The organism is Dyella sp., from assembly GCF_035685885.1.
In the GTDB taxonomy this organism is placed as follows: Bacteria; Pseudomonadota; Gammaproteobacteria; order Xanthomonadales; family Rhodanobacteraceae; genus Dyella.
Window position 1 is genome coordinate 1 of the sequence record NZ_DASRZX010000150.1, and the last position, 56,298, is coordinate 56,298.

The 56,298-nt window shown below is 65.2% G+C and carries 52 protein-coding genes and 1 riboswitch (1 of these 53 only partly in view); of the genes, 32 read left to right on the top strand and 20 right to left on the bottom strand.

The window, feature by feature from the left end; all coding sequences use genetic code 11:
• Positions 1–401, bottom strand: a 401-nt coding sequence (locus tag VFG49_RS17030; RefSeq protein WP_324862735.1) for a ferredoxin--NADP reductase, incomplete at its 3' end; no start/stop codon positions are given.
• A gap of 90 nt (positions 402–491) precedes the next feature.
• Between VFG49_RS17030 and VFG49_RS17035 the strand changes: the two genes are divergently transcribed.
• The 9 genes from VFG49_RS17035 (at position 492) to VFG49_RS17075 (ending at position 11,823) form a co-directional block, all read left to right on the top strand.
• Positions 492–1,460, top strand: coding sequence for an ABC transporter ATP-binding protein (locus tag VFG49_RS17035; RefSeq protein WP_324862737.1), 969 nt, complete (start codon positions 492–494; stop codon positions 1,458–1,460).
• The gene (locus VFG49_RS17040; protein WP_324862739.1) at positions 1,457–2,230 is read left to right on the top strand and encodes an ABC transporter permease; all 774 of its coding nucleotides are present in this window, start codon (positions 1,457–1,459) and stop codon (positions 2,228–2,230) included. Before VFG49_RS17035 ends, VFG49_RS17040 begins: the two co-directional genes overlap by 4 nt.
• A gap of 114 nt (positions 2,231–2,344) precedes the next feature.
• Positions 2,345–3,064 (top strand): 23S rRNA pseudouridine(2604) synthase RluF, encoded by a 720-nt coding sequence (gene rluF / locus VFG49_RS17045; RefSeq protein ID WP_324862742.1) that lies wholly within the window; start codon positions 2,345–2,347, stop codon positions 3,062–3,064.
• Between the two features lie 749 nt (positions 3,065–3,813).
• A complete protein-coding gene (locus VFG49_RS17050) occupies positions 3,814–5,253 on the top strand; it encodes a sugar porter family MFS transporter (protein ID WP_324862744.1) in 1,440 nt (479 codons plus the stop codon).
• A 78-nt stretch (positions 5,254–5,331) separates the two neighbouring features.
• Positions 5,332–6,708 carry an ATP-dependent RNA helicase DbpA gene (dbpA, locus tag VFG49_RS17055; RefSeq protein WP_324862746.1) on the top strand — a complete coding sequence of 459 codons (1,377 nt, stop codon included), beginning with the start codon at positions 5,332–5,334 and terminating at the stop codon, positions 6,706–6,708.
• A gap of 42 nt (positions 6,709–6,750) precedes the next feature.
• Positions 6,751–7,524: a glutaminyl-peptide cyclotransferase gene (locus tag VFG49_RS17060; protein ID WP_324862748.1), complete on the top strand. Its 774-nt coding sequence runs from the start codon at positions 6,751–6,753 to the stop codon at positions 7,522–7,524.
• 173 nt (positions 7,525–7,697) lie between these two features.
• Positions 7,698–9,080, top strand: a complete 1,383-nt coding sequence (locus VFG49_RS17065; protein WP_324862750.1) for a M28 family metallopeptidase — start codon at positions 7,698–7,700, stop codon at positions 9,078–9,080.
• A gap of 129 nt (positions 9,081–9,209) precedes the next feature.
• Positions 9,210–10,109, top strand: a complete 900-nt coding sequence (locus VFG49_RS17070) for a DUF2167 domain-containing protein (RefSeq protein WP_324862752.1) — start codon at positions 9,210–9,212, stop codon at positions 10,107–10,109.
• An 85-nt stretch (positions 10,110–10,194) separates the two neighbouring features.
• Positions 10,195–11,823, top strand: a complete 1,629-nt coding sequence (locus VFG49_RS17075) for a hypothetical protein (protein WP_324862753.1) — start codon at positions 10,195–10,197, stop codon at positions 11,821–11,823.
• A 3-nt stretch (positions 11,824–11,826) separates the two neighbouring features.
• Here VFG49_RS17075 and VFG49_RS17080 read toward each other — a convergent pair whose 3' ends face one another.
• Positions 11,827–12,528: a helix-turn-helix transcriptional regulator gene (locus tag VFG49_RS17080; protein WP_324862754.1), complete on the bottom strand. Its 702-nt coding sequence runs from the start codon at positions 12,526–12,528 to the stop codon at positions 11,827–11,829.
• 83 nt (positions 12,529–12,611) lie between these two features.
• Here VFG49_RS17080 and VFG49_RS17085 point away from each other — a divergent pair, with 83 nt between their 5' ends.
• From VFG49_RS17085 to VFG49_RS17120, 8 genes are all read left to right on the top strand, one after another.
• Positions 12,612–13,250 (top strand): flavin reductase family protein, encoded by a 639-nt coding sequence (locus VFG49_RS17085; protein ID WP_324862756.1) that lies wholly within the window; start codon positions 12,612–12,614, stop codon positions 13,248–13,250.
• Between the two features lie 72 nt (positions 13,251–13,322).
• Entirely contained in the window at positions 13,323–14,306 is a 984-nt protein-coding gene (locus VFG49_RS17090; RefSeq protein WP_324862758.1) for an NAD(P)-dependent oxidoreductase, read from the top strand.
• A 27-nt stretch (positions 14,307–14,333) separates the two neighbouring features.
• A complete protein-coding gene (locus VFG49_RS17095; RefSeq protein WP_324862760.1) occupies positions 14,334–14,666 on the top strand; it encodes a DHCW motif cupin fold protein in 333 nt (110 codons plus the stop codon).
• Positions 14,667–14,847: 181 nt separating this feature from the next.
• Positions 14,848–15,489: a YceI family protein gene (locus tag VFG49_RS17100; RefSeq protein ID WP_414649168.1), complete on the top strand. Its 642-nt coding sequence runs from the start codon at positions 14,848–14,850 to the stop codon at positions 15,487–15,489.
• A 17-nt stretch (positions 15,490–15,506) separates the two neighbouring features.
• On the top strand, positions 15,507–16,169 hold the full coding sequence (locus VFG49_RS17105) for a glutathione S-transferase family protein (RefSeq protein ID WP_324862762.1): 663 nt from the start codon (positions 15,507–15,509) through the stop codon (positions 16,167–16,169).
• Positions 16,170–16,184: 15 nt separating this feature from the next.
• Positions 16,185–16,715, top strand: a complete 531-nt coding sequence (locus VFG49_RS17110; protein ID WP_324862764.1) for an SRPBCC family protein — start codon at positions 16,185–16,187, stop codon at positions 16,713–16,715.
• A 260-nt stretch (positions 16,716–16,975) separates the two neighbouring features.
• Complete coding sequence (locus tag VFG49_RS17115) at positions 16,976–17,338, top strand: hypothetical protein (RefSeq protein ID WP_324862766.1); 363 nt, start codon at positions 16,976–16,978, stop codon at positions 17,336–17,338.
• A 123-nt stretch (positions 17,339–17,461) separates the two neighbouring features.
• The gene (locus tag VFG49_RS17120) at positions 17,462–19,534 is read left to right on the top strand and encodes a M13 family metallopeptidase (protein WP_324862768.1); all 2,073 of its coding nucleotides are present in this window, start codon (positions 17,462–17,464) and stop codon (positions 19,532–19,534) included.
• A 104-nt stretch (positions 19,535–19,638) separates the two neighbouring features.
• Here VFG49_RS17120 and VFG49_RS17125 read toward each other — a convergent pair whose 3' ends face one another.
• Entirely contained in the window at positions 19,639–20,886 is a 1,248-nt protein-coding gene (locus VFG49_RS17125) for a cation:proton antiporter (RefSeq protein ID WP_324862770.1), read from the bottom strand.
• A 224-nt stretch (positions 20,887–21,110) separates the two neighbouring features.
• A riboswitch (cobalamin riboswitch) is annotated at positions 21,111–21,324 on the top strand.
• Positions 21,325–21,473: 149 nt separating this feature from the next.
• On the opposite strand from VFG49_RS17125, the gene VFG49_RS17130 reads away from it, so the two are divergent.
• The gene (locus VFG49_RS17130) at positions 21,474–23,963 is read left to right on the top strand and encodes a ribonucleoside-diphosphate reductase subunit alpha (protein WP_324862772.1); all 2,490 of its coding nucleotides are present in this window, start codon (positions 21,474–21,476) and stop codon (positions 23,961–23,963) included.
• A gap of 135 nt (positions 23,964–24,098) precedes the next feature.
• On the top strand, positions 24,099–25,124 hold the full coding sequence (locus VFG49_RS17135) for a ribonucleotide-diphosphate reductase subunit beta (RefSeq protein ID WP_324862774.1): 1,026 nt from the start codon (positions 24,099–24,101) through the stop codon (positions 25,122–25,124).
• A gap of 123 nt (positions 25,125–25,247) precedes the next feature.
• On the opposite strand, the gene VFG49_RS17140 is transcribed toward VFG49_RS17135, so the two are convergent.
• The 3 genes from VFG49_RS17140 to VFG49_RS17150 form a co-directional block, all read right to left on the bottom strand.
• Entirely contained in the window at positions 25,248–25,718 is a 471-nt protein-coding gene (locus VFG49_RS17140; protein WP_324862776.1) for a bacteriohemerythrin, read from the bottom strand.
• Positions 25,719–25,875: 157 nt separating this feature from the next.
• A complete protein-coding gene (locus tag VFG49_RS17145; protein ID WP_324862778.1) occupies positions 25,876–26,742 on the bottom strand; it encodes a prohibitin family protein in 867 nt (288 codons plus the stop codon).
• Between the two features lie 6 nt (positions 26,743–26,748).
• A complete protein-coding gene (locus VFG49_RS17150; protein WP_324862780.1) occupies positions 26,749–26,946 on the bottom strand; it encodes a hypothetical protein in 198 nt (65 codons plus the stop codon).
• Between the two features lie 354 nt (positions 26,947–27,300).
• Here VFG49_RS17150 and VFG49_RS17155 point away from each other — a divergent pair, with 354 nt between their 5' ends.
• The 4 genes from VFG49_RS17155 to VFG49_RS17170 all read left to right on the top strand — a co-directional run bounded on the left by VFG49_RS17155 (position 27,301) and on the right by VFG49_RS17170 (position 32,459).
• Positions 27,301–27,687 (top strand): BlaI/MecI/CopY family transcriptional regulator, encoded by a 387-nt coding sequence (locus VFG49_RS17155; RefSeq protein WP_324862782.1) that lies wholly within the window; start codon positions 27,301–27,303, stop codon positions 27,685–27,687.
• 1 nt (position 27,688) lies between these two features.
• Positions 27,689–29,803 (top strand): M56 family metallopeptidase, encoded by a 2,115-nt coding sequence (locus VFG49_RS17160; protein ID WP_324862784.1) that lies wholly within the window; start codon positions 27,689–27,691, stop codon positions 29,801–29,803.
• Between the two features lie 128 nt (positions 29,804–29,931).
• A complete protein-coding gene (locus VFG49_RS17165; protein WP_324862786.1) occupies positions 29,932–31,236 on the top strand; it encodes an ABC transporter permease in 1,305 nt (434 codons plus the stop codon).
• An 8-nt stretch (positions 31,237–31,244) separates the two neighbouring features.
• Positions 31,245–32,459, top strand: coding sequence for an ABC transporter permease (locus VFG49_RS17170; RefSeq protein WP_324862788.1), 1,215 nt, complete (start codon positions 31,245–31,247; stop codon positions 32,457–32,459).
• Between the two features lie 232 nt (positions 32,460–32,691).
• Here VFG49_RS17170 and VFG49_RS17175 read toward each other — a convergent pair whose 3' ends face one another.
• From VFG49_RS17175 to VFG49_RS17185, 3 genes are all read right to left on the bottom strand, one after another.
• Positions 32,692–35,025 (bottom strand): S9 family peptidase, encoded by a 2,334-nt coding sequence (locus tag VFG49_RS17175; RefSeq protein ID WP_324862790.1) that lies wholly within the window; start codon positions 35,023–35,025, stop codon positions 32,692–32,694.
• 118 nt (positions 35,026–35,143) lie between these two features.
• On the bottom strand, positions 35,144–35,476 hold the full coding sequence (gene mdtI / locus VFG49_RS17180) for a multidrug/spermidine efflux SMR transporter subunit MdtI (protein ID WP_324862792.1): 333 nt from the start codon (positions 35,474–35,476) through the stop codon (positions 35,144–35,146).
• Positions 35,466–35,819, bottom strand: coding sequence for an SMR family transporter (locus VFG49_RS17185; RefSeq protein ID WP_324862794.1), 354 nt, complete (start codon positions 35,817–35,819; stop codon positions 35,466–35,468). Before VFG49_RS17185 ends, mdtI begins: the two co-directional genes overlap by 11 nt.
• A gap of 60 nt (positions 35,820–35,879) precedes the next feature.
• On the opposite strand from VFG49_RS17185, the gene VFG49_RS17190 reads away from it, so the two are divergent.
• Positions 35,880–36,287: an acyl-CoA thioesterase gene (locus tag VFG49_RS17190; protein ID WP_324862796.1), complete on the top strand. Its 408-nt coding sequence runs from the start codon at positions 35,880–35,882 to the stop codon at positions 36,285–36,287.
• A gap of 143 nt (positions 36,288–36,430) precedes the next feature.
• Here the strand turns inward: VFG49_RS17190 and VFG49_RS17195 are convergent, their stop codons facing one another.
• Together VFG49_RS17195 and VFG49_RS17200 are read right to left on the bottom strand one after the other, a co-directional pair.
• Positions 36,431–36,796 carry a hypothetical protein gene (locus VFG49_RS17195; protein ID WP_324862798.1) on the bottom strand — a complete coding sequence of 122 codons (366 nt, stop codon included), beginning with the start codon at positions 36,794–36,796 and terminating at the stop codon, positions 36,431–36,433.
• A 132-nt stretch (positions 36,797–36,928) separates the two neighbouring features.
• Entirely contained in the window at positions 36,929–38,056 is a 1,128-nt protein-coding gene (locus tag VFG49_RS17200) for an FAD-dependent oxidoreductase (protein ID WP_324862800.1), read from the bottom strand.
• A 64-nt stretch (positions 38,057–38,120) separates the two neighbouring features.
• Between VFG49_RS17200 and VFG49_RS17205 the strand changes: the two genes are divergently transcribed.
• The gene (locus VFG49_RS17205; RefSeq protein ID WP_324862802.1) at positions 38,121–39,005 is read left to right on the top strand and encodes a hypothetical protein; all 885 of its coding nucleotides are present in this window, start codon (positions 38,121–38,123) and stop codon (positions 39,003–39,005) included.
• Positions 39,006–39,009: 4 nt separating this feature from the next.
• Here VFG49_RS17205 and VFG49_RS17210 read toward each other — a convergent pair whose 3' ends face one another.
• Complete coding sequence (locus VFG49_RS17210; protein WP_324862804.1) at positions 39,010–39,909, bottom strand: LysR family transcriptional regulator; 900 nt, start codon at positions 39,907–39,909, stop codon at positions 39,010–39,012.
• Positions 39,910–40,048: 139 nt separating this feature from the next.
• Here VFG49_RS17210 and VFG49_RS17215 point away from each other — a divergent pair, with 139 nt between their 5' ends.
• Complete coding sequence (locus VFG49_RS17215) at positions 40,049–41,041, top strand: aldo/keto reductase (RefSeq protein WP_324862806.1); 993 nt, start codon at positions 40,049–40,051, stop codon at positions 41,039–41,041.
• Between the two features lie 329 nt (positions 41,042–41,370).
• Here VFG49_RS17215 and VFG49_RS17220 read toward each other — a convergent pair whose 3' ends face one another.
• Positions 41,371–42,222, bottom strand: coding sequence for a GAF domain-containing protein (locus VFG49_RS17220; protein ID WP_324862808.1), 852 nt, complete (start codon positions 42,220–42,222; stop codon positions 41,371–41,373).
• 407 nt (positions 42,223–42,629) lie between these two features.
• Between VFG49_RS17220 and VFG49_RS17225 the strand changes: the two genes are divergently transcribed.
• The 5 genes from VFG49_RS17225 (at position 42,630) to VFG49_RS17245 (ending at position 47,875) form a co-directional block, all read left to right on the top strand.
• On the top strand, positions 42,630–43,736 hold the full coding sequence (locus tag VFG49_RS17225) for an AI-2E family transporter (RefSeq protein WP_324862810.1): 1,107 nt from the start codon (positions 42,630–42,632) through the stop codon (positions 43,734–43,736).
• A 60-nt stretch (positions 43,737–43,796) separates the two neighbouring features.
• Entirely contained in the window at positions 43,797–45,296 is a 1,500-nt protein-coding gene (locus tag VFG49_RS17230; RefSeq protein WP_324862812.1) for a TolC family protein, read from the top strand.
• A complete protein-coding gene (locus VFG49_RS17235; protein ID WP_324862814.1) occupies positions 45,293–46,411 on the top strand; it encodes an HlyD family secretion protein in 1,119 nt (372 codons plus the stop codon). The genes VFG49_RS17230 and VFG49_RS17235 overlap by 4 nt, the downstream gene beginning before the upstream one ends.
• Positions 46,411–47,430, top strand: a complete 1,020-nt coding sequence (locus tag VFG49_RS17240; protein WP_324862816.1) for a DUF2955 domain-containing protein — start codon at positions 46,411–46,413, stop codon at positions 47,428–47,430. Before VFG49_RS17235 ends, VFG49_RS17240 begins: the two co-directional genes overlap by 1 nt.
• 64 nt (positions 47,431–47,494) lie before the next feature.
• On the top strand, positions 47,495–47,875 hold the full coding sequence (locus VFG49_RS17245; RefSeq protein ID WP_324862818.1) for a potassium channel family protein: 381 nt from the start codon (positions 47,495–47,497) through the stop codon (positions 47,873–47,875).
• A gap of 183 nt (positions 47,876–48,058) precedes the next feature.
• Here the strand turns inward: VFG49_RS17245 and VFG49_RS17250 are convergent, their stop codons facing one another.
• The 6 genes from VFG49_RS17250 to VFG49_RS17275 all read right to left on the bottom strand — a co-directional run bounded on the left by VFG49_RS17250 (position 48,059) and on the right by VFG49_RS17275 (position 54,770).
• Positions 48,059–49,138 carry an acetate kinase gene (locus VFG49_RS17250; protein WP_324862820.1) on the bottom strand — a complete coding sequence of 360 codons (1,080 nt, stop codon included), beginning with the start codon at positions 49,136–49,138 and terminating at the stop codon, positions 48,059–48,061.
• Positions 49,135–51,495 carry a phosphoketolase family protein gene (locus tag VFG49_RS17255; protein WP_324862821.1) on the bottom strand — a complete coding sequence of 787 codons (2,361 nt, stop codon included), beginning with the start codon at positions 51,493–51,495 and terminating at the stop codon, positions 49,135–49,137. The genes VFG49_RS17250 and VFG49_RS17255 overlap by 4 nt, the downstream gene beginning before the upstream one ends.
• Before the next feature lie 105 nt (positions 51,496–51,600).
• Positions 51,601–52,005, bottom strand: coding sequence for a BON domain-containing protein (locus VFG49_RS17260; protein ID WP_324862823.1), 405 nt, complete (start codon positions 52,003–52,005; stop codon positions 51,601–51,603).
• Positions 52,006–52,195: 190 nt separating this feature from the next.
• Positions 52,196–53,251, bottom strand: coding sequence for a methyltransferase (locus VFG49_RS17265; protein ID WP_324862825.1), 1,056 nt, complete (start codon positions 53,249–53,251; stop codon positions 52,196–52,198).
• Between the two features lie 464 nt (positions 53,252–53,715).
• Complete coding sequence (locus tag VFG49_RS17270; RefSeq protein WP_324862827.1) at positions 53,716–53,859, bottom strand: hypothetical protein; 144 nt, start codon at positions 53,857–53,859, stop codon at positions 53,716–53,718.
• An 83-nt stretch (positions 53,860–53,942) separates the two neighbouring features.
• Positions 53,943–54,770, bottom strand: coding sequence for an AraC family transcriptional regulator (locus tag VFG49_RS17275; protein WP_324862829.1), 828 nt, complete (start codon positions 54,768–54,770; stop codon positions 53,943–53,945).
• A 169-nt stretch (positions 54,771–54,939) separates the two neighbouring features.
• On the opposite strand from VFG49_RS17275, the gene VFG49_RS17280 reads away from it, so the two are divergent.
• Positions 54,940–55,806: an isocitrate lyase/phosphoenolpyruvate mutase family protein gene (locus VFG49_RS17280; protein WP_324862831.1), complete on the top strand. Its 867-nt coding sequence runs from the start codon at positions 54,940–54,942 to the stop codon at positions 55,804–55,806.
• A gap of 6 nt (positions 55,807–55,812) precedes the next feature.
• Here the strand turns inward: VFG49_RS17280 and VFG49_RS17285 are convergent, their stop codons facing one another.
• On the bottom strand, positions 55,813–56,298 hold the 3' portion of the coding sequence (locus VFG49_RS17285; protein ID WP_324862833.1) for an oxidoreductase. It continues 606 nt past the right edge of the window; the window shows 486 of its 1,092 coding nt (coding positions 607–1,092); the start codon falls outside the window, past its right edge — the gene reads right to left on this strand; its stop codon occupies positions 55,813–55,815.

Genomic DNA, 56,298 nt, shown 5'->3' on the forward strand with positions numbered 1-56,298 from the left:
TGCGGAAGCATGGCGCGGTACGGCGTGACGCCGGTGCCGGTGGCCAGCAGCAGATAGCGGCCGTTGCTGTCGTTCGCCTGCAGGCAGAAGCGCCCGTAAGGGCCGCTGGCCTCGATCACGCCGCCAATCGGCAGTTCGCCCAGCAGTTTGGTGGCCGCGCCACCTTCCACGTAGCTCACCGCGATCTCGACGCGCTGCACCGGCGAGGAGCCGTCGCCCACCGTACCGACCGAATAGCTGCGCTTGGTGGCCACGCCATCGTCGTAGTGAAAATGGACCTGCAGGAATTGCCCGGGCACAAAGGCCAATGGCTGCCCGTCCGCGCGCTCGAACGCCATATGGCGCACGGTGGGCGCCAGCATGGTGCTGTCGACGAGACGAAGCTGGAAATGGTCGGCCATGGATTTTCCCGGGAAACAAGAGTCTGATGCCGTGCCGGACGGCCCGGGCAAGCCCCGTATAATAAAAGGCTAGCCCCTTCGGTGCAGCTCATGTCCCCATCTCCCACACCCGCGCTGGTCGTCAACAACCTGCGCAAGACCTACAGCAATGGCGTCGAGGCCCTCAAGGGCATCAGTCTCACGGTGCAGCCAGGCGATTTCTTCGCCCTGCTCGGCCCCAACGGCGCCGGCAAGTCCACCCTCATCGGCATCCTGTCTTCCCTGGTGAACGCCTCCAGCGGCGATGCCGAGGTATTTGGCGTATCGGTCAACAAGCAGCGTGGCAAAGCCATGCAGCTGATCGGCCTGGTGCCGCAGGAAATCAACTTCAACCAGTTCGAGAAGCCGTTCGACATCTGCGTTAACGAGGCCGGCTTCTACGGCATCCCGCGCAAGATCGCCGTGGAACGCGCGGAGAAGTACCTCAAGGAACTGCGCCTGTGGGACAAGGCCCACCACCAGGCACGCATGCTTTCCGGCGGCATGAAGCGCCGCTTGATGATCGCCCGCGCCATGATGAACGAGCCCAAGCTGCTCATCCTCGATGAACCCACCGCCGGTGTGGACATCGAGATCCGTCGCTCCATGTGGCAGTTCGTCAGCGGCATCAACGCGGCGGGCACCACGGTGATCCTCACCACGCACTACCTGGAGGAAGCGGAGCAGCTGTGCCGCAACATCGCCATCATCGACCACGGCACCATCGTGGAAAACACCTCGATGAAGCGCCTGCTTTCCTCGCTGGACGTGGAAACCTTCGTGCTGGACGTGACCCATGTGCCCACCGAGCTGCCCGCCATCGCCGGTATCACACTGCGCCGCCTGGACGAGCACACGATGGAAGCGGAGATGTCCCGCTCGCACGACCTCAACTCGCTGTTCGCGGGCCTGAGCGAGCGCGGCATGACGGTGACGTCGATGCGCAACAAGACCAATCGACTGGAGGAACTGTTCGTGCGCCTCGTGGAACATGGCCGACAAGAGCAGGGCCGCAAGGACAGCACGGAGCAGGCCGCATGAACAGCGCAGGCAACCTCGTTGCACTCAACACCATCGTCCGCCGCGAAATCGTGCGCATCATGCGCATCTGGACGCAGACGCTGATTCCGCCCGCCATCACCATGACGCTGTACTTCGTCATCTTCGGCAAACTCATCGGCAGCCGCATCGGCCAGATGCATGGCTTTACCTACATGCAGTACATCGTGCCGGGCCTGGTGATGATGAGCATCATCACCAATAGCTACGGCAACATTTCCAGCTCGTTCTTCGGCGCCAAGTTCAGCCGCGCGGTGGAGGAAATGCTGGTATCGCCGATGCCCAACTGGGTGATCCTGCTCGGCTACGTCACCGGCGCCGTGACGCGCGGCCTGGTGGTCGGCGCCTTGGTGCTGCTCATCGCGCTGTTCTTCACCGACCTGCACGTGGCCCATCCCATCACCACCTTCCTCTCGGTGCTGCTGGGCGCGACGGTGTTCTCGCTGGCCGGCTTCGTCAACGCAGTGTTCGCCAAGAAGTTCGACGACATCGCGCTGGTACCCACCTTCGTGCTCACCCCGCTCACCTACCTCGGCGGCGTGTTCTATTCGGTGGACCTGCTGGGCGAACCGTGGCGCAGCATCTCGATGGTCAACCCCATCCTGTACATGGTGAATGCGTTCCGCTTCGGCGTGCTGGGCGTGAGCGATGTGAACATCTGGGTGGCGTTCGCGGTGATGCTGGTCTTCGTGATCGGCCTCGCCGCGGTGGCGCTGCATCTGCTCAAGCGTGGCGTCGGTTTGCGGTCGTAAAGGCATAACCCTGCAGGAGCGCACCCAGTGCGCGACCGCAGAGTTGCCATGCACCGCTTTGCCGGGCTATCGCGCACTGGGTGCGCTCCTACAGAAAGAACCAAAGATCGCTCCATGCGCGTCAACAAATACATCAGCGAAGCCGGCATCTGCTCCCGTCGCGAGGCGGACGAGCTGCTGCTGGCCGGTCGCGTCACCATCAATGGCGAAGTCGTCACCACCGGCGCCAAGGCGCTGGAGGGCGACGAGGTGTGCGTGGATGGCGAAGTCGTCAAGGCGCGCATCCTTGCCGCTACACCATCGGCCAAGCGGGCCGTCTACATCGCGCTGAACAAGCCGGTGGGCATCACCTGCACTACCGACCAGACGGTGAAGGACAACATCGTCGATTTCATCGACCACAAGGAACGCATCTTCCCGATCGGCCGTCTGGACAAGGATTCGGAAGGCCTGATCCTGCTCACCAGCAACGGCGACATCGTCAACGAAATCCTGCGCACCGAGAACAACCACGAGAAGGAATATCTGGTGGCGGTGAATAAGCCGGTCACTGACGAGTTCCTCAAGGGCATGGCACGCGGCGTGCGCATCCATGGCCAGATGACCAAGCCATGCAAGGTGCGCAAGATCGCCAAGTTCGGCTTCGCCATCATCCTCACGCAGGGCCTCAACCGGCAGATCCGCCTGATGGCCGCGGAATTCGGCTATCGCGTGACGCAGTTGCGGCGCGTGCGCGTCATCAACGTCAAGCTTGGGCATTTGAAGCCGGGGCAATGGCGGAATCTCACTGAGGCGGAGTTGAAGGGGTTGTTGCCTAATCGAACGCAGTGGTGAGTCGCTTTCGGGTTGTGGGGCTTTCCGCACGCCATTTACCCGTCGCCTCGGCAAGGGCCGGGGCCAAGGTGCGTTAGCCTTCGGTTGTAGCGATACAGCCAGCGTGCCGCTTACGACCGAAGGAAGTCCCTGTGGGACGCAGCGGGCGTTTCGACGTCCTGCCGGCGACGCGCAAGCTAGTCCCGTGGGACCGCCGAGTCACCTTTCTTTTGCTGGCCCACGCACGCGCTTCGAGCGCGTGCGAACGGCGAGGCCCGCACGCGGGGAGGCGCCATGGATGGCGCCGGCCTTGAGGAGCGAGGAAGGGCGGAGGGCAGGATGCCCGGAGTAAAAGAAACGTGACCCAAAGAAAGCGGCCTTAAAGAGCTGGCGGCACTGCGATGGATACAAGCCTGTCGACCGAGGCATCGACAGCACGTGGCTTTACTACCTCAAACGGCGCCGCTACTCCGCAACGCGTCGTGGTACTGAGGACTTAAAGCAGCGCCGCGCTTTGCTCCCTCTCCCCTTGGGAGAGGGCATTCTTACCGCATCGCTTCATCCCCTCGCTTTTCGCAGATCGCTTGCTGCAGCGCAACGGATCGCGGCCACGCGCGCTGCCGGGCAACGCTCCATCCCCAACGCACCTGCATCATTCCCTCCCTGCCATCCAAAGCTCGACATCCCGCCCGCCCTGTTGCATACGTATTCACTTCTAAGAACCGGGGCTGCCAGCGCAGAATCCCCGGACTCTGACTCGGGGAGAGGCAATGAATTTGAATACACCATCGACGTCGACGAACGCCGTCGACGATCTTGGACAGCACGCCACGGCGCGCGTGGTGCTGATCGCTTCGGCGGCTGCACTCGGCGGTTTCCTGTTTGGTTTCGATACCGCCGTGATCAACGGCGCGGTGGATGCCGTGCGCGCCAACTTCGGACTCGGCGCGGGGCAGATCGGCTTCGCCGTCTCCTGCGCGCTGCTCGGTTCCGCCGTAGGTGCGTGGTATGCCGGTCCGCTGGCCGACCGCTTCGGCCGCGTGCGCAGCATGCAGGTCGCCGCGCTGTTCCTCGCGCTCAGCGCGCTGGGCTCGGGCCTGGTCTCGGGTGTGGCCAGCCTGGTTTTCTGGCGCCTGGTCGGCGGCATCGGCGTGGGCATGGCCTCGGTGATCGCGCCGACCTACATCGCGGAAATTTCGCCAGCCGCCGTGCGCGGACGACTCGGTTCGCTGCAACAGCTCGCCATCGTGCTCGGCATCTTCGCCGCGCTGCTCAGCGATGCGTGGCTGGCCGGTACCGCCGGCGGCGCCGCGCAACCGCTGTGGATGGGCCTTGCCGCATGGCGCTGGATGTTCCTGGTCGCTGTGGTGCCCGCGTTGATCTATGGCTCGCTGGTGCTGGGCGTGCCGGAATCGCCGCGCCACCTGGTGGCCAAGGGTCGCCTCGCCGAAGCGCATGACGTGCTGCGTCGCGTGCTGGACATGCACAGTGAAACGGCGCTCAACGCGAAAGTGAAGGACATCCAGGACAGCCTGCACTCCGAATACCGACCCACCCTGCGCGATCTGCGTGGCAAGGCATTCGGCCTGCTGCCGGTGGTGTGGATCGGCATCCTGCTATCGGTGTTCCAGCAGTTCGTCGGCATCAACGTCATCTTCTATTACTCGTCCACGCTGTGGCATTCGGTGGGCTTCAGCGAAACCGATTCGTTCTCGATCACCGTCGCCACCTCGGTGGTGAACGTGCTGGTGACGCTGGTGGCCATCGCGCTGGTGGACCGCATCGGCCGCAAGCCGCTGCTGGTCATCGGCTCGGCCGGCATGACCGTCACGCTCGCCCTCATGGCCTGGTGCTTCTCGCAGGCCACCGGCAGCGGCGCGAACCTGAGCCTGCCCACGCCATGGAACATGGTCGCGCTGGTGTCCGCCAATGCGTACGTGGTGTTCTTCGGCCTCAGCTGGGGCCCGATGGTGTGGGTGCTGCTGGGCGAGATGTTCCCCAACCGCATCCGCGCGATTGCGCTGGCGGTCGCCGCTGCGGCGCAGTGGATCGCCAACTTCATCATCACCAGCAGCTTCCCGGCATTGGCCGAGATGGGCCTCAGCTTCGCCTACGGCCTGTATGCCGCTTTCGCACTGATTTCGCTGATCTTCGTGGTGAAGACGGTGCGCGAGACCAAGGGCATGGAGTTGGAGCAGATGCAGGGTTGATGCGCGAGGGACGGGGGCGAGAACGCTCCCGTCCCTGTCCGTCCCCGCCCTGCCCGGGGCGACATGCGACAATGTCGCATGACCGATTTCCGCACACTCCCGCTCAAGCCCGCGCTGCTCGCCAGCGTGGAAACCCTCGGCTACACCGAGATGACGCCGGTGCAGGCCCAAAGCCTGCCGCCGATGCTGGAGGGCCGCGACGTGATCGCGCAGGCCCGCACCGGCAGCGGCAAGACGGCGGCCTTTGGCCTGAGCCTGCTGCAAAGCCTGGATGTGGACACCATCCGCCTGCAGGCGCTGGTGCTGTGCCCTACGCGCGAGCTGGCCGACCAGGTGAGCAAGGCCATCCGCAAGCTGGCCGCCAATATTCCCAACGTGAAGCTGCTGACTCTGTGCGGTGGCATGCCGCTGGGGCCGCAGCTCGCCTCGCTCACGCATGATCCGCACATCGTGGTCGGCACGCCCGGGCGCGTGCAGGAACACCTGAAGCGCGAAAGCCTGCATGGCGGCGGCATCAAGGTGCTGGTGCTGGACGAGGCGGATCGCATGCTGGACATGGGTTTTTCCGAGGCCATCGACGACATCGTCGGGCGCATCGCCAAGCATCATCAGACGCTGTTGTTCTCCGCGACCTATGCCGAGGAAATCCGCCAGGTGAGCAAGCGCCTGCAGCGTGATCCCGTCGAGGTGACGGTGGAAACGCCGCACGAGGAAATCACCATCGAGCAACGTTTCCACGAGGTGGAGCCCGCGCAGAAGATGGATGCGCTCGCGCAGTTGCTCGGCAAGGAACATGCGCAGCACGCGCTGGTGTTCTGCAACATGCGCAAGGACGTTGATGCGGTGGCGGAGGAACTGGACAAGCGTGGCTTCTCCGCGCTCGCCCTGCACGGCGACATGGAGCAGCGCGACCGCGATGAAGTGCTGGTGCAGTTCGCCAATCGCAGCTGCTCCATCCTGGTTGCAACGGACGTCGCCGCGCGCGGTCTGGATATCGCCGCATTGCCGCTGGTGGTGAGCTTCGATATCGCACACGATCCCGATACCCACACGCACCGCGTCGGCCGCACGGGTCGCGCGGGCGAGACCGGTCACGCCATTACGCTGGTCACGCCTCGCGAGCGTCCCAAGGCCCTCAACATCGAAGACCAGCTTGGCCGGCCGCTGCCATGGCAACCACTGAAAGTGGCGCCGCCGCGCGGCAAGCAGCTCAACCTTGCGCCGATGCGCACGCTGGTGATCGATGCAGGACGCCAGGACAAGCTGCGCCCCGGCGACATTCTCGGCGCGCTGACCGGCGATGCCGGGCTGGATGCGAAAGACATCGGCAAGATTGACGTGTTCGCTACGCGTGCCTACGTCGCGATCCGGCGGGATCTTGCGAACAAGGCGCTGGAACGTCTGCGCGCCGGCCGCATCAAGGGACGCAATTTTCGCGTGCGCACGCTGCATTGAGCCCCGTGTAACATCTCCGCTTCCCTCCCGAGGAATTCCAGGATGATCCGCTGGCTTGCCTGCGCCACGGCGCTCGGTGCACTGGTGGCCTGCTCCGCGCAGGCGGCCGTGCCGGTGTACGGTTATCGCGTGGTGCACGCTTATCCGCACGACACCTCGGCGTATACCGAAGGCCTGTTTTACAAGGACGGCTATCTCTACGAGAGCACCGGTGAAGCTGGCGAGTCGACCGTGCGCAAGGTGGCGCTGGAAACCGGCAAGGTGTTGCAGCGCCACGATCTGCCGCCGCAGCATTTCGGCGAGGGCATCGTGGACTGGGGGACGCACATCGTGCAGCTCACCTGGAAGGACCAGTTGGGTTTCGTCTACGACCTGGCCAGCTTCACGCAGCAACGCACCTTCAACTATCCCGGCGAAGGCTGGGCGCTGACGCGTGACGACAAGCGCCTGTACATGAGCGACGGCTCGGCGGTGCTGCGCATCCTCGATCCCGAGACGCTGGCCACGGTGGGCAGCCTGATGGTGACCGACGGCGACAAGCCGGTGGTCAACCTCAACGAACTGGAATGGGTGAAGGGCGAGATCTACGCCAACGTGTGGATGACCGACCGCATCGCCCGCATCGATCCGGCCACGGGCCACGTGAAGGGCTGGATTGATCTTTCCGGCCTGCTGGACGTGAGCAAGCTGCCCGACCCTTACAACGACGTGCTCAATGGCATCGCCTACGATGCACAGCACGATCGACTGTTTGTCACCGGCAAGCGCTGGCCGAAGCTGTTCGAGATCACGTTGGTGCCTAAGGCGGGGCGGTAGGCGCCGAACTCCGCAAACCTGCACTCGTCATTCCCACGAATGCGGGAATGACGGTGTTCTTGTTGCGGCGACGCTCACCCGCACCACCATGCACCGCGACCCGTGCCATTCGGCAGGGGGACGCTTCCCGCACGCGACGCTAAAGTGACACGTTGCCTTGCCCGGAGCTTTCGATGCGTCCCCTTCCCGTCTTGCTGCCCTTGGCACTCAGCGTGGCCGTCTCCACCGCGTTTGCCGATGACGCACCGATGCAACCGCGACAGCAGCCGTCGTTGCAGGTGTTGTCCACGCAACCGAGCGAGTCTGAGCTGCACGCCACCATCGAGAAGCTGGTCGGCTTCGGCACGCGGCATACGCTGTCCGATACCACGTCGGACAAGCGTGGCATCGGTGCCGCGCGCCGCTGGGTGAAGTCGCGCTTCGAGCAGATATCGAAAGATTGCGGCGGCTGCATCGAAGTGGTGACGCCGTCGCAGGTGTTCACCGGCAAGCGCGTTCCCAAGCCGACCGAAGTGATGGACGTGGTGGCGATCAAGCGCGGCAAGGGCGATCCGCAGCGCGTGATCGTGATGACCGGCCACCTGGATTCACGCGTCACCGACGTGATGAACACCACCAGCGATGCACCGGGCGCGAACGATGATGCCTCCGGCGTGGCCGCGCTGATGGAAGCGGCACGCATCCTGTCCAGTCAGGACAACGACGCCACCTTGGTGTTCGCCGCGCTGTCCGGTGAGGAACAGGGCCTGTATGGCGGCAAGGTGCTGGCTGACTACGCCGTGCAGCAAGGCTGGCAGGTGCAGGCCGATCTCAACAACGACATCGTGGGCAACAGCCGCGGCCAGAACGGCGTGCTCGACAACCTCACGGTGCGCGTGTTCTCCGAGGGCACCAAGACCAACGAGACGCCCGAGCAGGCGAAGTACCGTGCCTATCACGGCGGCGAGGTGGATTCGCCCTCGCGCAATGTGGCGCGTTACATGGAACAGATCGCGTCGACCTACCTGCCCGACTTTCGCGTGCGCATGGTCTATCGCACCGACCGCTACAGCCGTGGCGGCGACCAGGTGCCGTTCCTCGAGGCCGGCTATCCCGCCGTGCGCGTGAGTGAAGGCCACGAGGATTACACCCGACAGCACCAGGACCTTCGCACCGAGAAGGGCATCAAGTTCGGCGACACCATCGATGGCGTCGACTTCCGCTATCTCGCCCGCGTCACCGCACTCAACACGCTCACCATGGCCGCCATGAGCCGCGCGCCGGCCCCACCCAGCGGCGTGAGCATCGAAGGTGCGCTCGCCACCGACACCACCGTGCACTGGAAGAAGGTGCCGGGTGCTGCCGGCTACGTGGTGCACTGGCGCGACACCATCGCGCCGCAGTGGCAGTACAGCCGCGTGGTGGGCGACGTCGACCAGGCGGTGATCAAGGACGTGGTGATCGACGACTGGTTCTTCGGCGTGTCGGCGCTGTCGGCCGAGGGTTACGAGAGCCCCGTCGTATTCCCCGGCGACGCCGGCAGCTTCCAGCGCTCGCCGGCGCCCAAGTCGCCCTGAGCGACTCGGCCGCCCGGGTTATCGCCAGCGTGCCCTGCACGCCGTAAGATCGTGACGCCGCGGCGCCTGAGGGGGAGCCGCGGCCGCATCGATCGATGCGCATCAACGGACGATACCCAGGGGACAAACATGGTTCGCAAAACACTGCTGCCGGCGCTGCTGCTGGCCGCCTTGGCCTGTACTTCGCCCGCGCGGGCCGAAGACGCCGCCCACGCCTCCGAAGCACAGCTCGTCCAATCGCTGCATCCGGTGACGGGCACGGTGGACATTCCCGGGGCGCAGGCCAAGCTCAAACTGGCCGACGGCTACAGTTTCCTGCGCGCCACCGACGCGCAGCGGGTGCTTACCCAGCTGTGGGGCAATCCACCGGACGCCGACGTGCTGGGCATGATCCTGCCCGGCACCGATCCGCACGTCGTGCTCGAGGAAAACAACTGGGCAGTGGTGGTGACGTTCGTCGACGAAGGCTACGTGTCCGACGGGGACGCGGCCAAGATCGACTATAACGACATGCTGAAGGACATGCAGGACGCCGCGAAGGATGAAAACGCCGAACGCCTGAAGGAAGGCTATTCCGCCGTCGAACTGATGGGCTGGGCCGAGCCGCCCCACTATGACGCCGCGACGCACAAGTTGTACTGGGCGCGCGACCTCAAGTTCTCCAAGGCCAACGGCGAAGAAGAAGGACGCACGCTGAACTACGCAATCCGCGTGCTGGGTCGAAAGGGCTATCTATCGCTCAACGCGGTGGCGCCGATCGGGGAGCTCGCGCAGGTGCGCGCGGATATGCCCGCCGTGGTGGAAATGGCCGATTTCGATCCGGGCCAGCGCTATACCGACTACAACGCAAGCACCGACAAAGCGGCCGCCTACGGCATCGCGGCGCTGGTGGCCGGCGGCATCGCCGCCAAGGCCGGGTTGTTCGCCAAGCTCGGCTTGATGTTGCTCGCGTTCAAGAAGTTCGTCGTGCTGGGTATTGCGGCGGTGGGTGGCGCGCTGTCCCGCCTGTTCAAGCGCAAGCAGGCCTGAGCTGTCACCTGATCATGGCGCTGCCCGACGGCGCCGTGGTTTTTTCTGCTGGAAGTCGTTGCGGTCGCCACACGAGGGTTGTCCGATGGCTTTTCCCGATTCGCCGTATCGTCGCAACGAGCGCCTGCCGCCCACCTGGGACGGCACGCTGCCACTGGAACTCCAGGATCGCCGGCCGCCACCGCTGCCGCCGAGACGGAGCGGCAACTACTTCCTTGCCCACTGGCGCGGCGAGCTCTCACTGGCGCAATCGTATTGGTGCAACGGCGTGCTGGTGGGCCTGGGATTGCGGCTCTTCCAAGCGCTGCTGCTGGCGTGGCTGGCGGATGCGCACCCTTCCCTCACGCACTTGCTGGTCGGCGTTGCCAGCTATGCCGTGCTGCGGCTGGCCATATCGGTGTGGCAGGTGGTCGGCATACTGCGCGCGGCGGCGCTGAGCGGCAGTCGATGGGCCGTGGTGGTGAACATCCTGATGGTGTTCGCCATCCTCGCCACGCTGGCCGCCCTGCCGACGGAATGGAGCGCGCTGCAGAAACTCGCGGCCGGCGCGTCCGAACAGCGACGCTACGACCAATACACGGTCGCGCCGGATGCGGACGGTAACGCCATTGTCGCCAAGGGCACCATGGGCCTGGGCTATGCGGATGCCGTCGCGGGGGCTTTCGCCAGCCATCCTTCGATCCGTCGCCTGGTGATCGACAGTGTGGGCGGCGACGTCGACAACGGCATGCAATTGCATGACTTCCTGGCGGCGCATCGCGACATCACCGTGGAAGTGGACCACCTTTGCGCCAGCGCCTGCACACTGGCCTTCATCGGAGGCGGTCAGCGCCTTGCTTCGACGCACGCCACGTTCGGCTTTCACCAGATGCGGTCGATCATCGACAGCCGCACCTCGAGGGACTACACGGGAAACATCCAGGAAAAGTACAAGTCGCTGCTGTCGCAGCTGGGCGCCTCGCCGGACTTCATCCGACTGGCCTTTGCCAAGCAGGGCGACGACGTGTACATGCCGCACGCCGACGAGCTGTTCGCCAACCACATCATCACTGGCCTGCTGGTGGACGGCCACGCGCTCGACGCCGGGCAATGGCAGCGGGAACAGTTTCTCTATTCGCTGCGCATGCTGCCGCATACACGGCGCATCGGTGATGCGCTGGCGCTGGTCCGCGTGCAATGGCCGGCGATTTACGACGCATGGGTAAAGCGCGACCTCGCCATCGCCGGCAAGCCCGAAAGTGACGAGACCGACCATGCGTATGCCATATCCCTGTGGACGGCATTGCATGGTGCCAGGCGTGCAGCGATGCAGACCGTTACGGCCGACCATGTACGCGCCTTCGCCATCGCGCGGCGCGACCTTCTGCGCATGATCAGCCAGCGACTGTCGCCGGATACCTGCGGGCGCTATCTCGATGGCCAGGGCTTCGACGCGGGCAAGCAGGCCAATGCGATCTTCATGGCCAATGGCGACAGCTACGCCAACCTGCTGGTCGACAACGATCCCTCGCACAAGATGACCGTCGATGCAGCACTGGGTACGCGGGAGCTGTCGCTGGCACGCAGCGTGGTGGCGCAATCGTCACCGGCGCGGCCCGGCGCGGACGTCCATGCACAGACGTGCCGCCGCGAGATCGCCCTGCTCGACAACCTGCTTACGCTGCCGCCACTGGGCAGCGACATGGCCTTGCGCAGCCTGTTCTCGCAGCCTTAGCGCTCAGCCGGCGTCGATGCGCACGCCGAGTGCGATGAGCCGACGCAGGCCATCGTCGCTCGGCTGCAACGCACGCGTGCCGGTGCGCCGGCGCAGCCAGCCGGCCTCAAGCAAGGCGTCGGTGAGCGACACGCCCAACGGGCCACCCACGTGCAGGCGGCGTTCGGTCCAGTCCAGACAACCACGGCCGGTGAGCGCGAGCAGCGGCGTCGCCGCGGCAATGGGCAGTCCTGCGTTCACCAGCGCCTCGACGCCCGCAGGTTGCAGCCGCAAGCCTTCACTCTCCGTCTGCAGATGACCCTGCATGAGCAACGCATCGCACAGGCTCACGCCCAGCCTGCCCGCCAGATGTCGGTAACAGGTGCGTGCAAGGCGCAGCGCGCGATCGCCCCTTGCCGGTTCCGGCAACACGGAAGGCGTACGCGGCAGCGCCATTGCCTCAAGCAAGGCCGAGACTTCTTCGCCGGCGAGCCGGTAATAGCGATGGCGTCCCTGCACGTGCACGGCGAGCAGGCCGCCGTCCAGCAGGCGCTTGAGATGGGAACTCGCCGTGGCCGCGCCCACGCCCGCGGCGCGTGCCAGTTCGCCCGCGGGCCTCGCGGTGCCGTCGATCAGCGCCAGCAACATGGCTGCTCGCGCGGGCTCGGCAAGCAGCGCGCCGATTTCGGCAAGCTGGTAGCGGCTCGGGGAAACGGTATCGTTCATGCCTGGAGTCTAGCGCCGCACCGACACCGGATACTTCGTTGCACAACGAAACATGGCGCCCTGCCACGCCACAGACTGTCCGTATGGACATCTATCGCGCACCCGACACACGCATCATCCATCCCTCCATCCTCTACTTCGGCACGCCGGTGGTACTCATCACCACGCGCAATCCCAACGGATCGACCAACATCACGCCGATGTCGTCGGCATGGGCACTTGCCGATCGCGTGGTGATCGGCCTGTCCGGCGGCGGCCAAGGCCTTGCCAACCTGCAGCGCGAAGGCGAGTGCGTGCTTAACCTTGCCAGCGAGCAGCTATGCGACGCAGTGGAGCGGATGGCGCCCACGACAGGCAGGCCTATCGTGCCCGCGTGGAAGCGCGACGCCGGCTATCGCCATGAAGCGGACAAGTTCGGCCTGGCCGGATTGCACACGGCGCCCTCGGTGACGGTCGATGCGCCACGCATCGCGGAATGTCCGCTGCAATTGGAAGCGCGCTTGCTGATGGCGATCGAACGCCCCCTGCAGACATGGCGAAACAGTGCGGGCGGCTATGTCATGGCGGAGCTGAAAGTGCTGCGCGTGCATGCCCATGACGACGTCACGGTGCCCGGCTCGAACCACATCGACCCGCGACGTTACCAGCCGCTGTTCTATCTGTTCCGCCATTACGTCGGCCGCGGGCGCGCCCTGGGCAAGACATTCAAGGCCGAGACATGACATGTGGCACCGGATCTCGCGCGCCCGCGCGATGCTAGGATCGCGCTCCTACGTCGGCAGGGATTCTTGTCCATGCGCATGCTCGTCACGGGAAGCTCCGGTCATCTCGGCGAAGCACTCGCACGCACGCTGCGCGATCTGGGCCACGAAGTGATCGGGCTGGACGTGGTCGAAGGTCCGTTCACGACGTCGCTCGGCTCCATCGTCGATCGCGCCACCGTGAAGCGCTGCATGGCCGGCGTGCACCACGTGTTCCATCCGGCCACGCTGCACAAGCCGCACGTGGCAACGCACGTCAGGCAGGCCTTTATCGATGTGAACCTCACCGGCACGCTGAACGTGCTGGAAGAGGCCGTGTCAGCCGGTGTGGCATCGTTCGTCTACACCAGCACCACCAGCGTGTTCGGCGATGCGCTGGTGCCACCGACGGGCGAGCCTGCTGCGTGGATTACCGAGGATATCGTGCCGCTCCCCAAGAACATCTACGGCGTGACCAAGGCCGCCGCAGAAGATCTTTGCCAGCTGTTCCAGCGCAACCAGGGGCTTGCTTGCATGGTGTTGCGCACCTCGCGCTTCTTTCCCGAGGAAGACGACGATCGCGATGTGCGTGCCCGCTACAGCGACGACAACCTGAAGGTGAACGAGTACCTGCATCGTCGCGTGGACATCGAGGACGTGGTGAGCGCGCACCTGCTGGCCGCACAACGGGCGACCGCGTTGGGCTTTCGCCGTTACATCATCAGCGCCACCACCCCGTTCCAGCCGGACGACATGGCGGCGCTACGCACGAAGGTGCCTGACGTCCTGCAGCATCGCGTGCCGGCCTACGCGGCGACATACACACGGCTGAAATGGACCATGGCGCCGGGCATCGACCGCGTCTACGTCAACGAGCGCGCGCGGAACGAACTGGGCTGGCAGCCGCGCCACGACTTCGCCTCCCTGATCGATCGGCTGGATGCGGGCGACGACATACGCAGCCCGCTGGCGCGCCTGGTGGGCGCCAAGGGCTATCACGCCGAAGCGTTTGCCGACGGACCGTATCCGGTCGAATAGCCATCCAACGCTCCCGGACGCATCCTTGTGAAGATTCCCGCGCTGCCGCTCACCCTGACCGACTGGAACGACGTACCCGTCACGCACCATCCCGGCAAGGCGGGCGAGGCGCGTTGGCGAACCTTCACCGCCGGCGACCTGCGCGTGCGCATGGTGGAATACAGCCCGGGCTATATCGCCGATCACTGGTGCGATCGCGGCCACGTGCTCTACGTGCTGGAAGGCGAGCTGCATTCCGAACTGAAGGACGGCCGGCGCTTCGTGCTCACGCCCGGCATGAGCTATCAGGTTTCCGACTTTGGCGACGCGGCGCACCGTTCCTCCACGCCCACGGGTGCCCGGCTCTTCGTTGTCGACTGAGCCAGGCTTGATACTGCGCGGGCGCGGGGCAACTGCCGAGCCGTGACCCGCCGCCCTGCCCGGCGGCGCGGCTCGGGAGATGATCTGCGGCGACGATGTCGAAAGCCGCCCTGCCCGTTCGTCATTGAGATGAGTGCGCCGCTGGAGCGGCCGTGCCTGCCCCTCACCTCAGGAGTCGACGATGACCGCTTTGTCCACCGCAACCCGCCACGCCGCGCTGGCGAGCCTTCTCATGGCGTCAGCCCTTGGCGGCTCGGTACACGCCGCAAACGCTACCTACACCATCGACCCCGCCCACACCTATCCCAGTTTCGAGGCCGACCATCTGGGTGGCCTGTCCACCTGGCGCGGCAAGTTCAACAGCACCAGCGGCAAGGTCACGCTGGACAAGGCCGCCGGCACCGGCAGCGTGGATATCACGGTGGATGCATCCAGCGTGGATTTCGGCCTGGACAAGATGAACGAGGCGGCGCGCAGCAACGAACTGTTCGACGTGGCGAAGTACCCCACCGCCACCTACAAGGGCAAGCTCGGCGGCTTCGTCAACGACGCGCCCACCAAGGTCACCGGCGAACTCACCCTGCACGGCGTGACGCGCCCGCTCGACCTGGCCATCCGTTCGTTCAAGTGCATGCCGCACCCGATGCTCAAGCGCGAACTTTGCGGTGCCGATGCCAGCGCCACCTTCCAGCGCGACGCCTTCGGCATGGAAGCCGGCAAGGCGTATGGTTTCAGCATGGACGTCGCGCTGCGCATCCAGGTCGAGGCGCTGATCGACGACAACGGCGGCGGCAAGGCGGCAAGCGCCGCCGCGTCCCGCTGACGGCACCGGAGAGAACCATGTCACTCACGCTCTACATGCATCCACTCGCATCGTTCTGCCACAAGCCGCTCATCGCGTTGTATGAGAACGGCACGCCGTTTCGCGCGCACCAGGTCGATCTCGGCAATGCGCAGGAACGCGCGGCGTTCTACAAGCTCTGGCCCATCGGTCGCTTTCCGCTGCTGCATGACGCCACGCGCGACTGCCTGGTGCCCGAATCCAGCATCATCATCGAGTATCTCGACCAGCGTTACCGGGGCCCGGTGACGCTGATTCCCGACGACCCTGATCTCGCCCGCGAGGTGCGCCTGCGCGACCGCTTCTTCGACATCTACGTCAACGAGACGATGCAGAAGGTGGTCACCGATCGCCTGCGTCCTTCAGGCCAGCATGACCACTACGGCGTGGCCGAGGCGCGCGACCGGCTGCGCGTAGCCTACGACGTGCTCGAACGCGACATGGAAGGACGCACGTGGATGGTGGGCGATGCCTTCAGCATGGCCGATTGCGCAGCCTCACCCGCGTTGTTCTACGCCAACCTGGTCATTCCGCTGGAAGACGCGCACCCGCGTCTGGCCGCCTATCTGCTTCGCCTCATGCAGCGCCCGGCGTTTTCGCGCGTGCTGGCCGAAGCCCAGCCCTACATGCATCTCGTGCCGCGCGAAGCGGCGCACGCCTGAACCATGGAGCCACACATGCTTACTGCACTCATCATTTTCCTGCTTGCCATCGGTGTCGTGCTGGTGATCGCCGCACGCCGTCCCGACCAGTTCCGCATCCAGCGCGAAGCCACCATCGATGCATCGCCCGAACGCGTTTTTCCCTTCATCAACGACCTGCATCGCTGGCAGTCGTGGTCGCCCTACGAAAAGAAAGACCCGGCCATGCAGCGCAGCTACGAAGGCGCGTGTGCCGGCGAAGGCGCGGTGTACGGCTGGAACGGCAACAAGAACATCGGCAGCGGCCGGATGGAGATCACCGAGTCCACCCCGTCTTCGCGCATCGAGATCAAGCTCGACTTCTTCGCGCCGTTCAAGGCCAGCAACACCGCCGAGTTCCTGCTGGAACCGCGTGGCGATGGCACCAAGGTCACCTGGGCGATGCATGGGCGCTCCCCTTTCACCAGCAAGCTGATGGGCCTCGTGATGAACATCGATCACATGGTCGGCAGGGATTTCGAGGAAGGCTTGGTGAACCTTCGCGCCATGGCGGAAGGCACGACCTGAGCGCCACTCAAGCGCAACGGCAGTCGCGAACATGCCGCATAACTGACATGTGGCTTGCGCGCTGTCTTCCTTGACCTGCCTGCAGCTGAACGATCCCGCCGCAGGCAGCGTCGGCAGCGTCAACCGACGCTTTCGGTCCTCGTTTCCCGGTCCAAGCCATCCGTCGCGGGTGGCCAGGGGTAACACGATCCATCGCCACCTGCCCGGCCACGCCGCGCATGGTCGCCCACGCCAACCTGAGGACCCGAGGGACACGAGCCATGAAGAACACCACGACATCGCGCTTCGCCCTGATCGCCTTTTCCATGCTCGCCACGCTCGCCAGCGCCGGAGCCATGGCCCAGTCCACGTCACCGGACAACATCCCCGGCCATCCGCGCGTCAGCGAGGTGAACCAGCGCTTGGACAACCAGCAGGATCGCATCCAGAACGGTGTCGCCGATGGCCAGATCAACGCCAAGCAGGCCGCGCGCGACGAGAAGCACGACTCCAACATCGCCGCACGCGAAAGCCGCGACGAAGCCGAACATGGCGGGCATCTCACCAGGCAGGAACAGAAGAACCTCAACAAGTCCCTGAACAAGGACAGCAAGCACATCCACAAGCAGCGCACCGACGGCTGATTCACGCCGGCAAGCCACGCGCATGGCCATGGATGGCCAAAATCGCCACCCTACCCCTTTCAGCACTGGCGAGCGCCGCCGCGCATGCGACCATGCCGGCACTCAAACCTTGCGGGAGGGGCTATGGTCAGCAGGATCCTGGCAGTCGCTTGTATCGGTGCATTGGCCTGGGGAACGGCGCACGCCGCCGACCCTGCCTCCGGCAAGCCGCAGTACGGCACGTGGGGATTTGACCGGGCAGGCGCCGATACATCGGTAAAGCCCGGCGACAATTTCTTCCGCTACGCCAACGGCACGTGGCTGGAGCACACGCCGATACCGCCCGACAAACCGGCCGTGAGCCTGCGCCTGGCGATGTCCGACCTCACCGAGCAGCACCTGCACGACATCATGGAGTCGGCGGCGAAAAAGCACGCAGCCATCGATACGCTGGAAGGCAAGGTCGGCGCGTTCTACCGGTCGTACATGGACGAAGCGCGCATCGACGCGCTGGGCGCCAAGCCGATCGAGCCGCAGCTGGATGCCGTGCGCAAGGCCACCACGCGCGATTCGCTGGCAGGCCTGATGGGGCGCACCAACATCGACTTCGAAGGCACGCTGTTCAACTTCGTGCTGGATACCGATCTCAAGGACACCAAGCGCTACGCCGTGTACCTCACGCAGGCCGGCCTGGGTTTGCCCGACCGCGATTACTACCTCAAGCCGGAATTCGCCAAGCAGAAGGCTGCGTACCAGGCGTATGTCGAGCAGTTGCTCACTCTGGTGAACTGGCCGCAGCCGGCCGCCGCGGCCAAGGACGTGGTCGCCTTCGAAACCGCCATTGCGCAGGAAAGCTGGACCAAGGTGCAGCAGCGCGATCCGGTGGCAATGTACAACCCCGTGAGCATCGCTGAGCTGCAGAAGCTGGCGCCGGGCTTCGACTGGCCGGCATTCCTGAAGTCTGCACAGCTGGGTGATCTCAAGCGCATCGTGGTGGCGGAAAAAACCGCGTTTCCGAAACTCACCTCGCTGTATGCGCACACGCCGGTCGCCACGCTGCAGGCATGGCAGGCAGCACACATCGCGGACAACGCGGCGTACTACCTGTCCAAGCCGTTCCAGGATGCGTACTTCGGCATGCGCGGCAAGACGCTCACCGGCCAGCAGCAACAGCAGGTGCGATGGAAGCGCGGCGTGCATGCGGTGTCCGGAGGCGATTGCGGCGTGGGCGAACGGCTGGACTGCTTCGGCAATCTTGGCTGGGGCGTGGGCCAGCTCTACACCACCACCTACTTCCCCGCCTCGTCCAAGGCCAAGATCGAGGAACTGGTCGGCAACCTCAAGACGGCTTACCGCGCGCGCATCGAGAAGCTCGACTGGATGAGTCCGAAGACGCGCGAAGAAGCGCTGCGCAAACTGGACACCTACACCATCAAGGTGGGCTACCCGGATCATCCGCGCGATTACTCGAAAGTCGAGCTGCGCAATGACGACCTCGCCGGCAACGTGCTGCGCGCCGCGCAGGCGGACTGGTCGTTCTACGTCGACCGACTCAACGGCCCGGTCGATCGCAGCGACTGGTCGATGACGCCGCAGACCAACGATGCCTACAACGGCTCGCTGCGCGACATCGTGTTTCCCGCGGCCATCCTGCAGGCGCCGATCTTCGATCCCAACGCCGACCCGGCCATCAACTACGGCGCCATCGGCGGCGTGATCGGCCACGAACTCACGCATGGCTTCGATGACGAAGGCCGCAAGTTCGACGCCGACGGCAACCTGCGCGACTGGTGGACAGCGGCCGACGCCAAGGCCTTTGACGAGCGGGCTAAAAAACTCGGCGCGCAGTACGACGCGTTCGAACCGCTACCTGGCGTGCACATCAACGGCAGCCTCACCATGGGCGAGAACATCGCCGACCTCGGCGGCCTCACGCTGGCGCTCGATGCCTACCACGCCTCGCTGCACGGCCAGCCCGCGCCAGTCATCGACGGTCTCAGCGGCGACCAGCGCGTGTTCCTCGGCTGGGCCCAGGCCTGGCGCGGCAAGCTCACCGACGACGCCATCCGCCGCCAGGTCGCCAGCGACCCGCACTCGCCCCGCGCCTTCCGCGTGAATGGTCCGGTGCGCAATATCGACGCGTGGTATCAGGCGTTTGGCGTGCAGCAGGGCGACAAGCTCTATCTCGATCCGAAGGAGCGGGTGCGGATCTGGTGACGTCTCGCATGGATGACAGGGCGGCAACCCTTGGGTTGCCGCCACCGTTGCTGCGCTCGTCCTCCGCGGACGTACCGCCGCTCCTGCAAGGCGCCTGATTCCCTCTAGCCCGACAGGTCGCCGCGTTTTTCCGGCGCCGTGCTATCACGATGGAAAGCCACCACCATCGGCGTTGTCATCATCGTCGTCACAATGGCCATCACCAGCAGGATGGTGAACATCGCCGGCGTGATCACGCCGGCGTCGAGGCCCACCTTGATCACAATGAGTTCCATCATGCCGCGCGCGTTCATCAGCGAGCCGATGGCCAGGCTGTCGCGCCAGCCTTGCCCGGAAACGCGCGCGCCGAGGGTGCCCCCGATGAGCTTGCCGAGGATGGAAACAGTGAGCACGAGGCCCAAGGCCAAGCCGGCGTCCGCACTCAACAGCTGCGCGGTAGTGCTTAACCCTGCGAGCACAAAGAACACCGGTACCAGGGTCGCCAGCGTGACGTGCTCCACGCGCTCGATCAGGCCCTGCAGCAAACGGTCATCGCGCGGCAGGCACAGGCCGAACAGGAATGCGCCGAACACGGCGTGCAAGCCCAGCCATTCGGTGATCGCCGCGCAACCGATCGCGCCGGCCAACAGGAACGCGAGCACTGCGCCATTCGCATGCCCATCGGGCGCATGCCTCGAGAGCAGCCATGCGCACGACGGACGCAACACGACCCAGGCAACGCCGAGCAGCAGCACCAGCCCAGCGATGGTTCGCCAGAACGGCAGCCAGTCGCCGTGCGCGCTGATCAACGCCACCACCAGGGCCAGCGCCACCCAGGCCAGTACATCGGCCACGGCAGCAGCGGCGATGCCCAGGCGACCCGGAAGACTGTCTGTGAGCCCGCGCTCTTTCACGACGCGCGCCATCACCGGCAGCGCCGTGATCGCGCAAGCCGTGGCCATGAACATCGCAAACGGCCCATATGACACGCCGACAGGCGCATAGCCGCGGAACAACCACGGTGAAACGCCAAGCGCCAGCAGGCCGGGCAGCACGAAGGCCAGCCCGCCGACCCACATGGCTGGTCGCAGCAGGCGACTGCCCCGCGGCACGCGCAGCTCGGCGCCCACCACCGTCATGAACAACACCAGGCCCAGTGTGCTCAGGCTCTGCAGGGCGCCAAGGCTGGCGGCCGGAAACAGGCGCGCCTGCCACGACGGCGCCAGCATGCCGAACAGCAGCGGCCCCAGCGCCAGTCCCGCCAGCATTTCTCCCACCACGGCCGGTTGGCCCAGCCAGCGCAACAGCCAAGCCAGCAGCCGCGAGGCCACCACGATCACCAGCAGCTGGACGAGCAACAGCGGATGCCCCATCAACCCATCCCTTCCCCGCGAGACGAACCGGCAGCTTGCATGGCGACGGAACGCGCCGCAACGCTGCTGTCCGGCGCGTCGGCCCGGTCCGCGAGCCACCCGGCCTTGGGCGGCCCTCGCGAGCAAAATTCCCAAGGCGAGATAAACCTCCCAGCCGCCTCGCCTTTTTCCAGTTATCCACGCCCCATCCACAAGTTATTGGGTTGACCCACCCGGATCAGCCCGATATGTTGTGCCCCGTCGGTGCCACTCTCAGACTAACCATCTGAGGCTGGCTTGAGGGAATCCGGTGAAATTCCGGAGCTGCCCCGCAGCGGTAAGCGGAAACGAAAGCCAACAACGCACTGGCCCTCAGCGGCTGGGAAGCGGGAGCGAGTAGGCCGGGTCGCAAGACCCAAGTCCGCAAGTCCGAAGACCTGCCGACACATCGTGGCCATAGCGCCGCGGTGAGTGGTGACGGCTTCCGCGGGGAGGCGCGTCGATGCGCGGGGCAGCAGCCCTGCCGATCGACCGTCCGTGGAATTCGCACCCTTCAGCCCTGCGCGCGGGAGCAGGCGGTTGATGACCACGCTTGGAGCGAAGTCGCCATGCAACCTATCGATACCACCGCGCGCGAACGTGAAGACGATCGTGCGGATGCCGCCTTTCCCGCCGATGCCGCTGTGGCTGAGGCTCCCCGTGCGGACACGCCGTTCGCCCTGACGCCGCCGCACAACCCGGGCCAGATGCGCGTGACCAAGCGCAGCGGTCGCCAGGAAGTGGTGGACGTCAACAAGATCGTGCGCGCCGTGACCCGCAGCAGCGAAGGCCTGCATGCAGTCGACCCGATGCGCGTGGCACTCAAGACCATTGGCGGACTGTACGACGGCGCCACCACGCAGGAACTGGATCAGCTGTCGATCCGCACTGCCGCGGCACTTACCGCGGAGGAGCCCGAATACGGTCAGCTCGCCGCGCGCCTGCTTGGTGCATTCATCGACAAGGAAGTGAGCGGCCAGGAAATCCAGAGCTTCTCGCAGTCGATCGCGCGCGGCGCGGAACTGGGCATCCTCAACGATCGCCTGCGCGACTTCGTGGCCACCAATGCGCGCAAGCTCAACGACGCGGTCGATCCGCTCGCCACGCGCCGCTTCGAATACTTCGGCCTGCGCACGGTGTACGACCGCTACCTGCTGCGCCATCCGCAGAAGCGCCTGGTGATCGAGACGCCGCAGCACTTCTTCATGCGCATTGCCTGCGCACTGGGCGGCAGCGAGATCGGCGAGACGCTGGAGCTGTATCGCCTGCTATCGTCGCTGGAATACATCGCCAGCTCGCCGACGCTGTTCAACGCCGGCACCGCGCACGAACAGCTCAGTTCCTGCTTCCTGCTCGACTCGCCGGCTGATTCGCTGGAATCAATCTACGAGAAGTACGGCGATGTGGCCAAGCTCAGCAAGTTTGCCGGCGGCATCGGCCTGGCTTACTCGCGCGTGCGTTCGCGTGGATCGCTGATCAAGGGCACCAACGGCCACTCCAACGGCCTGGTGCCGTGGCTGAAGACGCTCGACGCGTCGGTCGCGGCGGTGAACCAGGGCGGCAAGCGCAAGGGCGCGGCCTGCGTGTACCTGGAACCATGGCACGGCGACATCGAGGAATTCCTCGAACTGCGCGACAACACCGGCGACGAAGCGCGCCGCACGCACAACCTCAACCTCGCCAACTGGATTCCCGACGAATTCATGCGCCGCGTGGAAATTGACGGCGAATGGTCGCTGTTCGATCCCAAGGTGGTGCCGCACTTCGTCGACAGCTGGGGCGAGACGTTCGAAAAGGCTTACCGCGAGGCGGAAGCCGCCGGCCTCGCCGTGAAGAAGGTAAAGGCCCGCGAACTGTACGCCCGCATGCTGCGCACGCTGGCGCAGACCGGCAACGGCTGGATGACCTTCAAGGATCGCAGCAACGCCACCAGCAACCAGACGGCCAAGGCCGAGAACGTCATCCACCTGTCCAACCTGTGCACTGAGATCCTGGAAGTCACCAATGCCGACGAGACAGCGGTGTGCAACCTGGGTTCGGTGAACCTGTCGCGCCACGTGGTGGACGGTCGATTCGATTTCGACAAGCTTGCCGCCACCGTGCGTACCGCGGTGCGCCAGCTGGACCGCGTGATTGATCTCAACTTCTATCCGATCGACACCGCCAAGGTCGCCAACAACAAGTGGCGCCCGGTCGGACTGGGCGTGATGGGCCTGCAGGACGTGTTCTTCAAGCTGCGCCTGGCCTTCGACTCGGCCGAGGCGCTGGCGCTGTCCACCCGCATCGCCGAGGAGATCTACTTCAACGCACTGTCGCAGTCGAACGAACTGGCCGCGCAGTTCGGTGCCCACCCGGGCTTTGCCGAAAGCCGTGCCGCCAACGGCGAGTTGCAGTTCGACTACTGGTCGAACGCGCAACCCAACGACAAGGCTCGCTGGGACGAACTGCGCGAATCGATCAAGATCAAGGGCCTGCGCAACTCGCTGCTGATCGCCATTGCGCCGACCGCCACCATCGCTTCCATTGCCGGCTGCTACGAATGCATCGAGCCGCAGGTGAGCAACCTGTTCAAGCGCGAGACGCTGTCGGGTGATTTCCTGGTGGTGAATCGCTACCTGGTGGAAGAGCTCAAGACGCTGGGACTTTGGACGGCTGAAGTGCGCGACGCGATCAAGCTGGCCGAGGGTTCCATCCAGGGCATCAGTGCGATTCCCGAACGCCTGCGCACCATCTACCGCACGGTGTGGGAGCTGCCGCAGAAAGCCTTGATCGACCTGGGCGCCGCGCGCGGTGCCTACATCGACCAGAGCCAGTCGCTGAACCTGTTCATGGAGAACCCGAACATCGGCCAGCTCAGCTCCATGTACATGTACGCGTGGAAGTCCGGCATCAAGACCACGTATTACCTGCGTTCGCGTCCGGCCACCAAGATCACCAAGACCACGGTCTCGGCGGTGCCGGCAACCAAGACTGCGCCGCCGGTGCCGGAGCAGGAACAGGCGACGGCAGCGGTGTTCTGTTCGCTGGAGAATCCGGAGTATTGCGAGGCGTGCCAGTAACGCCCAGCTTCCCCCTGCTGGCAGGGGGAAGCTGGGAGGGGGTCGCTCTTAGGCGCGGCGTTACCCCTCCCCAGCCCTCCCCTGCTACACGCAGGGGAGGGAGCGATGCACCACCGTTATCTTTTGAGGAACACCATGTCCGCCCAACCCGAACGCAACCAGCACATTCTCGATCCCGGCTTCGAACTCACCCTGCGCCCGATGCGCTATCCCGAGTTCTATGAGATGTACCGCAACGCGATCAAGAACACCTGGACCGTGGAAGAGGTGGATTTTTCGCTGGACGTCACCGACCTGAAGTCCAAGATGTCCGACGCGGATCGCCACCTGATCCATCGCCTGGTCGCGTTCTTCGCCACCGGCGACACTATCGTGGCGAACAACCTGGTGCTCAACCTGTACCAGCACATCAATGCGCCCGAGGCGCGCATGTACCTATCGCGCCAGCTGTACGAGGAAGCGCTGCATGTGCAGTTCTATCTCACGCTTCTCGACACTTATATTCCCGACCCGAACGAGCGCAACAGGGCGTTCGCGGCGATCCAGAACATTCCGTCGATTCGCCAGAAGGGCGAGTTCTGCTTCAAGTGGATTGACTCCATCCAGAACCTGCAGAAGCTGGAAACGCGCGAGCATCGGCGCCAGTTCCTGCTCAACCTGATCTGCTTTGCCGCATGCATCGAAGGCCTGTTCTTCTTTGCCGCGTTCGCCTACGTGTACTTTCTGCGTTCGCGAGGCCTGCTGCACGGCCTGGCGTCGGGCACCAACTGGGTGTTTCGCGACGAGAGCTGCCACATGGCATTCGCCTTTGACGTGGTGCGTACGGTGCGCGCCGAGGAGCCCGACCTGTTCGACGAAGATATGCGCGCGCAGATCGAGGAAATGCTGGAGGACGCCATCGCCTGCGAAACGCAGTTCGCCGAGGACGTGCTTTCCGGCGGCGTGGCCGGCCTGTCGGTGAAGGACATGCGCCAGTATCTGGAATACTGCGCCGACCAGCGCCTTGCCCAGCTAGACCTTCCGAAGAAGTACGGCGCCAAGAATCCGTTCGACTTCATGGATCTGCAGGACGTGCAGGAAGTGACTAACTTCTTCGAGCGGCGCGTCTCCGCCTACCAGGTGGGCGTGCAGGGCGAAGTCGCCTTCGACATGGCGTTCTGATCGCCCACGCCGCGCGGCGACGTGCGTGGCGCCATGCCCCTTGCTTCTGTGGGTGGTATGGCTGGGCCCGGCATCACCCGCTCGGTTGCGGGGCGTAGGCAGGCGTTGAAACAGGGCCTGGTATCAGACCCTCACACCAAAAACCCGACGCAGCGATCGTGACAGCCAACCGCCTTCGTGTTCCTCCGCGCCAACCTGATGCAGGTGGCGTCGCACCGCATCCACGATGGCCTTGTCGTCGTTGCGGATGTGATTGAACAACCAGTGTGACAGGGTGTGCAAAAGCTCGCTGCCGATGTCCTCGCCGGCGCGGAAGCGCAGACGGTATTCGGACACGCGCTTGACGAACACTTCGTGCACGCGCTTGTGCGCACGGGTGAACTCGTAGCCCGCGTCCTCCATCAACGATTCCTCGAAGGTGAAGTGGGACAGCGTGTAATCGACCAGCTCATCGAGGATGTCGCTGAGTTCGTGTCGATCGTGGTGATCCATGGCATCGTGCAGGTGGTTGATCATTTCCACGATGCGTTTGTGCTGGTTGTCGATGACCTTGATGCCGGTGTTCAGATCATCTTGCCAGACCATATAGGCCATATCGCACTCTCCCTTGTGCAGTGGTCTGGCTATTGGCGGCCATTTTTTTCGGTGGCGGCCTGACCTTGGTCAATCAAATCCGCCGTGGTTTGCCATAGCGGCACTATGCCGCGCGATGAACGCCGGCCGTGCGGGCGAGGCACGGCCGGCGTACTGCTCACTTGCTGGCATCAGGTGCGTTGAGATGCAGGAAGGGCAGTGCCCCACCGCTGTAGGTTGGCAGGCGGCCATCCCATTTCTCGATGGCGGACATCTGCACCACGTTCGGGTTCTGGCGCAATGCATCGCCCTTGAGCGCGATAGCCTTGGCTTCCGCCTCGGCGATGGTGATGCGCGCCTGCGCCTGGCCCTGCGCTTCGGCCTCCACCTTCTGCGCCTCGGCCTGCGCCTGAGCCACTTCGTTCTGCCGCTGCTCGGCCATCTGCGTGGCCTGGATCTTGGCGTTGATCGACTGCACCACGTTTTCGGGCAAGCGAAGCTCGCCGATCCAGTAGACCTTTTCAATCACTATGCCTACGGGAGCGACCTCATTGCTCACATCGCGCTGCACGGTTTCGATAAGGTTGGCCTTGCCCTTGCCGTACACCGACTCGATGTCCAGGCTCGCCGTCTCCTTCACCAGCGCGTCGCGCACCATGTTGCGCAGGTACACATCCGTGATTTCGTCGATGCCCTTGCGGTATTTCTGGAAGATGAGCGTCACCTTGGTCGGATCGATGTGGTACGTGATGCCCACGTCGGCATTCACGGTCAGGCCCTGCGCCGTCTGGAAGCTGATGGATTCGTCCACCGGCCGGCCTTCGGATGCGGAGCGCGTGAACGTGTAGGTCTGAGTGAACGTAGGGAAGGTGTACATCTCATAACCCCAGCCCACCCAGTAGCGTCCCGGCGGCAGTTCCTGCAGCGAGCCTTTGTCGTCGCCATACATCTGGAACTTCACACCGACATTGCCCGCCGGCACCTTGGAGCAGGACGCCAGCAGCAGCGCCGCGAGCGAGAGCGACAACGTCAATACGCGTTTCATGGCAAGTCATTCCTTGTGGGTGAAACCGCGGCGCAGGAGCACGATGCCCCAGGCCACCAGCAACGCCGGAATCAGCAGGCCTGCAAGCACGGCCATCGTGCTGGAGGCGGAGATGAGTTCCGGTCCGATAAAACCGACGTACAGCAGCAGGCAGACGACGAACGGCCACAGCCGATGCGCCAGCCAGTCGACAAGCGTCTTCATGGTTTTCCCCGTGGGTTTCAGGTCAGCGGCGAGTGCCGGTTTGGACGTCCAGGCGTCCGCACGATCATCGAGGCGCAACGGTGCGCATCGGCTGCGGGCATGGCATCCAGGTTCGCTAGGTCGCGAGTTGCCGAGGTGGCCTTGCGAGGCCAGGCAGGTTCACGAAAGCGAAGGAGAGAGTCTTCATGGGCGCACTCCGGTGCGCATATCTGGGTGAGGACGGCGCGCAGTCTACTCCGCTTTTTGTGCATTGCAACAAGCGAGTTGGCCGCAAAAAACTGCCCAACGACCTATTGACTACATCTGTAGTCAAGGGGTAGCGTGACTACAGATGTAGTCACCAAGGATCGTGCAATGGGCAAGGCAACCATCGGCGACCAGGAGCTGGCGCTCCTGCAGTACATCGCCCAATACAGCAACGCGTCGGTGGGGGAAGTGGCCACCGGCTATGGCGAACCGCGCGGCCTGGCGCGTTCCACCGTGCTGACCATGATGGAGCGACTGCGGGGCAAGTCGTACCTGCGACGCCGCCAGGTGGCCGGCGTGTACCGCTACAGTCCGGCCACCGGTCCGGGCGAGGTGATGCGCAGCGCCGTGGGCCAGTTCGTGGAGAAAACACTGAGCGGCTCGGTGTCGCCGTTCGTCGCGTGGATGTCCGAACGCGGCAAGGTAAGCGACACCGAGCTGGCCGAACTTCAAGCGCTGGTTGCACGGCTGCAGTCGCAGCGCGAGGAGAATTGAGATGAGTGCCCTGCCCTCGCTGATGGACACGTTGCTCGTCCGCCTCGGCTGGACATCGCTGCAGGCGGCGCTGCTGATCGGCGTCATCTGGCTCATCTGCCGCAAGCTCCCGCGCCTGTCCGCCGCGACGCGTTCGCTGCTGTGGTGGCTGGTGGGCCTGCAGGTGCTGACCGGCCTGGCGCTGCCGACGCCGGTGGCATTGCCGCTGCTTTCGCCGCCTTCCGCCGCGCTGCCGGTGGCCCAGTCGTTCACGCCGACGTACGTTGCGCCGAGAGAACACCGCATCGGCAGCTTCGGCGGCGGATCTTCCGCGCCAGCCGCAACCTACGATGACGCCGTGATGGTTTCGCTGCTGCAGGAAGCGAGCCCTTCCGGCGGCGGCTTGCCCTGGCAGAACATCCTGCTCTCCCTATGGATGGCCGGCGTGCTGGTGCAGCTGGTGATGGCGGCCCGCCATTGGCGCGAGGCACGTGCCGTGCTGCGCGCATCGGACGTGCTCGATGACCCGGCGCTGCAGGAAGCCTGCCGCACACAGGCGCGTGCCATGGGCCTGCGCCGCTGTCCGTCGCTGCGCGTGTCGCACGACATCCGCTCGCCGCAGGTCAGCGGCTGGTGGCGGCCGGTCGTGTTGCTGCCCGCCGATCATGCGCTGACGGACGAAGAAACCGCTTTGGCGCTGGCGCACGAGCTCGCTCATCTGCGCCGCGGCGATCTCTGGCTCGGCTGGGTGCCGGCCGTCGCGCAACGCGTGTTCTTCTTCCATCCACTGGTGGCGTGGGCGATGCGCGAGTACGCACTCAATCGCGAAGCCGCCTGTGACGCACAGGTCATGCAGCAGCATCACGCCGCACCGCAGGATTACGGCCGCCTGCTGCTGCGCCTGGGCGTAGCGCATCCGTTGCATGCGGGCCTGGCCGGCGCATCGCCTACCTTCCTCAACCTCAAGCGTCGCCTGAGCATGCTGCAGGGTGTTTCGCAGGGCGCCACCTCGCGCCTGCGCAGTGCGCTGCTCATCGCGGTGGTCGCCTGTGCCGGCGTGTTGCCTTACCGCGTGACAGAGGCAGCCGTGGATGCATCGGCACCCGCGCCGGCGGCGTCCGTCGCGACGCCGGCGGCAAAGCCGGTGGTGCAGGCTGCGCCCGCAGCCAAGGCAACGCCAGCGGTCAGTGCCGCACCCGCGGTCGCAGCGACGCCGACGCCTGCCGCCAAGGCAGCGCCTGCGTCGAAGGCTGCGGCTGCCGGCCAGTCGTCCTATGGCTGGGCACCGCCGCCAGTGCCGGCGACACCGCCGACACCTGCCACGCCGATCACGCCGCCGACGCCCCCCACGCCACCGACACCTGCGGCGCCACGGCCCGCAGCGCCGCTGCCGCCACCGCCGGCGCCTCCGGCACCGCCTGCACCAGCAGTCGGCATGAGTGGTCACCACGTCGATATCGATATCGACAGCGATGCAGAGAACGGTTTTGCGCTGTTCGACGACAAGGCCAGCACCATCCTCGTCAGCGGCACCGATCGTGATGTGGAAGCCGCGAAGCGTGAGCGCAAAGGTTCCGAACCGCTGCTGTGGTTCCGCCGCGGCAACCAGGCCTATGTCGTGCGCGACACCTCTACCATCGAACGTGCACGCACCGCTTATGCACCGATGCACGAGCTTGCTTCGATGGAAGGCCGCATCGCTGGACAGGAGGCGCGCATTGCCAGCATCCAGAGCCGCATGGCCAGCCGCCAGGGCGAACTGGCCTCGCAGGCGGGCGAAATTGCGGCACGCCATGTCACGCTGGAATCGCAGCGCGAGGAACTGCAGTCGCAACGCGAGGAACTGGCGTCCAAGCCAGGTGTCACGGGCGAGGATCTTCGCGTGATGGACGCGCAGGTCCGCGCGATCGACAACCAGATCCGCTCCCTGACCGAACGCGAACGAGATCCGGCCCAGGATCGCGAATTCCAGCGCGAGCAGGAAGAGCTGGCCCGTCAGCAGGAGGAGCTGGAGCGTCAGCAACGTGCACTGGCAGTGCGCGAGCGCAGCGAAAGCAGCAAGGCCGACAGCCAGATGGAAAAGCTGCTCGAAGAAGCCATCGCCAAGGGCACGGCCAAGCCCATCAGCCTGCGCTGAAGCACACCGCGTGACGCGCCGCCCCGATGGCGGCGCGAGGCATCACATACGTTCACCATGCACAACCCGGGACCGCGGGAGGAGAGCTTTCGCGCCCGATCCGTCCACCGTATCGACGAGGAACAGCGATGCTCGGCTATTACGCGACGATCGCCGCGTCCAGCTTCCGCAGGAACAAGGCGCTGGCGGCGCTGATGGTGCTGGTGATCGGGCTGGGCATCGGTGCCAGCATGACCATGATTACCGTGTTCCATGTGCTGGCGAGCGACCCGCTGCCTGGACGCAGCGGCAAGCTGTTCGTACCGGTGATCGATCCACGCCCGCTCGACCGCGGCCAGTCCGCCAGCGCGCCGCAGCAGGATGGAAGCTTCACCTGGCCCGACGCGATGAACCTGCTGCGCGCCGCGCGAGCCGGCCGGCAGGCCGCGATGGCCGGGGGCGCGGTGCCGCTGCGACCGACGCAAGGTGGCGGCCTGCCGTTCTACGAGACGGGCCGCTACACCACCGCCGACTTCTTCGCGATGTTCGACACGCCTTTTCTCAGTGGCAGCGGATGGACGGCACAGGACGATGCACAGCGTGCGCATGTGGTGGTGCTCGGCCGCGAGCTCAGCCGCAAGCTGTTTGGCGAAACCAATGCCGTGGGCCGCACGGTGCGCCTGAAGGACGCCGATTTCCGCGTGGTGGGCGTGCTCGACACATGGGAGCCGCAGCCGCAGTTCTATGCGCAGATGGATAGCCGCATCTTCGGCCGCAGCGACCAGTTCTTCCTGCCGCTGCAGACGGCGATGGACCTCAAGCTGGATTTCGCCGGCAGGCTTTCGTGCTGGGGCGATAGCGGTGACGGGCGCACCAGCGATCAATGCAGCTGGCTGCAGTTCTGGGTGCAATTGGACAACGCGGCCAAGGTCGATGCGTACCGCGCCTTCCTCACCGCCTACTGGCGCGAGCAGCAGGCGCATGGTCGACTGCCGCGGCCGGTCGATGTGCAGCTCTACGGGCTGATGGACTGGCTGGCGCACCAGCACGCGATACCCGATGACCTGCGCCTGCAGCTGTCGCTATCGGTCGGCTTCCTGCTGGTATGCATGCTCAACGTGATGGGTCTCCTGCTGGCGACGTTCCTGCGTCGCAGCGGTGAAATCAGCGTGCGCCGCGCGCTCGGTGCGCGGCGGCGGGACATCTTCCTGCAGCTGGGCGTGGAGTCGTCGGTGATCGGCTTCGCCGGAGGACTGCTCGGCGTACTGGTGGCGATGCTCGGTCTGTGGAGCGTGCGCCAGCGACCGGATGGCTACGCGCAGCTGGCGCACATGGATGCGGGGATGTTGCTGGCCACCTTCACGCTCGCGCTGGCAGCCGGCGCACTGGCGGGCCTGCTGCCCGCGTGGCGTGCGTGCCGCATCGCCCCGGCCCTGCAACTAAAGACCCAGTGAGGATCGCCATGCCGCATTCGCCTCTGCTCGCCAGCCTGGGGCGCCACAAGCTCACCGTGCTGCTGATGGTGATGCAGGTGGCGCTCACCTGCGCCATCGTCTGCAACGTGGCGGCCATCCTGGGCCATCGCGTCGCGCAACTGGGCTTGCCCAGCGGCGTGGCGGAAGACGAACTGGTGATGCTGGAAAGCATCAACGTCGATGCAAGCTCGGACCCGCTCGTCCGTCACGATACCGACCTCGCCGCCTTGCGCCAGTTGACCGGCGTGCGTTCGGCGGCGGCCATCGATGCACTGCCGTTCAACAGCAACAACTGGAGCAACGGCATCGCGCTGGAACCCAAGGGCGACATGCGCGCGGTGGCCACGGCATTCAACGGCACGCGAGGTGAGCTCGACACGCTAGGCCTGCGCCTGGTCGCCGGTCGAGACTTTCTTCCCGACGAATATCTGCCCGTGGGCAGCACGCGCGATTGGGACGGCATCAACAAGGTTCCGGCCACCATCGTCACGCGTGCGCTCGCGCAGCAGCTGTTTCCGGGCCAGGATCCGCTGGGCAAGGTGATCTATCCCGGCGACGGGCCGGTGCGCATCGTGGGCGTCGTCGGCCACCTGCTGCGCCCTATGCTGGATGAATCCGCGGGCAACGAATACGCCACGGTATTTCCCATGCTGCCGGATGGCAGCAGCGTGACCTACGTGATGCGCACGGCACCGCAGGATCGCGAGCGCGTGCTGCAGCAGGCGATGGCGCGCCTGGCGCAGCTGGACGGCAACCGCGTGTTGCGACGGCCGCAGACGTTCATGCAGCTGCGCGAGGACTATTTCCGCCGTGACCGCACCATGATCAGCCTGCTGCTCGCCGCCGCCCTGGGCTTGCTGCTGGTGACGGCCGCGGGCATCGCGGGATTGGCGAGCTTCTGGGTGCAGCAGCGCCGGCGCTCGATCGGCATTCGTCGAGCGGTGGGTGCGACGCGGCGTGACATCCTGCGTTACGTGCAGACCGAGAATTTCATGATCGTAAGCGGCGGCATCGCGATCGGCGTGGTGCTGGCCTATGCGCTCAATGTGCTGCTGATGCAGCACTATGCGTTGCAGCGACTGCCGGTGTTCTATCTGCCGCTGGGAGCCGTCGCGCTATGGCTGCTTGGTCAGCTGGCAGTGCTGGGGCCGGCGCGTCGCGCGGCTTCGGTGCCGCCGGTGGTGGCGACGCGGTCGGGGTAGAGGGGCCAAGCCTCAAGGCTTGATCTCGGAAAGCCTTCTCCCTCCGGCGACCCGAAGGTAGTCCCTGTGGGAGAGAAGGTGCCGGCAGGCGGACCAGGCACCCTTGGGAGCGCTTTCCTCGGACGTGCCACAAGTGCGCACCCTCACCACCGTAAACGCATTGCCACCACCCCTCTCCCAAAGGGAGAGGGGCTCGTTGCGGCAACCCTGAAAGGAGAGAGGCTTTGGGGCCTCAATCCTTCGGCGGCGTCATCGTGTACTCCTTCGGCGGCGTGTCGCCGGCGAGGTTGCGCACGAAGTAGTCCCAGCGCTTGCGCATCATGTAGTTGCTGGCCGAGCCATAGCCGTGGTGCGCATTGGGGATCAACAGCAGGTCGAAGTCCTTGTTGGCCTTGATCAGCGCATCGACCACCAGCAAGGTTTCGTACGGCGGCACGTTGTCGTCCATGGTGCCGTGAGCCAGCAGCAGATGGCCCTTGAGGCCGGCGGCGTGGCTCTGGTTGGCCTGGTCGTCGTAGTTGCCCTTGCCGTCCTTGTCGGTGGTCAACAGGCCCTGCCACTTCTCGGCCCAGTCGTCTTCGTAGTTGCGGTTGTCGTGGTTGCCGCTCTCGGCGATGCCGACCTTGAAGATGTCCGCATAGCGGAACATCGCCGTACCCGTGGCGTTGCCGCCGCCGGAGTGGCCCCAGATGCCCACGCGATCCATGTCGATCCATGGATTGCGCTTGCCCAGTTCCTTCAGGCCTGCGACCTGGTCGGGCAACGTGTTGTCGCCGATGTTGCCGAAATAGGCGTCATGGAAGGCCTTGGAACGCCACGGCGTGCCCATGCCGTCCATCGCCACCACGATGAAGCCCAGCTCCGCCAGCGCCTGGTGATCGACACGCGCGGCGGCGAAGCTGCGCGAGCCCACCGAGCCGGTCTGCGGGCCCGGGTAGATGTAGTCGACGATCGGATACTTCTTCGACGGATCGAAGTTCGTCGGCTTGAACATCAGGCCGTAGATGTCCGTCTTGCCGTCGCGACCCTTCACCGTGAACGGCTCGGGCGCCTTCCAGCCGGTGGCGAGCAGGCGCGAGATGTCGGCCTTGGCGATGCTGCCAACCACGTGGCCGTCGTCGGCGCTGCGCAGCACCGTCACCGGCGCGGTGGTCGGCGTGGAATACGCATCGGCAAACAGACGTCCATCCGGCGACAGGCTGATGGTGTGGTCGGCCGCTTCCGGCGCCAGCAGCGTGGTTGCGCCGCCGTCCAGGCTCACCTTGTAGAACTGCTGGTAATACGGATCGACGCCATGCTCGCGACCCACGCCACGGAACCACGCCGTGCGCGACTTCGCATCGACCTTGAGTACTTCGGTAACGTTGCCTTCGCCGGTGGTGATGGCGTGCTTGAGCTTGCCGCTGTCGAGGTCGTAGAGGTACAGGTTGCCCCAGTTGTTGCGCTCGCTGAACCACACCACTTCGTGGCTTTGGGGCAGGTACTGCCAGTTGACCTTGCCGTTGCCACTCTCGTAGTAGGTGGGCACGCTTTCGTCGAACACGGTGCGCACGGCGCCGGTGTGCACGTCGGCCACGCGGAACCGGGCCTGCTTGTGATCGCGCGAGGACGACACGAAGGCCAGCGAGCTGGCATCCGGCGCCCACTGCACGTCATCCCAGCCGCCGTCGCGGCCGCAGCTGACGTCGTCGCACAGGGTGGAACGGTGCTGGTCGGGTTCCATCTTCAGGCGCAGCGTCTTGTGGCTGCCGACGTCGACGATGACGCGTTCGATCATCGTCACGTCCTTGTCGCCCACCAGCGGATACTTCCACTTCTCCACCTTCGGGTGGCCGACGTTGGTGCCGACGATCACCATGTCACCGGTCTTGCGCTGGTCCTGCTGGAACGTGGCGATCTGCTTCGAATCGGGCGACCACACCAGGATGGCCTTGTTGGTGTGCTTCCAGCCCGCGTTATCGGTAGCGTAGCCGTAGTTCTCGATGCCGTCGGTGGTGAGCTGGGTTTCCTTGCCGGTGGCGATGTCACGTACCCACAGGTTCCAGTTGCGCACGAAGGCTTCGCTGCGCTTGTCGGGCGACAGTTCGCCGGGCTCGCTGCCCACGGCTTCGGCATTCTCGTCCTTGCCTACGGTGCACGCGGCGGCCTTGGCATCGCACAGGTAGTGCTTGCCGCGGATGGCAACATCGAAATGACCGTCGGCGGTTTCGCTGTAGCCGGTGATGCCCAGCTTGTCGGCCTTGACCGGCTTGCCCAGCGCCTTGCCCAGCGCCGCCGCGAGGCGCGCCTGGTCGAACAGCGGCGTGGCCTTGCCGGTGGCTGCGTCGTAACGCAGGTAGTGATCGCCCTTGGCGTCGTGGTCGCGATACCAGAAGTGGCCGTTGTCCAGCCACATCACGCTGGTGACGGCGTGATCGACCAGCGGCGTGGCGTTGTAGCCCACGTAGCGCTCGGCCTTGGCGTAGTCGTCATTGGTGAGCGTGCGACCCTGTGCGGCCGCGCCTGTCGAAAGTGCACCCAGCACCAGCGCGCCCAGCAGGCGCGACCCGTGTTTCATCGGAACCATGCGTTCTCCCCAGTCTGCTGCTTGTGACGGACGCCGTCGTGGGCGCCGCGTTCAACCTTTCATCCTACTGACGGCGGCCGGTACGGACCCCTGCCATTGGTCCCGTATCCCTCCAGCCTCAGGCGAACTTCAGCAGGCAAACGCCGGCCGTGATGAGCGCCAGGCCGGCCCAGCCGGAGGCACGCAGGTGCTCGCCGAACAGGGTCATGCCCAGCAGGGTGGTGGCGATGAGACCCACGCCGCCCCAGATGCCGTAGGCCACGGACAGCTGGATGCCCTTGATGGCGTAGCTCAATGCAGTGAACGCCAGCAGCGCGCAAACAATGGCCGACAGCGCGGGTCGCTTGTGCGCGAAGCCATGCGATTGCTTCATCAGCACGTTGGCGGCGATCTCCAGCACGATGGCGATGGCAAGATAGAGCAGATGGATGGGCTCGAACTCAGGAAGCATGGCCGCCTCCGTGTTCGCCCTCGTCGGTGCCACGCTCCAGCAGCACGATGCCGGCGATGATGAGTGCGATGGCGATGAGCTTGGTGGGCCTGAGGTCTTCGGCAAACAACCATGCGCTGCACAGCGTGATGAGCACCAGGCCCAGGCTTTCCCAGGCGCCATAGGCCACCGCCAGCGGAATGCGCTTCACCGCCAGCGCGAGGCTGGTATAGGACACCACCAGCATCACGTACATCACCGCCAGGCCCATCGCATGCGACGCGTGATGGGCACCGTATTTCATCGCCAACGTACCGATGACTTCGGTGACAATGGCGGCAACCATGAACAGCCAGTAGCGCATGTGGATCTCCTCTTCCCGCGCCCCCGGTCAGATCGTAACCGCCTCCCTGCCGACCACGCCATGAACCAAGCGACTGCCGACACCGCCCTCCCACTTCCCGAAGCACGGATGCTGGAGATGGTTTTCCCCGATCACACCAACCACCTGGGCACGCTGTTCGGCGGCCAGGCGCTGGCCTGGATGGACAAGGCCGCCTTCATCGTGGCCTCTCGGCATGCCCGTCGCACCGTGGTGACGGCGCGCTCGGAAGAGGTGAATTTCCGCACACCGGTACGCAAGGGCCAGCTCGCGGAGTTGGTGGCGCGCATCGTCCAGGTGGGTCACAGCTCGATGACGGTGGAAGTGGAACTGACCGCCGAAGACCCGCTCACCGGCGATCGACGCGTGTGCACGACGGGGCGCTTCGTGATGGTGGCGCTCGATTCCAACGGCGCGCCCGCCACGGTGCCGGCGTTGCCGGTGGCCTGAGGAATTCCATCGCGAAGTTGGGAATGCACGGCTTCATCGCGCTGTTGGCTTTTCGCGCACTGGGTGCGCTCCTACAGGGGAGCGGGTTTGTACCGCCTCAGGCACAGATGCAGTGCGCCTCTACAGGGGGGCGCTCTCGTGTTTCAGCGCAGATGCAGCCAGTGCAGGTGGATGCCGTTCTCGCGGTCTTCGGCGCGGAAACCTTCACGGGTTTCCGCCACGATGCCCCACAGGCTGCGCAAGGTCTCGCCGCGCGGCTCGTCCACGCGCACGTGCTCGCCCGTGGGGATGGCGAACTGGGTTTCCAGCATCATCACCTGATCGCGTTCCCACACCAGGATCGCGGGACGTGCGGTGGTCGCGCCCCAGCCGAGGTGGATCTGCACGACCTTGGGCGCGTAGTGGCCACGGTTGTCCAGCTTCCAGCTTTCCGAACGGCGCAGCAGGTCGGCCAGGCGTGGATCGCTCCAGTCCACGTTTCCCTTGGAGTGAGGCTTGTGAGCGGTCATGCGGCTAACGACTTCCCATCAGACAGGTGCAACGACGGCGCCGGCATGCCGGACCGAAAGCGTGCCGGTATCCCGCGGACAGGCGGCGCGCTTCCCCGGCTATCGGCAGCGATGACGGCAACTTGAGGCGATTCATGCATGGGTCTTCACCTGATGGTCGAGGCCGCCGACCGTTCGCATCATCAGCTGCCGCACGAAACCAAGATGCCCGGCCACCGGCACCACTTCGTCGCGAACCCAGCGCAACCACTGGGGACGCCCGTGCACCAGCCGCGTGGCGGCTCCAATGCGGCGCACCACCGACACATGCACCGCATGCCTCAGCGTGGCGTATTCGTGCAGGCGCGAGAGGTCGCCGGCCAGCGCGTCCGCGGCGCAGTCGGCGTAGACATAGGCATCTTCGATGCCCAGGTTCATCCCGCGTGCACCGATGGGCGAATGCACATGCGCCGCATCGCCACCCAGGGCCACGCGCCCTTCTGCCGCTTTCGCGGCGACACGATGGGCAATGTGGAACTGCGAATGCCAGCTCGTGCTGCCCAGCGTGGCGTAGCGGCGCATCGCCGCCAGAGGATCGGCCCCGTTGCCGATCACGCGCCACACCTCGCCCGCCAGGCGCAACACAAAGACGAAGCCATCGGGTTCGAACAGCAGGTGGGCTCGCCAGCGATCCAGCGGCGTCTGCATCTCGATGTCCCAGAGCATCCACGGCTCCGGAAGACTGCTTCCATCAAAGCCCAGGCCCAGTGCATGGCGCGTGACGCTGCGTGCGCCATCGGCGGCAAACAGCAGCGCACAATGCACCTGCTCATGCCTTCCCTCGCCGTGCGACAGCACGGCCGTGACCTCCGATGCATCCTGGGTCACCGAGCGGCACAGCACGCCACGTTCCACCGCGACACCCTGGGCCTGCAGCGCGTCGGCGAGCAGTGCTTCGGTACGCGCCTGCGGCAGCACGGTCATCGCCTGCCGCGCGCCCAGCGAAGCGGGCAGGTCCAGCACCAATACCTCGTTGCCCTGTTCGTGCACGGTCGCGCCCTTCACCGACCAGCCCTCCACCATGATGCGATCGGCCACGCCGGTGTCGCGCAGCAGCTCCAGCGTGCGGCTGTTGACGGCCAGCGCGCGCGAATAGCTGGAGGGTTCAGGCTGTGCATCGATGATGCGTACGGCGATGTCGCGGCGCGCCAGGAACAGCGCCGCGGCCAGCCCGGTCGGGCCGGCGCCCACGATCAACACAGCCGGTTGTGCGGGACCCACGGCATGCCTCCGGAATCCGTGCGCGACCAGTCTGCCGTCCGCGGGCGTTGAAGCAGCGTCAAGGATGCATCGCGGGCGCGACGACACCGGACCGGATGCCAGCGACGGCTGCTCGTCGCACAATGGTGGCTACCTGCGCCGGCCGGGGCTCGCGAGCGGCGCAGGCAACCACGACGGGAGACCAACGATGTCGCACCTGCTGGCTTGCCTGCTCATCTTCGTCAGCGTGTCCGGTTGCGCGCTGGCCGGCATGTTCGCCAGCACGCGGCTTCCCGCGCATCACCTGGCGGAGGATTCGGCCACGTCGATCAAGCTGGCGGCGGGCCTGATCGCCACCATCGCCGCGCTGGTGCTGGGCCTGCTGATCTCCTCGGCCAAGACGTCCTTCGATGCCGTCAGCGGCGATCTGGAGCGCAACGCGGTCAACCTGCTGAGGCTCGATCGTTCGCTGGCGCAATACGGCCCCGAGGCACAGCCGTTGCGCGTGCAGCTCAAGCACAACTATGCCAGCTGGATCGATCTGCTCGATTCGGGCGGCGGCAATGCCCTGGCCTCGCTGGACAGTCCGCAGGTGCTGCATCGTGTCAGCGAGTTCCAGCAGCAACTAGCCGCTCTGCCGGCCAGCACGGAAGCGCAGCGGCAACTGCGCGAACGGGCCATCGACATCACCGACGAGGTGTTCGCGGCGCGCTGGCTGGCCCTGATGCAGAAGCGCGGCACCATTCCCATGCCGCTGCTGCTGGTGCTCAGTGCGTGGCTGTGCGTCATCTTCGGCACGTTCGGCCTGTTCGCGCCGCACAACGGGACGGTGGTGTTTTTTTTCCTGCTTTGCGCGTTGTCGGCAGCCGGCGCGATCTTCGTGATCCTCGAAATGGATACGCCGTTGACCGGCATCGTGCGCGTGTCGGTGGCACCGATGCGCGAAGCGTTGTCGCAGCTGGGCCTTTGATCCGCTAGCGGATCGCGCCGATGACCTCGGCCACCCAGTCGATGAACACGCGCAGGCGCAGCGGCAGCTGTCGTTGCGACTGATAGAGCACGCTGACCGGGAACGACGGCGGCGGCATCGACGGCAACAGCTCGACCAGTTGGCCGTTCGCCAATGCTTCCTCCACGCGATAGCGCGGGAACTGCGCGATGCCCAGCCCTGCTTCGCAGCAGCCGACATACGCCTCGGTGCCGCTCACCGTCACCGGCGAAGGCAACACCACCTCGCGCACGCGCCGGCCCACCACGAACTCCAGCGGCGTGATCCGGCGCGTGGTGGGCGAGGCCCAGTTCACCGCCACGTGACCGTTGTGCAGGTCCGCCAGCGTTTGCGGGTTGCCGTGGCGGCGCACGTAGTCCGCGCTGGCGACGGTGGCCTGGGACAGGTTGGCGACGCGGCGACCGACCATGGTCGAATCGGGCAGGTCACCCGCGCGCAGCACGCAATCAACGCCTTCCTGCACCAGGTCGATGAAACGGTCGCTGGTGCCGATGTCCAGCTCGATCTGCGGATAGCGGGCAAAGAAGTCCGGCAACGCGGGAATCAACACCTTGCGCGCCAGCGACGACGCCAGGTCGATGCGCAGGCGCCCCTTGGGCACCACGGCCGCCTCGCGGAAATCGGCTTCCACCGCATCGAGATCGGCCAGCAGCCGCACGCAATGGTTGTAGTACACCTCGCCGTCGCGCGTGGGACGCACGCGCCGCGTGGTCCGCTGCAGCAGGTGCGCACCCACGCGCTCCTCCAGCCGCTTGATGGTGTGGGTGAGCGTGGCGCGCGGCAGGCTGAGGTCGTCGGCGGCGCGCGTGAAGCTGCCCAGCTCGACGATCCGCGTGAATACCCGCATGGCTTGCAGACGATCCATCAGGGGTTCCTTGGCTGGCCAAGCCGCTCCATTGTTGGGCATTTCAACAACAGACATGGCGATTATTGAGCATTTATCGGCAGGCCGTCATGCCGAAGAATACACGTCTACCTCCTCTCCCCTCGCCAAGGAACTCCCGATGCAAATGCGACAGCTCGGCAAGCACGGCCCCTCCGTTTCCGCCCTCGGCCTCGGCTGCATGGGCATGAGCGACTTCTATGGCTCGCGCGACGACGCCGAATCCATCGCCACCATCCACCACGCGCTGGAACGCGGCATCAACCTGCTGGATACGGCGGACGTGTACGGCCCGCACATCAACGAAGTGCTGGTGGGCAAGGCCATCCGCGATCGCCGCGACCAGGCGTTTCTCGCCACCAAGTTCGGCATCGTGCGCGACCCCAACGACCCTGCCCGCCGCGGCGTCAACGGCAGCCCGGCCTACGTACGCGCCTCCTGCGAAGCCAGCCTCAAGCGCCTGGGCACCGACCACATCGACCTGTACTACCAGCACCGCGTGGACCCCAACGTGCCGATCGAGGACACCGTGGGCGCCATGGCCGAGTTGGTGAAGGAAGGCAAGGTGCGCCACCTCGGCCTGTCCGAAGCGTCGGCGGCCACGCTGGAGCGCGCCGTGAAAGTGCACCCCATCGCGGCACTGCAGGTGGAGTTTTCGCTGTGGACACGCGATCCGCAGGAAAACGGCATGGCCGAAGCCTGCCGCCGGCTCGGTGTGAGCCTGGTGGCCTACTCGCCGCTGGGTCGTGGCTTCCTTACCGGCGCCTTCGCCAGCCCAGAGGACTTCGACGCCGACGACTATCGCCGTCAAAGCCCGCGATTCCAGGGCGACAACTTCTACCGCAACCTGGAGCTGGTGCAGAAGGTACAGTCGATTGCCGACGAAAAGGGCTGCTCGCCGGCTCAGCTCGCCCTGGCCTGGGTGCTGGCGCAGGGCAAGGAAGTCATCGGCATTCCCGGCACCAAGCGCCGCGACCGACTGGACGAAAACCTGGTCGCCATGGACGTGACGCTGAGCAGCGACGAGCTGGAAGCCATCGACGCCGTGTTCCCGGCCGATGCTGTCGCCGGTGCACGCTACGTCGAATCCATGATGCGCATGGTCAATGTCTGAGGCTGCCGCTGCGTGTCCGTGAAGCCTTCGCGAGCTGACACGCAGCGCTCCGCGAACCTACCCCGCTCGTAGGTTTCGGCTTACACCGCAAACTCAAGAGCTCCGGCAGCCTACCCCCGTCGACCGTTTCCACGAACGCCGACACCCGGACCGGTCACCCCCTAGATCCGGCTCACTGGCCCCCGCAAGGGGGCCTTTTTCATGGGCGGGGCCACGACCCTGCACTCGCTCCCGCACCGCTTTTCCAACGTCCGCCGACGTCATGGCGGATGCCTTCCTGCGTCCGGTTTCCACGCGCGAGACGAAGCGGAACGAATGAACAGGCCGGCTCAGGCGTGCCACGGCACGTCGGCGCGATCGATCTCCTCGCCTATCGCGCGCGCAAACTTTTCGAGGCTCTGCACGGTGGCCGGGTCCAGCTGCCGTGGTTCCGGGTCCACCGCGCACAGCGTGCCGAACAACTGGCCGTTGGCCCGATAGATCGGCACCGAGATGTAGCTTTCAAAGCCATACAGCGCGGGCGTGGGATGGCGCGAATAGACGGGATGGGTACTCGCGTGGTTGAACACCACGGTGCGGCCGTGCTGGCGGATCTCGTTGCAGATGGTGGTTTCCAGGGCCAGATCCTGCCCGGCGTGCAATCCGAAGTTGATCGTGTCGTACACCGCGCAAGCGGTCCAGCGCGTATCGGTGACGCGGGCCACCGTGGCGAAACGCATGCCTGTCTCCCGCGATACCGCTTCGAGAATGGCAGCGATGCCCGGCATGTGCGCCACCATGTTCACGTCGCGAACGGCCGCCGCATGGTCTGCGTCCGATGGTGTGGAGGCATCCCTCGGCGCCAGCCGATCCATCACGCGCCGCTGAAGGCTGATGCGCGAAACGCGTTGAACGAAGTTGCGCAGTTCCGTGGTGAGGTGGCGCAGCTGCGTTTGGGAACCGGCAATGACCAGACAGCGATAGTCGATGCGCACATCCAGCAACTTGTGGCGCGACTTGAACTCGCCCACCTCCGAAACGAAGGCTTCGACCCAGTAGTGATCCGGGCGGTTACTCAGGAAGGCCACCATCACCGGCTCCCCTTCGCCCTCGGTACCCGCGACGGGCGATGGCATGTCAAAGCCCACGACGGAAGGCGGCCACGCATAACCGGGCGTGGCGTCCTGTGAGGTCGTTGACATGACTGCTCTCCCCTTGCCCGCTTTCGCGCGCAGTATGCGCCAACCGCACGACAACCGGTCGGCTTTTTCATCGGGATGGCGCCGGCATCGCGCAGCGCCGCAGCCATGGTGTTTCAAGGTTGATGCACGCAACGGTCCTGGGTACGTAAATCTACGTAGAGCCAGTACGAACCCACGGATCGGATGATGGTGAGCTCCATGCGCAAGCTTTCGTGCAGCCGCCTCCATCATCCACTGAGCCGTGGAAAACGTTGTTCCGCCATCGACAGTGATCTAGACTTATTTACCGCCAAACCACGGCGTGACGCTGCACACGGGGAACTTCGCAACGCTCGCACCGCGCCGTCGCATCGCTCGCCACGCCTGTCGCTCGGATATCTCTGCCGCAACGCGCAAGGAGATCATCGATGCTGCCCACGCCGATTTCCGAAAAGACGCTTTCCCGGGGAATGCTCGATGTGCTGATCCGGGCCGGGTTGATCTTCCTTCTCGCCCTGGCCTGCTTCCGCATCTTCTATCCCTTCGCCAACCTGCTGGTGTGGTCGCTGATCCTGGCAATCGCGCTTTATCCGTTGCACCTGCGGCTACGAAGAAGGCTGGCGAACAAGAATGGCCTGACGGCAACCGTGATCGTGCTGGTGTCGCTGATCGTCATCACCGTGCCCACCTACCTGCTCGGCGTCGCGCTGGTCGATTCCCTGGAGCATGCGATGGAGATGGCCAAGACCGGCGGCGTGCGCATTCCTCCGCCCTCCGAGTCCGTGGCGGCATGGCCCCTCGTTGGCGGCAAGGTGTATGCGCTGTGGCTGCAGGCTTCCACCGATATCACCGGGTTGCTGCAGAAATTCACGCCACAGCTCAAAGGCATCGGCACGGCCTTGCTCGGCGCTGCCACCGGCATCGGCACGGGGCTGCTGATCTTCATCTTCGCGCTGATCATTTCGGGCATCTTCATGGCCTATGGCGAGGAATGCCGCCGTCGTGCCATACAGATCGCATCGCGCATCTTCGGGCCGGAAAGTGGTCCCAGGGTCACCGAACTTTGTTCGGCCACCATCCGCGCGGTTGCCCAGGGCGTGGTGGGCATCGCCTTCATCCAGATGCTGCTGGTCGGCATCGCCTTCGTCATCAAGGGCATCCCGGGTGCGGGGCTGCTGGCGCTGGCCGTGCTGCTGCTCGGCATCATGCAGTTGCCGGCCACGCTCATCACCATTCCGGTAATCATCTTCGTATTCGCCACCGAGGGTTTCACCGTCGGCTCGATCGTGTTCGCGATCTACGTCTTCGTCGCGGGCCTGGCCGACAACGTACTCAAGCCGCTGCTGCTGGGACGTGGTGTCGATGTGCCGATGCCGGTGGTGCTGATCGGCGCGCTGGGCGGCATGGTGACCGGCGGCGTGATTGGATTGTTCATCGGTCCCGTGGTGCTCGCGGTCGGCTATCAGCTCTTCTGGCGCTGGGTCGAGGACCAGCCGCGGATCGAGCCGCCGCCCGATGCGCCGCCGCAGGTCTGATGTGGCCGGACATGCGCCGTGCCTTCGCCTGCCTGTTCCAGACGCTTGTTGCTGCCCGCCATGGCCTGCCTTGCCGGCTGCGCGACGGTAGGCCCGGATTTCCATCCGCAGCATGAGGAAGGCAGCGACCACTGGAGCAGCGCTGCCATCGAGCAGGCGACCACGCAGCACGCGCAGCCGGATCTTGGCCAGTGGTGGCAGGTATTCGACGATCGCAACCTCGAACGCCTCATCGCCGAAGCGGATGCCGGCAATCCGGATCTGAAACTTGCAGGCTTGCGCGTGCTGGAGGCCCGCGCACAGTTGGGCATTGCGCTCGCCGGGCGCTATCCGCAGGTGCAACAAATCGGCGCCGATGCGCTGTACTCCAAAACCCGCACGCACGGCGGCAGCACACCATCCGTGCCCGGTGCCTGGCAATACGGCGCGAGTTTCAACATCGGCTGGGAACTGGATTTCTGGGGTCGCTTCCAGCGCGCGATCGAATCGGCGGATGCCGCCTATTTCGCCTCGCAGGCCAATCGCGATGACGCGCTGGTGTTGCTGCACGCACAGGTGGCTGACACCTACTTCACCTTGCGCACGGCCGAAGCGCGTCTTCGCATCGCGCGCGAAAACAGCGAACTGCAAAAGCGCAGCTTCGAGATCACCGAGCGCCTCTTCCGGAGTGGCGAGAGCGATGAACTGGACTGGCAGCAGGCCAAGACGCAATACCTGAGCACGCTGAGCAGCATTCCGGATTTCGAGAACCAGATCCTGCTTGCCCGCCACGCGTTGTCCATCCTGCTCGGCCGCGCTCCCGGTCCGCTGCCGGAACTGGACGAGCAGCCCGACAAGGTGGCCGTCATTCCGCTCGTCGACCGCGCCGTGCTGCAGGACGTGCCCGCCAACTTGCTGCTTCGCCGTCCCGATGTGCGTGCGGCCGAACAGCAGATGGCGTCGCAGTCGGCGCTCATCGGCGTGGCCAAGGCCGACCTGTATCCGTCGGTGACCCTGCTCGGCACGCTGGCATGGAGCGCCTCTTCGCTTGCCGGCGCGTCGAGTGCGCTGGCCCTCGCCGTTGGGCCCAGCGTCACCTGGAACGTGTTCGACCACGGACGCATCACCAACAACGTGCGTGTCCAGGACGCGCGGCTGCAGCAACTGGTTGTCACCTATCAGGGCACGGTGCGCGAAGCCGCCCGCGAGGCTGACGATGCCGCCAGCAGCCTGATCTCGTCGCTGCAGCGCGATCGCATCCTGCACGATGCCGAAGTGGCGGCACGACGTTCACTCACCCTCGCCAACACGATCTACCGCGAGGGATATTCGGACTTCCAGCGCGTACTCGACGCGCAACGCGCGCTGTCCGCCGAGCAGGACGCGTATGTGGTCAACCGCAGCAACGCGGTCGGAAGCCTGATTGCCCTGTACAAGGCCATGGGCGGCGGCTGGCACACGGAGCAGCCACTGGTTGATCCGGCCACGCGCGAACAGATGCAGCAGCGCACCGATTGGGGCGACCTGTTCAACGAAGCGAGTGCGCCGGCGCCGGAACCATCGGGACGGCACTCGCGATGAGCGACGCATCGTCACCGTCTTCCGCCACACAGGCAACGCCCGAGGCCGAACCTTCGGGCAAGGCCGTGAAGTGGGTGCTCATCCTGATCGGCCTGAGCCTGCTGTGGTATCTGCTCGCCGATCGCTTCACGCCCTATACGCAACAGGCGCGTGTGCAGGCCTTCGTGATACCGGTGGCTGCGGAAGTATCGGGGCGGGTAACGCGCGTGCTCGTGCACAACAACGAGGAGGTCAAGGCGGGCGACGTGCTGTTCGAGGTCGACCCCGAGCAGTACCGGATCGCCGCGGACCGCGCACGCGCGGATCTTGAAACCACGCGCCGCCAGGTGGGCGCCAGCACGGCCGGCATCGATTCGGCCAGCGCGTCGTTGCGTGCAGCCATCGCCAACGAGGTCAAGGCGCGCCAGGACAGCGATCGTCTCGAACGGCTTTATCGCGAAGACCAGGGCACCATTTCACTGCGCCGCCTGGAAGTGGCCCGTGCGACGCATGAGCAGGCGATCAGCCAGGTGAGCGCTGCGCTGGCCGAAGTGGAGCGTGCCAAGGAGACACAGGGCGGCGGCGAGGCGGACAACGCGCAGTTGCGCAGCGCGGCAGCCGCCCTGGAGAAAGCCCGGCTCGACCTGGCAAACGTCAGGGTACGCGCGCGCTCGGCAGGATTGATCACGGACCTGCGCACGGATATCGGCCAGTTCACCGCGGCCGGCACGCCGGTGATGACGCTCATCGCCAACCACGACGTCTGGGTGAGCGCGGACATGACCGAGAACAATCTCGGCCATCTCCAGCCCGGCACGCCTGTGTCCATTGCGCTGGACTCGCGGCCCGGCGAACTTTTCCAGGGGCGCGTACGCAGCATCGGCCAAGGTGTGAGCGTCGGCCAGAGCGCGCCACCCGGTGGACTGCCCACGGTGCAGAACAGTCGTGACTGGCTGCGGCCCGCGCAACGCTTTCCGGTGATCGTCGAGTTCGCGCCCGGTGAGTCGATACCGGCGCGCGACGTGCGCGTCGGAGGCCAGGCCGAAGTCATGGCCTTCCCGACGCAGGGCAATCCGCTCAATCCGCTGGGCCGTGGCTTCCTGCGCGTGATGAGCTGGCTCTCCTATCTCTACTGATGATGACGACCAGCCAGCGCCAATTGCTCGGGCTGCGTGCGCTGCGACTGGCGACGGGCACGGCCGCATGCCTCGCGGCCAGTTTCGCACTGGACTTGTCCATTCCCGTCATGGCGCCTGTGTTTGCCGTGTTCCTGTTTGCATCCGTCAATCGCCCGCTGTCGCTGCGCGCCAGCCTTGGCTTGGTCGTGTTGGTGGCGTTGACCACCGGCAGCGGGCTGCTGCTTGTCCCCTTGCTTCGCCATTACCCGATAAGCGGACTGCTGCTGGTGGGGCTGGGCCTGTTCCTTGCCTTCCGCTACGGCTTGCGCGGCGGCAACCCGCTGGTATCGACCTTTCTCGCCGCCGGTCTCACCATGATCTCGGCAGCGGGCACGGCCGATTTCCAGCTGGCCATGTCGGTTGTCGGTGCACTCGCCAAAGGTCTCCTGCTCGCCATCGTCGCGCTGGCGCTTGGCCACTGGCTCTTTCCCGAACCACCCACGATTGCCAGGCCAGCCACTTCGCCGACGCTGCCGAACGCACAGACCGTGCGCCTGGCTTTGCGGGCTGCGCTGGTGGTGCTTCCGGCATTCCTGCTTGCGCTGGTCGATCCGGCGAGCTACATGCCGATCATCATGAAGTCGGTGAGCCTGGGCAGGCAGAGCTGCACGACCAGCGCCCGCCATGCGGCGCGTGAACTGCTGGGTTCGACCTTGCTCGGCGGCGCACTGGCCATCGTGTTCTGGTTTGCCCTCAAATGGTTCGTGCACCTGTGGATGTTCTTCCTGTGGATGCTGCTGTTCGGTCTGCTCATCGCACGCAAGCTCTATGCGCTCAGCAGGACGCGATACACACCGGGTTTCTGGCTCAATGCCTGGGTCACGCTGATCATCCTGCTGGGGCAGTCGGTCCAGGACAGCGTTGCCGGAAAGGACGTCTATACGGCTTTTGCGGTCCGCATGGGCCTGTTCATTGCCGTCACGCTTTACGCGTGCCTGATGCTGCAACTGCTGGACAGGCGCCCCCGATGGCGATGAGGCCAGTATCCGCATCGAACACGCAACGACACGGGCAAGCGATACGCGAAAGGAGGCCTTCACCATGGGAATGAACAAGAGTGCACCGCCCCGTCACCTGAGGCCCGGCGTCATGCTGGCCGAGTTCGCCAGGACCATGTGGTACCTGCGGGCGATCATGGCCGGCTTGCTGCTGCTGTTCGTCACCCTGACCGTGGCGATGTACTACTTCGGCGGCCCGGTCGAAACCTCCGATCGAAGCGCCTCGCCGCTGGGTGAAACCATTTATTTCTGCACGATCACCGCGCTCACCATCGGCTACGGCGACGTGGTGCCCACCACCGTGTTTGGGCGCATCGATGCGCTGCTGCTTGGCCTGATCGGATTGCTGATGACGGGTCTGGTGGTCGCTGCGGCCGTACGCGGTGTGCAGGAAGCGGCGCGAAGGGCCACCGCGGCAGAATAGTCGCGGTGCCATGGCGGTGACTGCCCTGTCACGTCTCGGCTTAGGCACGCCGCGCATCGCGCCATCACTGGCGTGTCACCCGGATGAGGTCATCAACACGCCTTTCCCGAACCCGGCTCTTCCGGCAGCGCTGGTGCGCGCCACGGCAACGCGGCCGGTTGCAACCACGGATTGAGCCGCGCATCAGGCGAGCAGCGCCACCGCGTGTCGCGCCATCATGAGGTTTTCCTGCGAGGGAAGTACGTGAGACGCCAGCGAGGGGAAGCAGGGGTGAAGCAGGGTCATCACGTGCTCGCGCGTCGGGGCGTGGTGCTCGCCGATGCCACCGGTGAACACGAGGGCGTCGATCCCGCCCATGATCACGGCCATCGCAGCGACTCCCTTCGCCACGGACCGGGCGAACTGCGCCAGCGCCAGCGCGGCCGAGGGATGATCGGAAGCCTCGGCCAGCTCGCGCACATCAGCGCTGAAGCCTGAGATGCCGCGCAGGCCCGAGCGATGTTCCAGCAGGTCTTCCAGTTGGTCCGGTGTGCAATGACCCTGGCGCAGCAGGAACAGCATCACGCCCGGATCGAGATCTCCGGGGCGCGTACCCATGATGATGCCGCCTGTGGGCGTAAGACCCATGCTGGTATCCACCGAGCGTCCATCCTGCACCGCCGTCACGCTGGCGCCGCTGCCCAGGTGCGCGATGACAAGCCGCTCCGGCACCGCACCGTCGAGTTGGCGCAGGATCGATTCACAGGACAAGCCGTGAAAGCCGAAGCGCTCCACGCCCTTCGCCAGCAGCTCTCGCGGTACCGGCAGCACGCGTGAAAGCTCGGGCAACGGGTGATGGAACGCGGTGTCAAAGCACGCCACTTGGCTCGCGTGCGGAAATGCCCTCGCAGCGCGTCGGATCCATGCGAGCGCCGGCGGCACGTGCAAGGGTGCGAAGTTCGCTGCCGCTTCGATGCGCGACAGCACCTGCGCATCGATGACGCAGTGCTCGCGCAACCACGGCCCACCGTGCACCACGCGATGGGCCACGGCGTCCGGAGCGGCGATGGACTGCAAGGACATCAGCGCTTCCAGCGCGTCCGCATGATCGCCCTCGTGCAGGCGGTGCTCGCTCCACGCGCCCTTGCCGCGATAGCGCAAGATCTGTGCATCGCCACGGGTGTCGATGCTTCCTTCCAGCAGGCGCGCCGGCTCGGCGCCGCGCGCCTCATACACGTCGAATTTCAGCGATGAGGACCCGACATTCAACGCCAGGATGTTCATGCCGCCTGCCACTGCCAGTGAAGGATCTCGGGCAAGTCGACGCCGTGCTCGCTCACGTAGAGCCTGTGACGCTCGATGTCGCTCCAATAGCGCTGGCGCGCATGCTCGCGCAGGTGCTCCAGCTTCGGCACGCGATTGATCACGTCCAGCGCCAGCTGGAAGCGATCCAGGTTGTTGAGCACCATCATGTCGAACGGCGTGGTGGTGGTGCCCTCCTCCTTGTAGCCACGCACATGGAGATTGTCGTGGTTGGCGCGGCGATAGGTGAGCTTGTGCACGATGCCGGGGTAACCGTGGAAGGCGAAGATCACCGGCTTGTCGCGCGTGAACAGCCGGTCGAACTCGCCATGCTCCATGCCGTGCGGATGCTCGTCCGAAGTCTCCAGGGTGAGCAGGTCCACCACGTTCACCACGCGCACGCGCAGCTCGGGCGCGTACTCGCGCAGCAGCATCACCGCCGCCAGTGTTTCCACCGTCGGCGCGTCGCCTGCGCAGGCCATCACCACGTCGGGCTCGCCGTCGGCATTGCCGGCCCACTCCCAGATGCTGGCGCCCGCCGTGCAATGCGCCACGGCGGCGTCGATGTCCAGCCACTGCCACTCCGGCTGCTTTCCTGCGATGATGAGGTTGACGTACTGCTGGCTGCGCAGGCAGTGATCGGTGACCGACAGCAGCGTGTTCGCGTCGGGAGGCAGATAGATGCGAACGATCTCCGCCTTCTTGTTGGCGACGTGGTCGATGAAACCCGGATCCTGGTGCGAAAAGCCATTGTGGTCCTGGTGCCACACCAGCGAACTGAGCAGGTAGTTGAGCGATGCGATGGGCGCGCGCCAGGGAATCTGCTTCGTCACCTTCAGCCACTTCGCGTGCTGGTTGAACATCGAGTCGATGATGTGGATGAAGGCTTCGTAGCAATTGAACAGGCCGTGCCTGCCCGTCAGCAGATAGCCTTCCAGCCAGCCCTGGCATTGGTGCTCGCTGAGCATTTCCATCACGCGCCCATCGGGCACCAGGTTCACGTCCGTGTCCAGGCGCGGGTCGAGCCAGGTCTTTGCACTCGCGGCGTACACGGCATCCAGCCGGTTCGATGCGGTTTCGTCCGGACCGAACAGACGAAAGTTGGCGTTGGCCATGTTGAGCGCCATCACCTCGCGCAGCCAGCGGCCGAGATTGCGCGTGGATTCCGCCTTGAGCTCGCCATGCCGCTCGAAACGCAGCGCGTAGTCACGGAAGTCGGGCATGTGCAGTGGCTTCAGCAGGCGCCCGCCGTTGGCATGGGGATTGGCACCCATGCGTCGCTCCCCGGTGGGCGCCAGCGCAGCAAGTTCTTCGATCAGCGTGCCGTTGCCGTCGAACAGTTCATGCGGCTTGTAGCTGCGCATCCATTGTTCGAGGATGGCCAGATGCCCCGGCTTGCTCATGTCCGACAGCGGCACCTGGTGTGCACGCCAGGTGCCCTCCACCGGCAGGCCGTCCACCACCTTGGGTCCGGTCCAGCCCTTGGGCGAACGCAGCACGATCATCGGCCAGCGTGGACGCTGCGCCTCGGCGGCGCTGCCGCGTCGTGCCTTGCGCTGGATGCGGCGGATGCGCCCGATGCAGCTGTCCAGTGCAGCGGCGAACGCGGCATGCATCAGGTCGGGCTCGTGTCCCTCCACGAACAGCGGATCGTAGCCGTAGCCCACCAACAGCGATTTCAGTTCGCGGTTGCCGATGCGCGCCAGCACCGTCGGATTGGCGATCTTGTAGCCGTTGAGGTGCAGGATCGGCAGCACCGCGCCATCGCGCACCGGATTGAGGAACTTGTTCGAATGCCAGCTGGTGGCGAGCGGCCCGGTTTCCGCTTCGCCGTCGCCCACGATGCAGGTGACGATGAGATCGGGGTTGTCGAACGCCGCACCGAAGGCGTGCGACAGCGAGTAACCGAGTTCGCCGCCTTCATGGATGGAACCGGGCGTTTCCGGCGCCACGTGGCTGGGAATGCCATACGGCCAGGAGAACTGGCGAAACAGCTGCCACAGGCCTTCGCGATTGCGGCCGACGCGCGGATAGGTCTCGGTGTAGGAACCTTCCAGGTAACTGTTGGCAACCAGTCCCGGGCCGCCATGGCCCGGACCGATCACGTAGATCATGTCCAGGTCGTACTGCTTGATGACCCGGTTCAGGTGCACGTAGATGAAGTTGAGGCCGGCCGTGGTACCCCAATGACCGAGCAGCCGTTGCTTGACGTGATCCAGCGTGAGCGGTTGTTCCAGCAGCGGGTTGTCGCGCAGGTAAATCTGTCCCACCGTGAGGTAGTTCGCTGCATTCCAATACCGATGCATCTTGTCCAGCAGGGCGATATCGAGCGTCGTCATGGCGCCTGGCTCGTGCCACAGGGGAAGCGCCGATGGTGCCCATGCGCGCGTGCAGGCACTGTCATCGATCGATGACGAATTCCGCTTGCATGCCTGGTGCGATGGTCAGCGGGTAGGTGCCATGACGCGCGGCTTCACATCCAGTTCGTTGGTGACTTCCTTCACGCCCTGGACGTTGCGCACGATTTCGTCCGCCCTGGCCTTGGCCAATTCGTTCGCCACCAGTCCCCGCAGGACGATGGCGCCCTCGGATGCAATCACCGTGATGTTCTTCACTTCGTTGGCGAGCAGCGGCTGGCTTCCCATCGATTGCTGGATCGCCTTGACCAGTTGTTCGTCGGCAGGTGTTGCCGGACGGGTGGCGCGCAACGGATCGACCTGCGATTGCACCATGTCCGCCGCAGGATTGCTGGAGCGCGCGGATGCGGGCATCGTGGTCTGTGACGCGTCGGCCTGCGTGGCGACGATCAATGCCAGCATGCTGGCGGCAACAGCGGGACGGAAAGACATGACGCGGCCTCCTGGTTCAGGGCGCTGGGTGCGTGCCGTATTAGCCGCCAGCGGCCGTGAACCGTGCGTGGAATCGATGCGGCGCCGCCGCCCGTGGCAATGCGCGAGGGGCTTGCCCGCGGCAGCGCGATGCCGCTTCGCCCGGGATGCGAGGGCCTGACATGGCAGACTCCCCGCATCCGGGCAACGGTCACTTGATGCCGATGATCATCGAATCCGGGCCGACGAGCGGCTCGACGCGAACCTCTCGAAAACCGGCGTCGCGCATCCAGTCGCTGCACTGCGCGCCGGTGTAATCGAAACCGCCTTGCGTTTCGATCAGCATGTTCAGGCTCATCAGCAGGCCGAACGCGTTCTGGCTGCGATCATCATCGATCACCGCGTCATACACGATGAGGCAGCCGCCTTCCGGCAACGCGTCATGGCACTTGGACAACAATGCGCGCTTCTGGGGAAGATTCCAGTCATGCAGGATGTGTCCCATCACCAGCACGTCGGCAGTGGGACAGGCTTCCTCGAAGAAGTCGCCCGGGTAGAAGCGCAGGCGGTCCTGCAGGCCATGCGAGGCGACGTACTCGTCGAATATCGGGCCCACTGCCGGAAGGTCGAAGCCACCACCGCGCAGATGCGGATGGGCCAGCGCCACCTGCACCGGCAGCGCACCCTGGGCGGCGCCGATGTCGATGACGGTACGGTAATCCTGCCACGGGAATTTTTCGGCCATGGCGCGCGCCGCGCCGAGGCTGACGCCGCTCATCGCCTGCAGGAATTCGCGCAGCCCTTCCTCGTTGCTGTAGAGCACTTCGAACGGCGATTGGCCGGGTTTGGCCATGTTCTGCGGCTGGCCGGTGCGCAGCGCGTCACTCAGCGAGCCCCAGTCGCGATAGAGCCGGTTGTTGGCCATCTCCAGCAGACCGCCGACATAGCTCGGCTTGGCCTTGTCGAGGAAGAGATCGGCATCGGGTGCATTGGCGTAGCGGCCGTCGGTGCGCGTGAGCAGCTTGAGTGCCACCAGCGCGTCGAGGAAATCGCGCGTCGAGCGTGGGTGCAGCCGCAGCGCCACGCCGATGTCCACCGCCGAGCGGCTGCCCTTGGCGAGATGGGTGAACAGGCCCAGTTCAACGGCGGAGAGCACCGTCTTGGATGCCCAGAAGCCCAGGCCCAGCTGCAGCAGGTGATCAGGCGTTGGCGTGTTGGTGTGCGCATGCCCGTCGGGCAGGGCGTGGGTGTCGTGCGAAACGTACATGAAGCCTCCAGAGGATTGACACGTCTTCGTGCGCCAATCCCCTGTCATTGCGCGCCATACGAGTTACGTGGGTTGTGGTGGAGGCGCGAATCTAGCGACGCCACGCCACGCGAAAAAGATGACTTTCGACGTTCCGCCGTAAGCCATAGGCCGCGCCTGGTTCGATCGCGGCAGCTGTTTCATATCCATCCGCGATGCAGTCACCGCATCGCGAGATTCGCTTGAAAACAGCGGTTTCGAAGTGGTTGTGCGGCATGCGTACGACATGCGCATCGTTGTCGATGGGTCTGCTGACGAAATCTGGCGTGCAGGGAGCAAGGGCGGAAAGCGAAGTCGTATGACCTAAGACCAGCGCCAAAACCGCATCTTTCGCCGAGGGATTCGATGCGCGAGCGCATCTGCGCATTCCATGCCACGACACCCGCGCCCTCCCAAAACCGGCAGAGCGCGGGTGCCAGGGACTGTCAGCGACTCGCCTTGGCGCTGGCTTCGCGCAGCTTCTCGGCGCATTCCTCACAACACACTTCCACTACCCGACCACCAATGGTCACCTGGATGGCGGAATCGTCCAGCGCGTAGTCGCAAACAGCACAGGTCTTCTCGTTCATGGCTTGTCTCCTGGTGGGGCCCGCAATGGGCAGGTTCAGGAGACCACGCGCGGCCAGTCACGCGCTGTCACATTCTTTAGCCGTTACGCCTGGGTGGATCGACGGAAGTCGGCAGGCGAGCGTCCATAGGCACGGCGGAACGCACTGGTGAAATGGCTGTGGCTGGAAAAACCCAGTTCCGCGGCCAGTGCCGAAAGGTCATCGCAATCGGGCATCAGGTCAAGAGCGCGCGCGAGGCGAAGCTGCAACTGGTAGCGATACAGCGGCATGCCTTCGACCTGCCGAAACACCTGGGTGAGATAGACCGGCGAGCTACCGATCTCCTGGCCAATCTCGGCCAGCGTCCAGCGTCGGGAAAGGTCGCTGGCCAGCAACACCTTCACACGGTCGGCGAGGCGTCGGCGCGCATGGGTGGATGCCGGCGATCGCGAGGTGCGTGGACCCAGACTGCGGCCCACCATGGTGAGCACCAGCGCTTCCGCCTCCAGCGCCTCGATGCTGCCCTGCGCGAGGTGATGGCGAAGCAAGGCCACCAGCGCCTGTGCCCGGGCATCGATGCGTTGCGACTGCACGCCGAATGCCAGCTTGTCCTGACCCTGCAGCAACGGGCGCGGCGCCAGTTCGGCCAGCAGGCTTTCGTTGAGACTCAGCGACAGGCATGCGTCGCCGCCGTCCAGCGGGTGGCTGACCTGATAGCCCTCGTGTGCATTGAAGAACAGCACGTGGTTGGCATCGGCCACCGACTGGTCCGAACCCACATAGCGCAGGTAGACACCGCGATAGGGAAACACCAGCTGGGTCGCCGAAGCGCACTCTTCCGCACTGCGATGCCGGCACTGACCATCGCAGTGCACGTCCCGCAGGACCATCGTTTCCGTCGACAACAGGATCTGTGCGGTGAGGCTCGACATGCGGTGGCGCCTGGAAGGCTTCACGACGGCCGTGGGAGCGACGAGCTTAGCAAGCCCTTGCCGGCATCGCGCGTGCCAACGATGGATAGCTAAAGATTCTGACAGCCCCCTCGTGCCGCCCGTGGTCTCCTTGATGCACCCGATTGGCGGGCTTACCGGAAACCTCTCCATGAATTCCTCGCAACAGGCACGCGCCGAAGCCTTCCGACAGCTGCACGACGCGGCCGAGCCGCTGGTGCTCACCAACGTATGGGATGTCGCCAGTGCACGGATCGTGGAATCCGGCGGTGCCCGTGCCATCGGCACCACCAGCGCAGGCATGGCCTGGTCGCTGGGTTACGCCGATGGCGAGCAGTTGCCCGTCGCGGAATTGCTCGACGCATGCCGTCGCATCTGCCGCGCCGTCGCCGTGCCAGTCACGGTCGACATCGAGCATGGCTACGGGCGCGACGCGAACGAGACCGGCGCCCTGGTGGACGCACTGATCCAGCTGGGCGTGGTGGGCATCAACATCGAGGATGGCATCGCGCCGGAATCGGGTGAACTCAGGGCGGCCAGCGACCTGGTGGAACGCATCGCGGCGGCACGCGCCGTGGCGCGCGACCACGATCTGTCCTTCTTCATCAACGCGCGCATCGATACGTATATCGCGCTTGCGTCGGGCGAGGCACGGTTCGCCGAAACCCTGAAGCGCGCGCTGGTGTATGTGGATGCAGGCGCCGATGGCATCTTCGTACCTGGCCTCGCTGATCCGGCCGAGATCGCGCAGTTGGCACAGCAGCTGCCGGTGCCGCTCAATGCGTACGTCGGCTACGCGGGCGCCCCGTCGGTATCCACGCTCCGGCAACTGGGAGTACGACGCATCAGCCTGGGTTGCGGCCCGATGCAGGCGACCATGGCGCACCTCGCACGCATCGCACGCGAAGCGCTGGAGGAAGGCCGCTACGACACTATGGCGGATCATCTCATGTCGGTGTCGGAGGCCAACAATCTGTTTCCCCGGCACGAACGCATCGTGGCCGACGCGCTTGCCTGAAAGCCGTCACGCACGCGTATCGACAAGCCCGCCGTTCCACGCCGCCCGTTCGGCATCGGACAGCGAAGGCGCCACGGCACGACCCTCCGCGGCGGAGATGATGGCGGCCTCAAGCACCGCCATCACCGAGATCGCCTGCTGCGGCGATACGGGATTGTCGCCCTGCCCGCGCACCGCATCGCGCAATGCCATGTAGTAGCGACGCTGGTCACCCGGTCGCGATGGCATGCGCGTCACCTGCCCGTCGCCATCGTGAAGCAGTAAGTCATCGGCATCGTCGCCCCAACCCGGCGCGCCCGGCGACATGCCGGCCAGCAGTTGCGCTTCCTGTCGATCGGCCAGTGGCTTTACCACGCTGCCGCGCGTGCCATGCACGGTGAAGCGTGGGCTGCCACCCGCGACCAGCATGCTGGCCTGCAGGATCACGCGGCGGCGGCCGTATTCGAGCACCACGTGGGCCCAGTCGGCGACTTCGCCGTGATCGCGCTGCAC

Excerpts from the sequence above, each read along its gene's own strand:
- VFG49_RS17035 (WP_324862737.1), top strand. The coding sequence starts at position 492 with ATGTCCCCATCTCCCACACCCGCGCTGGTCGTCAACAACCTGCGCAAG.
- VFG49_RS17040 (WP_324862739.1), top strand. The coding sequence starts at position 1,457 with ATGAACAGCGCAGGCAACCTCGTTGCACTCAACACCATCGTCCGCCGC.
- rluF (WP_324862742.1), top strand. The coding sequence starts at position 2,345 with ATGCGCGTCAACAAATACATCAGCGAAGCCGGCATCTGCTCCCGTCGC.
- VFG49_RS17050 (WP_324862744.1), top strand. The coding sequence starts at position 3,814 with ATGAATTTGAATACACCATCGACGTCGACGAACGCCGTCGACGATCTT.
- dbpA (WP_324862746.1), top strand. The coding sequence starts at position 5,332 with ATGACCGATTTCCGCACACTCCCGCTCAAGCCCGCGCTGCTCGCCAGC.
- VFG49_RS17060 (WP_324862748.1), top strand. The coding sequence starts at position 6,751 with ATGATCCGCTGGCTTGCCTGCGCCACGGCGCTCGGTGCACTGGTGGCC.
- VFG49_RS17065 (WP_324862750.1), top strand. The coding sequence starts at position 7,698 with ATGCGTCCCCTTCCCGTCTTGCTGCCCTTGGCACTCAGCGTGGCCGTC.
- VFG49_RS17070 (WP_324862752.1), top strand. The coding sequence starts at position 9,210 with ATGGTTCGCAAAACACTGCTGCCGGCGCTGCTGCTGGCCGCCTTGGCC.
- VFG49_RS17075 (WP_324862753.1), top strand. The coding sequence starts at position 10,195 with ATGGCTTTTCCCGATTCGCCGTATCGTCGCAACGAGCGCCTGCCGCCC.
- VFG49_RS17080 (WP_324862754.1), bottom strand. The coding sequence starts at position 12,528 with ATGAACGATACCGTTTCCCCGAGCCGCTACCAGCTTGCCGAAATCGGC.
- VFG49_RS17085 (WP_324862756.1), top strand. The coding sequence starts at position 12,612 with ATGGACATCTATCGCGCACCCGACACACGCATCATCCATCCCTCCATC.
- VFG49_RS17090 (WP_324862758.1), top strand. The coding sequence starts at position 13,323 with ATGCGCATGCTCGTCACGGGAAGCTCCGGTCATCTCGGCGAAGCACTC.
- VFG49_RS17100 (WP_414649168.1), top strand. The coding sequence starts at position 14,848 with ATGACCGCTTTGTCCACCGCAACCCGCCACGCCGCGCTGGCGAGCCTT.
- VFG49_RS17105 (WP_324862762.1), top strand. The coding sequence starts at position 15,507 with ATGTCACTCACGCTCTACATGCATCCACTCGCATCGTTCTGCCACAAG.
- VFG49_RS17110 (WP_324862764.1), top strand. The coding sequence starts at position 16,185 with ATGCTTACTGCACTCATCATTTTCCTGCTTGCCATCGGTGTCGTGCTG.
- VFG49_RS17115 (WP_324862766.1), top strand. The coding sequence starts at position 16,976 with ATGAAGAACACCACGACATCGCGCTTCGCCCTGATCGCCTTTTCCATG.
- VFG49_RS17120 (WP_324862768.1), top strand. The coding sequence starts at position 17,462 with ATGGTCAGCAGGATCCTGGCAGTCGCTTGTATCGGTGCATTGGCCTGG.
- VFG49_RS17125 (WP_324862770.1), bottom strand. The coding sequence starts at position 20,886 with ATGGGGCATCCGCTGTTGCTCGTCCAGCTGCTGGTGATCGTGGTGGCC.
- VFG49_RS17130 (WP_324862772.1), top strand. The coding sequence starts at position 21,474 with ATGCAACCTATCGATACCACCGCGCGCGAACGTGAAGACGATCGTGCG.
- VFG49_RS17135 (WP_324862774.1), top strand. The coding sequence starts at position 24,099 with ATGTCCGCCCAACCCGAACGCAACCAGCACATTCTCGATCCCGGCTTC.
- VFG49_RS17140 (WP_324862776.1), bottom strand. The coding sequence starts at position 25,718 with ATGGCCTATATGGTCTGGCAAGATGATCTGAACACCGGCATCAAGGTC.
- VFG49_RS17145 (WP_324862778.1), bottom strand. The coding sequence starts at position 26,742 with ATGAAACGCGTATTGACGTTGTCGCTCTCGCTCGCGGCGCTGCTGCTG.
- VFG49_RS17150 (WP_324862780.1), bottom strand. The coding sequence starts at position 26,946 with ATGAAGACGCTTGTCGACTGGCTGGCGCATCGGCTGTGGCCGTTCGTC.
- VFG49_RS17155 (WP_324862782.1), top strand. The coding sequence starts at position 27,301 with ATGGGCAAGGCAACCATCGGCGACCAGGAGCTGGCGCTCCTGCAGTAC.
- VFG49_RS17160 (WP_324862784.1), top strand. The coding sequence starts at position 27,689 with ATGAGTGCCCTGCCCTCGCTGATGGACACGTTGCTCGTCCGCCTCGGC.
- VFG49_RS17165 (WP_324862786.1), top strand. The coding sequence starts at position 29,932 with ATGCTCGGCTATTACGCGACGATCGCCGCGTCCAGCTTCCGCAGGAAC.
- VFG49_RS17170 (WP_324862788.1), top strand. The coding sequence starts at position 31,245 with ATGCCGCATTCGCCTCTGCTCGCCAGCCTGGGGCGCCACAAGCTCACC.
- VFG49_RS17175 (WP_324862790.1), bottom strand. The coding sequence starts at position 35,025 with ATGGTTCCGATGAAACACGGGTCGCGCCTGCTGGGCGCGCTGGTGCTG.
- mdtI (WP_324862792.1), bottom strand. The coding sequence starts at position 35,476 with ATGCTTCCTGAGTTCGAGCCCATCCATCTGCTCTATCTTGCCATCGCC.
- VFG49_RS17185 (WP_324862794.1), bottom strand. The coding sequence starts at position 35,819 with ATGCGCTACTGGCTGTTCATGGTTGCCGCCATTGTCACCGAAGTCATC.
- VFG49_RS17190 (WP_324862796.1), top strand. The coding sequence starts at position 35,880 with ATGAACCAAGCGACTGCCGACACCGCCCTCCCACTTCCCGAAGCACGG.
- VFG49_RS17195 (WP_324862798.1), bottom strand. The coding sequence starts at position 36,796 with ATGACCGCTCACAAGCCTCACTCCAAGGGAAACGTGGACTGGAGCGAT.
- VFG49_RS17205 (WP_324862802.1), top strand. The coding sequence starts at position 38,121 with ATGCATCGCGGGCGCGACGACACCGGACCGGATGCCAGCGACGGCTGC.
- VFG49_RS17210 (WP_324862804.1), bottom strand. The coding sequence starts at position 39,909 with ATGGATCGTCTGCAAGCCATGCGGGTATTCACGCGGATCGTCGAGCTG.
- VFG49_RS17215 (WP_324862806.1), top strand. The coding sequence starts at position 40,049 with ATGCAAATGCGACAGCTCGGCAAGCACGGCCCCTCCGTTTCCGCCCTC.
- VFG49_RS17220 (WP_324862808.1), bottom strand. The coding sequence starts at position 42,222 with ATGTCAACGACCTCACAGGACGCCACGCCCGGTTATGCGTGGCCGCCT.
- VFG49_RS17225 (WP_324862810.1), top strand. The coding sequence starts at position 42,630 with ATGCTGCCCACGCCGATTTCCGAAAAGACGCTTTCCCGGGGAATGCTC.
- VFG49_RS17230 (WP_324862812.1), top strand. The coding sequence starts at position 43,797 with ATGGCCTGCCTTGCCGGCTGCGCGACGGTAGGCCCGGATTTCCATCCG.
- VFG49_RS17235 (WP_324862814.1), top strand. The coding sequence starts at position 45,293 with ATGAGCGACGCATCGTCACCGTCTTCCGCCACACAGGCAACGCCCGAG.
- VFG49_RS17240 (WP_324862816.1), top strand. The coding sequence starts at position 46,411 with ATGATGACGACCAGCCAGCGCCAATTGCTCGGGCTGCGTGCGCTGCGA.
- VFG49_RS17245 (WP_324862818.1), top strand. The coding sequence starts at position 47,495 with ATGGGAATGAACAAGAGTGCACCGCCCCGTCACCTGAGGCCCGGCGTC.
- VFG49_RS17250 (WP_324862820.1), bottom strand. The coding sequence starts at position 49,138 with ATGAACATCCTGGCGTTGAATGTCGGGTCCTCATCGCTGAAATTCGAC.
- VFG49_RS17255 (WP_324862821.1), bottom strand. The coding sequence starts at position 51,495 with ATGACGACGCTCGATATCGCCCTGCTGGACAAGATGCATCGGTATTGG.
- VFG49_RS17260 (WP_324862823.1), bottom strand. The coding sequence starts at position 52,005 with ATGTCTTTCCGTCCCGCTGTTGCCGCCAGCATGCTGGCATTGATCGTC.
- VFG49_RS17265 (WP_324862825.1), bottom strand. The coding sequence starts at position 53,251 with ATGTACGTTTCGCACGACACCCACGCCCTGCCCGACGGGCATGCGCAC.
- VFG49_RS17270 (WP_324862827.1), bottom strand. The coding sequence starts at position 53,859 with ATGAACGAGAAGACCTGTGCTGTTTGCGACTACGCGCTGGACGATTCC.
- VFG49_RS17275 (WP_324862829.1), bottom strand. The coding sequence starts at position 54,770 with ATGTCGAGCCTCACCGCACAGATCCTGTTGTCGACGGAAACGATGGTC.
- VFG49_RS17280 (WP_324862831.1), top strand. The coding sequence starts at position 54,940 with ATGAATTCCTCGCAACAGGCACGCGCCGAAGCCTTCCGACAGCTGCAC.